Below are 52,201 nucleotides of genomic sequence, written 5' to 3' on the forward strand. Positions count from 1 at the left end.
GAGATGCGCACTTCGTGCGCCATCTCAGGGGCGCGGGGCAGGGGGAGGCGCGGCGGAGCCGCATGCCTCCAGGGGCGCGGGGAACTGCGCGACCAGCCACACCCCACCCGCACTCGCCCACGTCACGCACCTCTACGGCGATCCGGCGATCCGGTTCAAGCAGGTGAGCGCCTGTTCGAAGCCCCGGGTCAGTTCATCGAAGACGGCCTGGACGCTGCGCTCCGCGTTCATCCGGCCCACGATCTGCCCCACAGGCGTGCCGAGCAACGGCTCGACCTCGTACTTCTGGATCCGGGACACGGCCTCGGCGACGAGCAGCCCCTGCAAGGGCATCGGCAGGGCCCCGGGCCCGGCGGGGTCGTCCCACGCGTCCGTCCACTCCGTGCGCAACTGCCGCGCCGGCTTCCCGGTGAGCGCGCGCGAGCGCACCGTGTCGCCGGACCCCGCGGCCAGGAGTTTCCGGGTCAGGGCGGGAGAGCTGAGGTCCGCCTCGGTGGTGGTCAGCCAGACGGAGCCGAGCCAGACCCCCTGCGCCCCGAGCGCGAACGCCGCAGCCGCCTGCTGCCCGCTCCCGATCCCGCCCGCGGCGAGCACCGGGAGCGGCGAGACCGCCTCGACGACCTCCGGGGTCAGGACCATCGACGCGATCTCCCCGGTGTGGCCCCCGGCCTCGTACCCCTGGGCCACGACGATGTCGATCCCCGCGTCCGCGTGCTTGCGGGCGTGCCGCGCGCTGCCCGCGAGCGCGGCGACGAGCACGCCGTGCCGGTGGGCGCGGGCGACGACGTCCGCCGGGGGCGACCCGAGCGCGTTGGCGAGGAGGGCGACGGGATGGTCGAAGGCGACGTCCAGCTGGCCGCGCGCCACCTGTTCCATCCAGCCGGTGATGCGCCAGCCGGCCGCCTCTCCCTCGGCGAGTTCGGGCACGCCGTGCTTGGCGAGGGTGTCCCGGACGAACTGCCGGTGCCCTTCGGGGATCATCGCCTCGACGTCCGCCTCGGTGACGCCCTCGACCTTCTTCGCGGGCATGACGACGTCGAGCCCGTAGGGACGCCCGCCGGCGTGCGCGTGCAGCCAGTCGAGGTCGCGGGCGAGGTCGTCGGGGGCGGTGTAGCGGACCGCGCCGAGCACGCCGAGGCCCCCGGCCCTGCTGATGGCGGCGGCCACCGCGGGGAACGGGGTGAAGCCGAAGACGGCGTGCTCGATCCCCAGTCTCTTGCTCAGCTCCGTCTGCATGCGCGCAGGATGCCGCAGCGGACCGGACGACGGAAGAGGTTTTCTGATGCAGCGTCAGATAACGCCGCTCCGCGTACGCGGTTCGCGGTGGTTGACACGAGGCAGGACTGACATGAAAGTTTCATCCGTCCATCGAGATCCCGAAAGATACTTTCAGGAGGCTGCTCATGAACGCACCGGACCGGGACAGAGCACGCAGCGGCCTCACCCGGCGCCAACTGGGCGGAGCGGGCCTCGCCTTGGGCGGTGCCCTCGCCCTGGCCCCCTTCCCGGCGGGGCCCGCGTCGGCCGCCCCCGGGAAGAAGGCGCGCCCCACCCTGCGCCACGGCTCCCCCGGGCGCGCGGGCCTGCTCGCCGGGCACCTGCGGCAACTGGTCTCCGACGCCGAGAAGTTCCTCGGCCCCTCCCCCAAGCACCCCTGGTACGCGGGCGCCGTGCTGCTCGCGGGGCGCGGCGGCACCGTCGCCCTGCACCAGCCGATCGGCAAGGCGGTCCGCTACGCGCGTTACGACGAGGCCACCGACACCGGCGTCGAGCTCCCGGCCGAGCGGCAGATCGACATGGCCGGGGACACCGTCTTCGACCTGGCGTCGGTGTCGAAGCTGTTCACGTCGATCCTCGCCGTGCAGGAGATCGAGCGCGGCCACCTGGACCTCGAAGGGAAGGTCGCCGCGTATCTGCCGGACTTCGCGGGCGCGGGCAAGCAGGACGTGACCGTGCGCCAACTCCTCACGCACACCTCCGGCTTCCGGTCCTGGATCCCGCTCTACAAGGAGTCCACGCGCGAGGGACAGCTCCGTCTCATCTGGAACGAGGCCCTGCTCAACCCGCCCGGCACCACCTATCTCTACTCCGACCTCAACCTCATCTCGCTCCAGTTGGTCCTGGAGAAGCTCACCGGCAAGACCCTCGACGTCCTGCTGCGCGAGCGGATCACCCGGCCGCTCGGCATGGACCGCACCCGCTACAACCCGCCCGCCTCCTGGAAGCCCAGGATCGCGGCGACGGAGGACGCGCGGGCGCCCTGGTCGGGCCTCGACCGGGGTCTCGTCTGGGGCGAGGTGCACGACGAGAACGCGTACGGGCTCGGCGGTGTCGCGGGCCACGCGGGCGTGTTCTCCAGCGCGTGGGACCTCGCGGTCCTCGGCCGGACGCTCCTCAACGGGGGTGTCTACGGCGGCGCCCGCATCCTCTCCGAGAAGTCGGTGGAGCTGATGTTCACTGACTTCAACACGGCCTTCCCCGGTGACGAGCACGGCCTCGGCTTCGAGCTCTACCAGCACTGGTACATGGGCGCGATGGCGACCCCGCGCACCGCCGGGCACACCGGGTTCACCGGCACGTCGATCGTCCTCGACCCGACGACCGACTCGTTCCTCATCGTCCTCGGCAACTCCGTGCACCCCGTGCGCACCTGGCGGTCCGGCTCCGCTCCCCGGGTCGCCGCGGGCAACAACCTGGCGCGCGCCGTCGCCGTGCGTCCCGCCCATGGCCGCACGGCCTGGTTCTCCGGCATGGCGAACGCCACAACGGCCACCCTGACCCTGCCCGACCTGCGCCTCACCTCCCCCGACGCCCGCCTCACCTGCTCCCTGTGGTGGGACACCGAGCCGCGCTCCGACCTCCTGTTCCTGGAGGTCTCGACGGACGGCGGCGCCTCCTGGAAACCGCTCCCCTTCACCACCGGCCGCGACGAGGCACACCCGAAGGGCACGGCGGACGGCTGGTCGGGCCGCACCTGGCACCGTCTCACCGCGGACCTCGGCGGCTTCGCCGCCGCGTCCACGCGCGTGCGGTGGCGGTACACGACGGACCAGCTGTACGTGGGGCGCGGGGTGTACGTGGACGGCGTACGGGTCACCGACGGACGGCGGGCCGTCGCCTTCGACGAGGCGCGCCCGGCCGACTCCTCCCGTATCGAGGCGGTCGGCTGGACGGCCTCCGAGGACTGACGTCCGGCGTGCGCCGGGGTCAGCGGCCGAGCACCGCCATGGCGGCGTTGTGCCCGGCGACGCCGCTGACCCCGCCGCCGCGCACCGCGCCCGCGCCGCACAGCAGCACGTTCGCGTACTCCGTCGCCACGCCCCAGCGGTCGGCGCCCTCCTCCTCCGCGTACGGGAAGGACAGGGCGCCGTGGAAGATGTGGCCGCCGGGCAGGCGCAGGTCGCGTTCGAGGTCGAGCGGGGTCTTCGCCTCGATGCAGGGGCGGCCCTCGGCGTCCTCGGCGAGGCAGTCGGCGAGCGGTTCGGCGAGGTGGCGGTCCAGCTCGGCCAGGGTCGCCTTCAGCAGGGCGGCGCGCGCACGCTCGTTGTCCTCGGCGAACAGGCGCGCGGGGGTGTGCAGGCCGAAGAGGGTGAGGGTGTGGTGGCCGCTCGCGGCGAGGCCGGGGGCGAGGATCGTCGGGTCCGTCAGGGAGTGGCAGTAGATCTCCGAGGGCGGCGCGGAGGGCAGCGATCCGGCCGCCGCCTGCGCGTGGGCCGCCGCCAGCTCCTCGTACCCCTCGGCGACGTGGAACGTCCCGGCGAACGCCTCGCGCGGGTCGACGGAGGTGTCCTTCAGCCGTGGCAGCCGCTTGAGCACCATGTTGACCTTGAGCTGGGCGCCTTCGGCGGGTGCGGGCGGCGTGGTGCCGAGGAGGCGGGCGAGGTCCTGGGGCGAGGCGTTGACGAGGACGTGGGAGGCGGCGATCGTGCCTTCCCCGTCCTGCGTCCTGTAGGTGACCTCCGCGCGTCGGCCGTCCGTCTCGACGCGGGTCACCTCGTGGCCGGTGACGAGACGGGCGCCCGCCGCGCGGGCCGTGGCGGCGAGGGCGTCGGTGAGCGCGCCCATGCCGCCGACGGGCACGTCCCAGTCGCCGGTGCCGTTGCCGATCACGTGGTAGAGGAAGCAGCGGTTCTGGGTGAGCGCCGGGTCGTGGGCGTCCGCGAACGTGCCGATCAGCGCGTCGGTGAGGACGACGCCGCGCACCAGGTCGTCCGAGAAGCGCTCCTCGATGCCGACGCCGATCGGTTCCTCGAACAGCAGCCGCCACGCCTCCTCGTCCCCGACGCGTGCGCGCAGTGCGGCGCGGCTCGGGAGCGGTTCGGTGAGCGTGGGGAAGACCCGTTCGGCGACGTGCCGCGTCATCGCGTAGAACGCGGACCACGCCTCGTACTCGCGCTCGCCGCCCGTGAGACGGGCGAACGCCTCGCGCGTACGGTCCTCGCCACCGCCGACCAGGAGCCCGGTCGGACGGCCGGCGCGGACCGTCGGCGTGTACGAGGAGACGGTCCGCCGCCGCACGGCGAAGTCGAGCCCGAGGTCGGCGACGATCTTCTTCGGGAGGAGGCTGACGAGGTAGGAGTAGCGGGAGAGACGGGCGTCCACGCCGGTGAAGGGGCGGGTGGAGACGGCGGCGCCGCCGGTGGCGGGCAAGCGTTCGAGCACGGTGACGGTGCGGCCCGCGCGGGCGAGGTAGGCGGCGGCGACGAGGCCGTTGTGGCCCCCGCCGACGATGACGACATCGGGGTGTGCGTGCCGGTCCAAGACGGCCCCTTCGTTCCCGGGCGGGGACCGTGCGCTCAGCCGCGCGCGTGGCCCCGCTGACGCGACGCGGCGACTCGACGGTACAGCTCCAGCGCCTCCGTGCCCCGGCCGAGCTGCTCCAGGCAGTGCGCCTCGTCGGTGCGGGCGGCCAGCGTGTCGGGGTGGGCCGCGCCCAGGACCCGTTCGCGCCCCGCGGCCACGGTCCGGTACGCGACGAGCGCGTCCCGCCAGCGCCCGAGCCAGCCGAGCCCGACCGCGACCTCCCGGTGGCTCACGAGGGTGTCGGGGTGGTCGGGGCCGAGGACGCGCTCGCGGATCGCGCAGACGTCGCGGGCCTCGGCGAGCGCCTCCTCCCAGCGGGACAGGCGGCCGAGGTTGACGCCGAGACCGTGGCGGGCGCGCAGGGTCTCGGGGTCGGTGGGGCCGCTGACCCGGGTGCGGTCGTCGACGAGGTCGCGGTAGAGCGCGAGCGCCTCCGCGCTGCGGCCGAGCCGGCCGAGGCCGATGCCGACCTCGTACCGCGCGGCGAGGGTGTCGGGGTGGTCGGGGCCGAGCGCCCGCTCCCGGGCCCGGGCGACCTCGCGGTAGGTGTGCAGCGCCTCGCTCCAGCGCCCCAACTGGCCGAGTGTGTAGCCGACTTCGCAGCGGGTGACGAGCGTGTCGGGGTGGTCGGGGCCGAGGACGCGGGCGCGCGCATCGGCGACCTCCTTCGCCATGCGGTACGAGTCCTCCAGGCGGCCGAGGCGGCTGAGGTTGAAGGCGAGGTTGTGGCGGCAGCGCAGGGTGTCGGGGTGGTCGGCGCCCATCACCCGCTCCCGGGCCGCGAGGACGGAGGTGTACACCTGGTGGGCCTCCAGGTGGCGGCCCAGTTTGCCGAGGACGTACGCCACCTCCTGGCGGGCGCCGAGGGTGTCCGGGTGGTCGGGGCCGAGGACGCGCTCGCGGCCCTCGACGACGCGCCGGTAGGTGCGCAGCGCGTCGGCGGCGCGGCCGGTGCGGCTGAGGGCGAGGGCGACCTCGTAGTGGCTGGCGAGGGTGTCGGGGTGGTCCGGGCCGAGGGCGTGCTCGCGTTCGGCGGCGACGGCGCGGTGCACCTCTCCGGCCTCCGCCCAGCGGCCGAGGCGGCCGAGGCTGAGGCCCGCGTGGTGCCGGGAGAGGAGGGTGGCGATCAACTCCGGTGCCGGGGTGGGCCGTTCGGCGGGTCCGGGCGGCGGGAGGCCCACCTCCGTGGTGGGGCGCGGGATCCACTCCCCGGCGAGACCGGCCGCCGGGTCGGGCGGGGCGGGGGGCGGGCCCGCGCCGCCGGCGGCCTTGTGGCCCGTGGTCATGCCCCGGGTCCACGACGGCAGGCGCGGCTCGCGGGCGAGGGGCTGTGCGGTGACGATCTGGGTGTCGGGGTGCGGGGTCACCTGCGCGGTGCGGACCGTGGGCACGTAGGCGCCGCGCGCGGTGCGTCCGGTGGCGATGCGGCGGCCCAGCTCCCGTGCGTCGTGCGGACGTTGCTCGGGGTTCTTGGCGAGCAGGTCGAGGATGATGCGTTCCACGTAGGCGGGCAGGTCGGGGCGGTGGCGGCGGGGCGGTGCGGGCGGGGTGTCGCGGTGGCCGACGAGCACGGCCCAGGCGTCCTCGAGGTCGAACGGCGGGGCGCCGGTGGCGATCTCGTACAGCACGCAGCCGAGGGAGTACAGGTCGCTGCGCTGGTCGACGTGGGCGCCGCCGATCTGCTCCGGTGACATGTAGTGCGGGGTGCCCATGGCGATGCCGGTGCCGGTGAGGCGGGCGGTGAAGCCGATGTCGGCGCCGAGCCGGGCGATGCCGAAGTCGCAGATCTTCAGCGTGCCGTCGGCGAGGCGCACGATGTTGGCGGGTTTGAGGTCCCGGTGCACGATGCCCTGTTCGTGGGTGTAGGCGAGGGCGGCGGCGATCTGCTCGGCCATGTCGACGACGTCGTCCACGGGCAGCGGGTGGCGGCGGTTGTCCTCCAGGAGCTGGCTGAGGTTCTTGCCCTCCAGCAGCTCCATCACCAGGTACAGGACTCCCTCGTACTCGCCGAAGTCGTGCACGACGGTGATGCCGCGGTGCTGGAGCGCCGCCGCGACCCGTGCCTCGCGGCGGAAGCGTTCCCGCAGCACGGTGGTGAAGGACTGGTCGCGCTGGGGCGTGAGCGGCTTGAGGCACTTGACGGCGACGTGGCGGCCGAGCGACTCGTCGCGGGCGCGCCACACCTCGCCCATCCCGCCCCGGCCGATCCGGTCGAGCAGCCGGTAGCGCCCGTGGATCAGGGTGTGGTTCCCGCTTGCCTCCAGCTCTGGCATGTCCCGCTGTCGCCCCCGTCGCCTCGCCGCGCGGCCCCCCGGTCCAGTATGGGCACGCGGGTGCCGACTTTGAACGGGGCCGGGCGGGTGTGGGGGCCCAGTCGAGCCATGGCCCGCAGGATGTGTTTCGGGGGCAGTTGCCAGCGCAGGCGGGCGGGGACGGCGCGCAGCGCGGTGCCGGTGGCGCGCAGGCGGCGGGTGACGACGGCGGGGTCGGGGGCCGCCCGGCCGTACAGCTCGTGGGCGTAGGGCGGGAGCGAGGCGTAGGCGAGGTTCGCGACGCGCCGCCACAGCAGGTCGCGGGCGGGGACGAGGAGGGGGTGGGTGGGCGGGCGCTGAAGGAAGTCGTCGACGACACGGGCGTCGGGGCCGACTGCGAGTTCGGGCCGCACGGAGGCGAAGTAGGCCGCCAACTCCGCCCGGCTGGACGGCACTTCGGCCGGATCGAGGCCGACGAGGCGGGCGCTGGTGCGGTGTTCGGCGATGTAGCGGTCGGCGTGGGCGTCGGTGAGCGGCAGGCCGGAGCGCCGGGCGATGTGCAGGTAGGAGTCGATCTCGGCGCAGTGCACCCACAGGAGCAGCGCGGGTTCGTCGACGCCGTAGCGTTCGCCGGTCTCCGGGTCGGTGGCCGACAGCATGCGGTGGATCTTGCGGACGCGCGCGCCCGCCTTCTCGGCCGCCTCCGTGGTCCCGTACGTCGTCGTGCCGACGAAGCTCGCGGTGCGCAGGAGGCGCCCCCAGGCGTCGCGCCGGAAGTCGGAGTTCTGCAGGACGCCGCGCACGGCGCGCGGGTGCAGGGCCTGGAGGTACAGGGCCCTGATGCCGGCCACCCACATCATGGGGTCGGCGTGCGTCTGCCAGGTGACCGAGCCGGGGCCGAAGAGGCCCGGGTCCGCCGCGTCCGCCTCCGTCACCCGCGCCTCCTGTCGTCGCTGTTCCCGCTCCCTCAAGTGTGCGGGACAGCGGCTGTCAGCGGCGCACGCGGGGCATTCCGAGGCCGATCCAGGAGATGATCTCGCGCTGGATCTCGTTGTTGCCGCCGCCGAAGGTGAAGATGACCGCCGAGCGGTAGCCGCGCTCCAGTTCGCCGTGGAGGACCGCCCCGGCGCTGCCCTCCTTCAGCGCGCCCGCCGCCCCGACGACCTCCATCAGCCAGGCGTACGCGTCGCGGCGCGCCTCGGAGCCGTAGACCTTGACGGCGGAGGCGTCCTGCGGGGTGAGCGTGGAGTCCTGGAGGGCGCTGACCATCCGCCAGTTGAGGAGTTTCAGCGCGTCGAGCCGGGTGTGGGTCCGCGCGAGGCGTGTGCGGACCCAGCCGAGGTCGATGACGCGGCGGCCGTCGGCGAGCTTGGTCTCCATGGCCCAGCGCTGGACGTCGTGCAGGGCGCGGATCGCCATGGTGCCGTGGGCGGCGAGGGTGACGCGTTCGTGGTTGAGCTGGTTGGTGATCAGGCGCCAGCCCTCGTTCTCCTCGCCGACGCGGCGCGAGACGGGGACGCGGACGTTCTCGTAGTAGCTCGCCGTGGTGTCGTGCGAGGCGAGCGTGGTGATGAGGGTGCAGGAGTAGCCGGGGTCGGAGGTCGGCACGAGCAGCATGGTGATGCCCTTGTGCGGCGGGGCGGCGGGGTCGGTGCGGACGGCGAGCCAGACGTAGTCGGCGGTGTCGCCGTTGGTGGTCCAGATCTTCTGGCCGTTGACGACATAGGTGTCGCCGTCGCGGACGGCGCGTGTCCTCAGGGCCGCGAGGTCGGTGCCCGCGTCCGGTTCGCTGTAGCCGATGGCGAAGTCGATCTCGCCGGAGAGGATGCGCGGCAGGAAGAACTCCTTCTGTTCGTCGGTGCCGTACCGCATGAGCGTCGGGCCGACGGTGTTGAGCGCCATGAGCGGCAGCGGGACGCCCGCCTGGGCCGCCTCGTCGAAGAAGACGAACTGCTCGATCGGGGTGAGGCCGCGCCCGCCGTACTCCTTCGGCCAGCCGACCCCGAGCCAGCCGTCCGCGCCGAGGCGGCGGACGGTCTCGCGGTAGAAGCGCTTCTGGGCGGCGGGTTCCGCGTGGCGGGCGTACGCGTGATCGGGGACGAGGTCGGCGAAGTAGGCGCGCAGTTCGGTGCGGAGCTGCTGTTGCTCGGGCGTGTAGGCGAGGTGCACGGCCCCTCCTGGCGGTCGACCGGCCGGTGTCGGCGCACACAGTAGAACCCGTTCCAGAAATTGGGAATGCCCGGCCCGGTACGGCCTCGTCGGTCAGCCCAGCACGGCCAGGAAGTCGGTGCAGGCGCGGGCGCACGCGCGGCACTGCTCGGCGCAGTCCGCGGCGTCGGGGACGCCGTCGCAGGCGTGCGCGCACTCCAGGGCGACGGCACGGCACCATTCGACCTGGAGCCGCAGCCCGTACTCGTCCTGGTGCGTCTCCTCCGAGAGCAGCCGGCAGGTGGCGTCGCAGACCTCCACGCACAGCAGCAGCGAGCGGCGCAGATCGTGGCGCTGCCCCTCGCGCGCGGCGTCCTGGGCCGTCGCGCGGCGTGCGGGGCCGCCCTGGAGCGGAGGCGCGAGCGGTCCGGGTTCGAGGAAGCTGACGCGCAGGGCGCTGGCGCGGGCGCACTCGGTGCAGGCCTGGGCGCAGGCGAAGCGGCTCTCCAGGAAGCGGACGAGGGTGTCCTTCGGCGGTTCGGTCATCGGGGCGGGGTCTGCGGCCTCGGTGGTCGCGGCGCGGAGGTGCGACTGCTTCGCCAGGGGGGTCACCGGCCCGGCTCCTTTCCAGGAAACGTCTGCGTCCGCGCCGGGTAGCCGGATCGCCCGGGGCCAAACCGGCCCGACCCCGCGAGACCTGGTAATTCCTTTGCGACGGGCGGCGCACAGGGGTACTTTCGGCGCGCTTCTCACAGCCGCGCGCCCCCGGCGCTCGGCCCCCTTCCCTCTCACTGGAGTGCTCTTGTCCCACGTGTCGCGCGGCCGCGCGCGGTTGACGCCGCTCACCGACCCGCACGCCGCCGCCGGTACGCGCCGCCTCGTCTGGCTGGCGCGAGACGCGGACGACAACCCGGTCGGCACGGCGTTCCTGCGCCTGTTCGACCGCGACGGGCAGCGGCACCTGGCCGAGCTGACGCTCCGGGTGCACCCGGCCGAGCGGCGCGCGGGCATCGGCACGGAGCTGCTCGCGGCAGCGGCCGGGGCGGCTCGCGCGGACGGCCGCCGCACGATGCTCGCCGACGCGGACGCGGGCTCCCCCGGCGAACTCTTCCTCGCCGCACGGGACTTCAGGCAGGTGCTCCGGCTCACCCACGCGCGTCTGGTGCTCGCCGACGCCGACCTCGCGGCGCTCACCGAGGTGGCCGGGCGCCCGCACCCCGGCTACCGGCTGGTCGAATGGGACGGCGCGGTCCCGGCCGACCTGGCGGAGTCCTTCGCCGCCGCGCGCCGGGCCATGGACGACATGCCGATGGACGACGCCGACCACGGGCGGGTCGTCTGGGACGTGGAACGGGTACGGGCCGTCGCCCAGGCCGTCGCGGACCGTGGCGACCTGCTGCACACCGTCGCCGCGATCGACGAGCGCGACGGCTCCGTGGCCGGCTTCACCGAGCTGGTCATACCGGGCTCCCGCGAGGGCGACGCGCAGCACTACGGCACCGGGGTGCTGCCGCGGCATCGGGGCAACGGGCTGGCCCGCTGGATGAAGGCGGACCAGATCCTGCGCGTCCGCGCACGCCACCCGGGCCTGACCGCTCTCGTCACGGACACCGCGGACGGCAACCGGCCGATGCGCGCCGTGAACGACGCGCTCGGCTACGTACCGACGCATCACTCCCGCACCTGCCAACTCGACCTGTAGGCACCGGTTTCCCGCCGGTCCACGAGGGTTTACCGCGCGGGGTGCCGGTTACCGGGGACGGGGTACGGCGCGCGGCACGGACCGCCGGTCCCCGGCCCGCCGCACACGTCCGGTGACCACCCTTCACACCCTGTGAGTTGACACGTGACCGACCCCGAGAAGTCCGGTGCGCAGGAGGACCGCAAGACCCGGCTCACGGTTCTGGTGGCGCTCGCCGCGAATCTGCTCATCGCCGTCGCCAAGGCGGTCGGCGGTGTCATAGCGGCCTCGCCCGCCCTCCTCTCGGAGGCGGCCCACTCGGTGGCCGACAGCCTGAACGAGGTGTTCCTCCTCGCGGCGCTGCACCGCAGCCGCCGCCCCGCGGACCGCCGGCACCCGTTCGGCTACGGCAAGGAGCGGTTCTTCTGGTCGCTGCTCGCCGCGGTCGGCATCTTCGTGATGGGCGGCTGCTTCTCCTTCTTCCAGGGCTTCGAGGCGCTGACGGGACCGGCGACGGAGGAGTCGCACAGCGGCTACGTCGCCGGGCTGATCGTGCTCGGTGTCGCGCTGCTCGCCGAGGGCGCCTCCCTGGTCCGGGCGATCCTCCAGGTCCGCGCCCAGCCCGGCAAGGGCATCGGCTCCGACCCGGCGCTGCGCACCGTCCTCGCCGAGGACAGCACGGCCGTGCTCGGTGTGCTCCTCGCCGCCGGCGGCATGGTGCTCCACATGGTCACGGGCGATGTCGTCTGGGAGGGCTCGGCGTCCCTGGCCATCGGCGCGCTCCTCGTCTACGTGGCCTACGGGCTCGGCAAGAGCGCCCGCGAGCAGTTGATCGGCGAGGCCGTCGACCCCGAGCTGCGCGAGGGCATCCTCGAACTCCTGGAGTCGCAGCCGGAGATCGACTACGTCGCGGCGCTGCACACCATGCAGCTCGGCATGGACTCCACGCTCGTCGCCGCCCGCGTCGACCTGACCCCGGGCATCGACAGCGAACACCTCGAACTGGTCAGCGAGCGCATCAAGAAGGCCATCCAGGAGCGCTGGCCGGAGGCGGACCAGGTCTTCCTCGACGTGGTCGACATCCCGCAGCGCGTACGCGAGTGAGCCGCCGGGGCCGACGATTCGGACATGCGTCCAGGGGTACTCGCGAGGCGACGGAGAGCGAGACCGGGGAGGTCCGATGAGCCACGTGGAAGCGGCGGTGCTGGTCTTCGACTGCGCGGAGCCGGAGGAGCTGTGCGAGTTCTACCGGGTGCTCCTCGACGGTGAGGTCCGCTCGCCGGCCGGTGGCAACCGGATCGAGCTCGTCGGCGCGAACGGCACGCGCCTCGCGTTCCGCCGCGACCTCAACGCGGCCCCCGCGAGCTGGCCGCGCCCCGACGACTCCCAGCAGGCCCATCTGGACCTGCTGGTGGCCGAGGAGCACCTGGACGACGTCGAGCGGCAGATCGTCGGACTCGGCGCCCGTCCGCTGCAGACCCGCGGCAACGGCGGCCGTACGGCGTCGCGGCTGTACGCGGATCCGGCCGGGCACCCCTTCTCGTTGCGCAGTGACGGGCGGCATCTGGCGAAGCCGAAGGCGAGCTGACCGCGGCCGGGCATATGCCGCTCGACCGTCGATGCCGCCGGGCTGCCGCAAGCCGCCCGTCTGTACAGCCGTCTACGAGCCGAATCGTCCGCCATCTGTCCGAAAAGAGGCCCACTCATGACCGCCCGACCGCCCTCCCCCCACCCCGACGAGACGAAGCACGAGGTCAGGGGCGCTGTGCGCACGTGCCGCCCGGCCCGCCGCGACGGACGCGACGCCGCCGAACCCGACACCGAGCGCGAGAACGACTGGAATCTGGTGCGCGGAGAGGATTGAGAGCCCCTTCCGCCGCGCGCGTACGGGCATATGCTGTCCGTGCCGACGAGGGGAGGCACCCGGCGATGCCCACCGCTGAACGGCCCAAGATCCTGGTCGTCGACGACCGCGAGGACACGCTCTTCGCGATGGAGAGCGCCCTCGCCCCGCTCCGCTACCCGCTGGACCGCGCGGGCAACGGGGACGACGCGTTGAAGGCGGTCCTGCGCGGCGGCATAGCGGTGGTCCTCCTCGACGTGCTGATGCCCGACGTCAGCGGCTTCGAGGTGGCCCACTACATGACGCGCCTGGAGCAGACCCAGGACATCCCGATCATGATGATCACGGGCGCGGGCCAGGACCCCGCGCTCGCGGTCAAGGCGTTCGAGCTGGGGGTCGCCGACTACGTCGTGAAGCCCGTGGAGCCGTGGGTGATGCGGACGAAGGTCCGCTATCTGTACGAGACGAGTCTGCGCATCCAGGCCCTGCGGGACCGCCTGCGGGTGCATGAGACCGACGACGAGGGCGTCTCCCCCTACCCCGCCCCGCGCTTCGAGGACCGCCCGCTGCCGCGACCGGCCTGATCCCGCCCCGGCGGTGTGGAGCGTCACACCCCTGCCCATGGGTGCACTCCGAGCATGTGGTTGTACAGTACAACTTGCTTGGGAGTTGTATACGCCAACCCATGAATCCCACCTACGGAGGTCCTGCTCATGCCCGCCGACCAGCGAGCGGCGCTGCGCCACGTCCTGACCCATCTGCTGACGCCGCTCCTGATGTGCGTCGGCATGGGCCTCGCCTACCTCGGCGCCTTCGCCGCGCCCGAGCCGCACCATCTGCCGGTGGCCGTCGTCGGCTCCGGCCCCGAGGCGAAGGTCTTCGCGCAGACCGTGAAGGACAAGGCGGGCGACGCCCTCGACGTGCGCACGCTCGCCACCCGCGCCGAGGCGGTCGACCAGCTCAGGACGCGGCACGTCGACGGCGCGTACGTCCTGAGCGAGAAGGCGCCGGAGCTGATCGTGGCCTCGGCCGGGTCCGACACCACCGTCTCCGTCGTCCAGAAGATCTTCACGCCGGTCGCCGCTCAGCAGGGTGAGCCGCTCAAGGTGACCGACGTGGCGCCGACCGTCTCCGACGACCCGACGGGGCAGGGCCTGTTCTTCCTGCTCGTCGCGGTGAGCATCGGCTCCTACGCCTCGGTCGCCGTCCTCGGCGGTGCGGGCGCCGCGCTGCGGATGCGGGCGCGGGCGCTCCTCGCGGTCGGCGTCTCCGCGGTGGTCGGCCTGCTCGGCGCGGCGTTCGCGGGGCCCGTCTTCCACCTCGCCCACACCCATCTGTGGGGCGTGTTCGGCATGGCGTGGCTGTACTCCGCGGGCATCCTGCTGATCGGCGTCGGCCTGCACACCTTCCTCAAGCGCTGGACGACGCTCGCCGTCATGGTGCTGTTCGTGATGCTCAACTTCACGAGCTCCGGCGGTGTCTTCCGCCCCGAGATGCAGAACGGCTTCTTCGCCACCCTGCACGCCTTCTGGAACGGCGCGGGCTTCGTCGAGGGCGCCCGCAGCCTCCTCTACTTCGACCACTACGGCCTGGGCCGCCACGTGTGGACCCTGGTGGCCTGGCTCGCCGTGGGCGCGGTCGTGCTCGGCATCGCGGGGATCGCCGAGCGGCGGCGCGGACGGCAGCTTGCCCCCGCCGCGCCGGTCGAGGAGGCCGCCGCCGAGGAGGAGCTGGAGGAGGCCGTGGGCGTCTGACGCGGGGCGCGGACGGGCGGGCTGCCTCAGACTCCGTGGGGCAGCCTCTTCGCCCGGCCGCGCAGCAGGAACGCCTCCACGATCTCCACGACGCCCATCGCCACCAGCCAGCAGCCGCCGACCAGGGTGAGGACGGCGACGGACTCGAACGGCGACACGATGAGCACGATGCCCGCCATCGCGCTGACGATCCCGAGGAAGATCTGCCAGCCGCGCGCGGGCATCGCCGGGTCGGAGGCCGCCGCGGCGGTCTGCGTGATCCCGCGGAACAGCCAGCCGATGCCGATCCACAGGGCGAGCAGCAGGATCGACTGCATCGCGCCGCGGAAGCAGAACAGACCGAGCAGGACCGAGACGGCGCCGCTGATGAACGCCATCACACGCAGCCCGGTCGTCACATGCGTCCCCACCGCCGTCACGAGCTGGAAGACGCCGCTGACCACGAGGTAGACGCCGAAGAGGATCCCGGCGGCCCACAGGGAGGCGCCCGGCCATACGAGGACGAGGACGCCCAGGATCAGTGCGGCGACGCCCGCGAGCAGGACCGCCTGCCACGCGGCGGCGGCGAGTCTGCCGAGCGGCCCCTCCGGACGGTGGGTCCGCTCGTCCCCGGTGCTGTGGCCACGGTACTGACTCTGCTGGTCGTGCGGTGCGTGGGTCATGTCCGACTGTTCGCACCACCGCCCGGCACCTGCCACCGGGACGGGGCCGAACGGGTGACACACGCCGGCCCGCGCGCCCGGCGGCACCCGGTCGCTGGTCGACCGCCTGTGGCGGCGGGGCGTCTCCAAGGAGCGGGCCGCCGTCGACGAGTGGCTCAAGGAGATCGCGCCGTCCACGGAGCTGCGCTCCGGGTCTCGTCACCCTGGCGACCGGGGTCAAGGACGTCGAGCACAGCCACGTACCCGTGCTCGTACGCCATCTCGGAGCAGCCGGTGGCGACTCATAGGGCCCGGGTCACGCCGCCAGGCACACCGGGCCACGGCCGCCCTGGCCGCGCGCCGCGGCAGGGGCCGTCGAGCCGAGCGATGTGACCGCGACGACCGACACGGGCCGACGGCGGCGGGCGGCCCGCGCCAACTCGCCCTGCGCGAGCGCCAGTACGTCGGCGAGGCCGAGGCCGAGCGCGCCCGCGGCGGCGGCGAGCATCTCCGAGGACGCCTCCTTGCGGCCCCGCTCCACCTCGGAGAGGTAGGCCATGGAGATCCCCGCGACGTCGGCCACGTCCTGCAACGTCCGCCCCTGGGCCCGGCGGCGTCGCCGCAGCACGTCCCCGACGACGTGCCGCCACAGCGGCTCCTGCGCGCGGACGGGACGGGGCCTCGAGGTCTCGTGAGTGCTCATCGGCCCAGGTTAGGACGGGCGCCCCGGGCGGTGAACGGGCTTCGCCCAGGGCGATATCGCGGCCGGCCCGACGGTCGGAGGCCGTGGCTCAGGAGGCGCGGGGGCGTTCCCAGTCGCACGGCGGCGAGGGGCACGCGTGCGCGTCGTGTTCCTTCAGGGCGAGGCTCACCAGGCTGAGCAGCAGCTCCACGTCCGTGTCGCACTCCAGGAGCACGGTGATCCAGGAGGCGCCCGGCTGGACGCGGATGGCGCTGCTGTGCCGCAGTTGCGGAAGCAGTCGCTCGACCGCCGTCGACGTGAGATACAGATCTGCGCTGTCGTCGGCGTGGAAATGGACGAGTTCGTGGCCCTCAGCGCCGAAAGCGTGCCCAACCGAGCACCGGGGCGGGCCACTCACCAGGTTCGGCCATGTCCCGAGTTCGGTCATGGCGCGCTGGGCCGCGGTCATGCCTCCATCCTCGCGCACGCTTCACCTGGAGGACCAGCCCCGGCAACCGTCGCGTCCCTACGCGTCCTTCCCGGCGACGGCACGGCGTCGCTCCAGCACGTCGAGGACGCGCCGGCCCCAGCGCAGGTACTCCTCCTCCAGCGCGATGCCGCCGAGCAGCGTCAGGTACGGGCCGACCCGCTCCCCCTCGGCGAGGAACGTGTCCTCGTCGACACCGCCGAGCAGGTGGCGGCGCACCCGCTCGTAGCGGGCGAGCTTGCCGTGCGCCCACGCCATGCGCTCCTCCACGTGGGCGCGGACCGCGTCGAGGTCGCCGACGTCCGCGGCCTGCACCTTCACCATCAGCTCGTCGCGCATCGCCATCGGCTTGGGCTGCCGCGCCGTGAAGGCGGCGAGGTCGGCCCGGCCCGCCTCCGACAAGGTGAACATCCGCTTGTTGGGCCTGCGTTCCTGCGGCACCACGCGCGCGTCGACCAGTCCCTCGGCGGCGAGCTTGTCCAGCTCCCGGTAGAGCTGCTGCGGCGTCGCGGCCCAGAAGTTCGACACCGAGACGTCGAAGATCTTCGCCAGGTCGTACCCGGACGCCTCGCCCTCCAACAGGGCGGCCAGGACGGCGTACTTGAGAGACATATGGACACCCTACAGTCCGGCGATTATTCTCATCCGCACCTAGTCAATTAGTTGTCTATTGGTGTCTAGAGGGATGAGGTGGGGGCCATGCACGCCTTCCGTACCGCCGTGGAGAAGGGCGACCTGACGGCCGTCGAGGACCTGCTGGCCGAGGACGTGGTCTTCACCAGCCCCGTCGTCTTCAAGCCGTACGCGGGCAAGGCGATCACCGCCGCGATCCTGCGCGGCGTCACCCGCGTCTTCGAGGACTTCCGCTACGTAAGGGAGTTCACGGGCTCTGACGGCCGGGACCACGCGCTGGTCTTCGAGGCGCGGGTCGGCGAGCGGACGGTCACCGGCTGCGACTTCCTGCACGTGAACGAGGACGGCCTGATCGACGACTTCATGGTGATGGTCCGCCCGCTGTCGGGGGCGCAGGCGCTGGCGGCGGCGATGGGTGCGCAGTTCGACCGGATCGAGGAGGAGGCGGCCGGTTAAGCGCCCGGGGCGATCAGGCCCTGCACCTCGGCGTAGGTTGGGACCTCCGCGATGCCGTCCGCGCGGCGCCCGTCCCTGAGGGCCGTCGCGGTGGCCACGGCGGCGGCCAGGGCCCTGCGGTAGAGGAGCGAGCCGAGGCTGACCCGGCGGACGCCGAGCGCGCCCAGTTCGGCGAGGGAAGGGCCGGCCGGGTCGTGGAGGACGTTGAGCGGCGTCGCACAGGCCGCCGCCAGCTCGGCGATCCGCCCCGGGTCCGCCAGGCCCGGCACGAACACCCCGTCCGCGCCCGCCTGTTCGTAGGCCGCGAGGCGGTCCCGGGTGTCCGCCGTGTCGCGGCCCAGCCAGTACGTGTCGGTGCGCGCGTTCACGAACAGCTCGGGCACGGCGGCCTTCACGGCGGCGATCTTCTCGGCGTGCAGCTCCGCCGGGGCGAGGGTGCCGTCGGCGCGGCCGTCCTCCAGGTTGACGCCGGCCGCGCCCGCCTCGCGCAGGGTGCGGGCGAGCGCCACGACATCCCGTACGTCGTCGCTGAAGCCGCCCTCCGCGTCGACGGTGAAGAGGAAGCCGCGCTCACCGCCGCCCTTGCCGAGCACGCGGGCCAGGGCGACGGTGGCGTCGCGGGTCGCCGCCGCCCCGTCCGGCAGCCCGGCGGCAGCGGCGACACCGAGGCTGGTGGTGCCGACCGCCTCGAAGCCCCGCGCCGCGAGGGCGGCGGCTGAGGCGTGGTCCCAGGCGTTGGGCAGCAGCAGGGGTGCGGGCCCGTCGTGCAGGCGGGCGAAGGAGGTGTACGGCGTCATGGCCCCGACGCTAGGGCCGGAACAGTTCGGCGCCGCCCGAACCGTGCGCGGACACGTGCGCGCGCCTCAGAACCTGTCGTCGTCGCCGACCGGTTCGCACAGCTCGAAGAGGACTTCCCCGGAGTCGGCACCGGCGTGGACCCCGCGCGCCGGGCGCACCTCGGCCCCCACCCACACCATGTGCGGCGCCGTGCCCACGATCCGGCACGGCACGACGAAGTCCTCGGGGAAGCGCACCAGCGACTCGTTGCGCGCCGCCCCGGAGCCCCGGTGGACGACCCGGGTCTGCACCACGATGCCCGGACCCGCGCTGACCTGCGTCGTCAGTTCGCTCGACGCGCAGACCGGACAGAGCAGCCGCCGGAAGGACGCGGTGCCGCACCACCGGCACCGCTGATGGACGAAGCCCGTCGTCCCGGCCTCGTCCGCCGGCGTCATGACGCCGCTGCCGCCGGCCCTGGACATCCCGGTTGTCGCTGACATCACTCGGTCTCCCCGCGCTCGTCCGCCGCGCGCCGGGCTGCCGCCCCGGCGCCTTCGCAGCGTATGACACTCAGTGCCGCCCGTAAAGACACCAAGTACCATCCGTACGGCCCCGGGCCGCTCTCAGCCCTCCCGCAGCGCCGCTTCGACCTGCTGGATGACGCGCCACATGGGGGCGCCCTTGGCGGCGACCATGACCACGACCTCCTCGTCGCCCTGGTCCGGGGCCGTGGGCGCGGGGCGCGCGGCCGCCCCCTCGCCCCACACCCGCCGCACGAGGTCGAGGGCGTGGTCGACGGCCACCTCGGCGTCGCCCTCGCCGCCCGACCGCAGCCAGGCGCGCAGCCCGTTGTTGTGCGCGGCCACCACCGACGCCGCCACGACCTCGGCGCGCAGCGTGCCGTCCGCGGCGCCCGCCCAGCGTCCGGCGAGGTAACCGGCGAGGGTGCGCTCGTAGCGCCGTACGACGGAGAGCTCGTAGGTGCGCAGACCCGGCACCTCGCGAGTCAACCGGTAACGCTGGACGGAGAATTCGGGGTTCGCGGCGTACATCCGCAGGACGAGGCGCGCGGCCCCGCACACCACCTCGACGGCGTCGCGCTGCGGGCTCGCGGCGTCCAGGTAGGCGGTCATGTCGGCCAGGCAGCTCTCGTGGTCCGGGAAGACGGCGTCCTCCTTGGACGGGAAGTACCGGAAGAACGAGCGCCGCCCGACGCCGGCCCGCGCCACGATGTCGTCCACGGTCGTCCGCTCGTACCCGCGCTCGAGGAACAACTGGAACGCCGCCTCGGCCAGCACCTCCCGCATGGGTGCCTTCTTCTGTGACCCGTTGGCCTCGCGCGCCTCGCTCATGCCGGGAACGTAACACCGAGCGGGCTCATTTGGCACTACGTACCTTTACAGAGGGAACTGAGTGCCATACGTTGGCGCGTGTACGAGTCCCTCGTCACGAGTTCCTCGTCATGAGTCCCTCGTACGAGCCCTAGGATGTCCTGCGCGCGAGGAGAGCCGGCGTGAGCTTGAGGATCGTTGTCACCGTGAAGTACGTGCCCGACGCCACCGGCGACCGGCACTTCGCCGATGACCTGACCGTCGACCGTGACGACGTGGACGGGCTGCTCTCGGAGCTGGACGAGTACGCGGTGGAGCAGGCGCTGCAGATCTCGGAGAACTCCGATGACGACGTGGAGATCACCGTCCTGACCGTGGGTCCGGAGGACGCCAAGGACGCGCTGCGCAAGGCGCTGTCGATGGGTGCGGACAAGGCGATCCACGTGGAGGACGACGACCTGCACGGCACCGACGCGATCGGTACCTCGCTGGTGCTCGCCAAGGCGATCGAGAAGGCCGGGTACGACCTGGTGGTCTCCGGTATGGCCTCGACCGACGGCACGATGGGCATCATTCCGGCGCTGCTGGCCGAGCGGCTGGGTGTGCCGCAGGTGACGCTGCTGTCGGAGGTCGCGGTCGAGGACGGTGTCGTGAAGGGGCGCCGGGACGGGGACACCGCGTCCGAGCAGCTGGAGGCGTCGCTGCCCGCGGTGGTGTCGGTGACCGACCAGTCCGGTGAGGCCCGCTACCCCTCGTTCAAGGGGATCATGGCGGCGAAGAAGAAGCCGGTTCAGTCCTGGGACCTCTCCGACCTGGACATCGAGGCCGAGGAAGTCGGTCTGGAGGGTGCCTGGACCAGGGTCTCCGAAGCCTCCGAGCGTCCGGCGCGGACCGCGGGCACGATCGTGCAGGACGAGGGCGAGGGCGGCAAGCAGCTCGCCGAGTTCCTCGCAGGCCAGAAGTTCATCTGAGAAAGGTTTTGGGATCCATGGCTGAAGTTCTGGTCTACGTCGATCACGTGGACGGTGCCGTCCGCAAGCCCACCCTGGAGCTGCTGACGCTGGCCCGCCGGATCGGTGAGCCGGTCGCGGTGGCGCTGGGCAACGGCGCCGGTGACACCGCCGCCGCCCTCGCCGAGCACGGGGCGACCCGGGTGCTGACCCACGAGGCCGCCGAGTACGCCGACTACCTGGTGGTGCCGAAGGTCGAGGCGCTGCAGGCCGCCGTCGCCGCCCTCTCCCCGGCCGCCGTCCTGGTGCCGTCCTCGGCGGAGGGCAAGGAGGTCGCCGCCCGCCTCGCGCTGCGGATCAAGTCCGGTGTCATCACCGACGCCGTCGACCTGGAGGCCGGCGAGGAGGGCCCGGTGGCCACCCAGTCGGTGTTCGCCGCCTCCTACACCACCAAGTCCCGGATCTCCACCGGCACCCCGGTCATCACCGTCAAGCCCAACAGCGCCGCCGTCGAGGCGGCCCCGGCCGCCGGGGCGGTCGAGGCGTTGGAGGTGTCCTTCTCCGACGCCGCGAAGGGCACCAAGGTCACCGGCCGCACGCCGCGCGAGTCGACCGGGCGCCCGGAGCTGACCGAGGCCGCCATCGTGGTCTCCGGTGGCCGGGGTGTGAACGGCGCGGAGAACTTCGCGCTGATCGAGGCGCTCGCGGACGCCCTGGGCGCGGCGGTCGGCGCCTCCCGGGCGGCGGTGGACGCGGGCTGGTACCCGCACTCCAACCAGGTCGGCCAGACCGGCAAGAGTGTGTCGCCGCAGCTGTACATCGCCAACGGCATCTCCGGCGCCATCCAGCACCGGGCCGGCATGCAGACCTCGAAGACGATCGTCGCGGTGAACAAGGACGCCGAGGCCCCGATCTTCGACCTGGTCGACTACGGCGTCGTCGGCGACCTCTTCGACGTCGTCCCCCAGCTCACCGAGGAGGTCAAGGCCCGCAAGGGCTGACCCGCCCGCATCGCCCGCCGGGTGCTCCGTCAGAGGCGGCCGTGCACCCGGTGGGCCTCGACCAGTGCCGTACGGGCCGATTCGAGCCGGTGCGCCATCACCTCGGCGACCCCGTGGAGCAGGGTCATGCCCAGGGCCGGCTCCAGGTCGCACAGGCCGCGCACCGCCGCGCCGTCGAACCCGTAGGCGCGCACCGGGCTGAACGCCTCGGCGCCGAAGTCCCACTCGTAGGGCGGGAAGAGCCAGGACCAGCCGAGCAGGTCGCCCGGGCCGAGCGGGTCGATGGGCAGGGTGGTGCGGTCGGAGACCCGTACGTCGAGGGTGACCATGCCGGTCCTGATGATCCAGAACCGGTCGGCGTGGTCCCCCTCGTCGAAGATGCGGGAATCCTGGGGGAAGGAGACCTCCTGGGCCAGGGTCATCAGCCGGTCGCGGTAAGCACGCGGAAGCCGGTTCAGCAGTCGTGTACGAGCCGTCATGGCGCCACACCTCCACCGTCGTGTCTCTCCAGCGTACGTACGCCGCGCTCTTTGCCGAGGGGGCGGACCTTCGCCCGAAAAGGCTAGTTCTCTCCCCCGTTCGGCGCACCTGGACCATGTGGCGTAAGCGGAGAGCGATCCGCCGGTCACGCTCCTTATGTTTCCGGCATGGCGACATCTCTCCGTCTCGTGACGTCCGGGCTGCTCGCGGCGGTCACCGTGGGTGCCGTCGCCGGGCCCGCCCCGGCGCACGCCCCCGCTCCGGCACCGCCCGCCGTGCCGTCCCTGTCCGCGCTGTCCTGGGAGGTCATGGACGCGGACTCGGGCGAGGTCCTCGCGGCGAAGGCGCCGCACCGGCATCTGCCGCCCGCGAGCACGCTGAAGACGCTGTTCGCGGTGGCGCTGCTGCCGAAGCTGCGCCAGGACACCGTGCACCGGGCCACGTACCGGGACCTGGCCGGGGTCGCGGCGGGCAGCAGTCTGGTCGGTGTCGACGAGGGGGGCCGGTACACGGTCGCGGACCTGTGGCGCGGGGTGTTCCTCAGCTCCGGGAACGACGCCGTGCACACCCTGGCGCAAATGAACGGCGGGGTGGCGCGCACCCTCGCCGAGATGCAGGACACCGCGCGCAGGATCGGGGCCCGCGACACGCAGGTGCGGTCGCCGGACGGCTTCGACACACCGGGGCAGTACTCGTCCGCGCACGATCTGGCGCTCATCGCCAGGGAGGGGTTCAAGAGCCCGGACTTCCGGCGCTACATGGGCACCAAGTGGGCGCGGTTCCCGGCGTCCGGCGGGCCGAGGGCCTTCGGGATCCAGAACACCAACCGACTGCTCGTGGGGTCGCACGGGGTGACGCCCTACGCCGGGCTCATCGGCGTCAAGAACGGCTACACGTCACGGGCCGGGTGCACTCTGGTGAGCGCCGCGAGCCGCAAGGGCCGCACGATCCTGGTGACGGTGATGAATCCGCAGCAGGGGTCGTTCAACACGGTCTACGAGGAGAGCCGCACCCTGCTCGACTGGGGTTTCGCCACCGCGCCGCCGCGCCGTGCGCAAGGAGCGGGGCCGCAGCACGGCGCCGCGGCACGGGGCTTGGCGGATTCGGCTGTCGCCGCCGCCGCGCCCGCCGCCGCGCCACGGCCGTCCGACCCCGGCCCCGGGCTCACCCGGCACCTCGGCGCGGCGGGCGCGCTGCTCGCCCTGTGCTGCGTGCCCCTGCTCGTCCGCAAGCGGCTGCGGAGGCGGCGTCTCAGCGGTGGACGGTGACGTGCACGACCGGGGAGACGGCGCCGCCGCCGACGATGCGCAGGGAGTTGGGCCCGATCAGACCGAGCTTGACGCGCAGGTTGTAGGCGCCGCTGTGGTTGGTCGTCATGGTGATGGGGAGCGACACCCAGCGCTTGTCCTTGCCCTGCATCTGCTGCAACGTGACGCGGGTGCCCGCGCGCAGGTGCTGGGTGGTGCCGTAGACGCGGAACTGCTGCCACGCCCGTACGCTGCCGGTCGTCGCCTTCGCGGTGATCGACGGGTGCTCGGCCCGGACCGCCGGGGCGGACGGGGCGGTGAGCGCCTCGGCCGCGGGGCCGGCCAGGACCGCCAGGGCGGAGAGGCCGGCCACGGACGCGTACTTGATGCGATTCATGTGCTTCGACTCGCTGTTCTGTGCGGGGGTCACCGAGGTTGCGCAATTCCGGGGCGCCTGTTGGCGCGTTCGCAACATAGGCAAATCGGGAAGACCACCCGGTCAGCAACACGCGTGCCCGGCACATACCCGTCGCATGACGGTCGGGGCGTCCCTCGTTCGGCCCCACGACAGGCGGGCGGATGACGCGGGGCCGCCCGTACGGCCGCCGGTCAGACGCGGCCGCCGGTGAGCCGGGTCAGCGGGCCCTGGTTGCTGCGCTCCGCGCGGCGGCCGGCCGCGTAGGAGGCGACGGTCAGGGCGGTCGCTCCGGCCGTGGCGCCCGCCGCGACCAGCTTGCGGTTCTTCAGGACCGTCCACGCCGTGGTGGCGACGGAGGCCACCTGCGTGGCCGCGGTCGTCACGCCCTCGCGCGCCGTGTTCAGGGCGGCGCCCGTGTTCAGGGCGGCGCGGCCCGCGGTCTCGCCGGCGCCGGTCGCGGCGCGGGCGGCCCCGGAGCCCGCCGACTCGGCGGCGCGGCCCGCCTTGGCGCCGGCGGACTCCGCCTTCGCGGCGGTGCCGGACGCGGCCTTGGTCGCCGTCTTGGCGGCCGTCCTCGCCTTGTCCGTGGTGTTGTCGGTGCTCTTGTCGGTGTCGTTGCTGTCTCGTCGAGTAGCCATGGTCGACGGTTTGCCGCAATCCGCTCGCACAAACAGGCGACCGGGCACCGCGTCAATTCTCAGGCGCGGGCGAGGAGTTGAAGCGTGTCGACGACCCGGTTGGAGAAGCCCCACTCGTTGTCGTACCAGGCGACGACCTTGATGTGGCGGCCGTCGACACGGGTCAGCTCGGAGTCGAACACGGCCGAGGCGGGGTTGCCCGTGATGTCGGAGGAGACGAGCGCGTCCTCCGAGTACTCCAGGATTCCGGCCAACTCCCCCTGCGCGGCGGACCGGTAGGCGGCGAGCACGTCCTCGCGCGTCACGTCCCGCTCGACGGTCGTGTTCAGCTCGACGATCGAGCCGACGGGGACCGGCACGCGGATCGAGTCGCCGGACAGCTTGCCGTCGAGGTTCGGCAGGACGCGGCCGATCGCCTTGGCGGCGCCCGTGGTCGTCGGCGCGATGTTGACGGCGGCGGCGCGGGCCCGGCGGGCGTCGCGGTGCGGGCCGTCCTGGAGGTTCTGCTCCTGCGTATAGGCGTGCACCGTCGTCATGAACCCGTGCTCGATACCCGCGAGTTCGTCGAGGACGGCGGCGAGCGGGGCGAGCGCGTTGGTGGTGCAGGAGGCGTTCGAGACGACGGTGTGCAGCTCCGGGTCGTAGGCGCCCGTGTTGACACCGTACGCGAGCGTGACGTCGGCGCCGTCCGAGGGCGCCGAGACGAGCACCTTGCGCGCGCCCGCGTCAAGGTGGGCGCGGGCGGCCTTCGCCGAGGTGAAGCGGCCGGTCGACTCCAGGACGACGTCCACGTCCAGGGCCTTCCAGGGCAGGTGGGCGGGGTCGCGCTCGGCGAGCACCTTGATGCGTCGGCCGTCGACCACGAGGGTGTCGCCGTCGACGTCGACCGGGCGGCCGAGGCGCCCGGCCGTGGAGTCGAAGGCGAGCAGCCGCGCGAGGGCGGCGGGCTCGGTGAGGTCGTTGACGGCGACGACGTCGAGGCCGGTGTCCCGTTCGAGCAGCGCGCGCAGCACGTTGCGTCCGATGCGGCCGAACCCGTTGATGGCGATACGCGTCATGAGGTGGAGGTCCCTTCTCTCTTCGCCCTCGTGGCGCCTCAAGACTCGCGCGCGGCGGACGCCGCGGACAGCGGCACGATCGCCATGGTCCGCAAGTATCCCGCCAGCGGGTCACTCCCCCCGGGCGAACGTGCGGCGGTACTCGCTCGGCGTCGTCCCGAGGATGCGCTGGAAGTGCAGGCGCAGATTGGCGCCGGTGCCGAGCCCCACGTCGGCGGCGATCTGCTCGACGCCGCGCTGCGACCGTTCGAGCAGCTCACGGGCGACGTCGATCCGGGCCCGCATCACCCACTGCATGGGCGTGTAGCCGGTGTCCTCGACGAAGCGCCGCGAGAACGTGCGCGGCGAGACAGCCGCGTGCTCGGCGAGCGCCTCCAAGGTGAGGGGCTCGCCGAGCCGCCGCAGCGCCCACTCGCGGGTGGCGGCGAACCGCTCCCCCAGCGGTTCGGGCACGCTGCGCGGCACGTACTGGGCCTGGCCGCCGCTGCGGTAGGGGGCGGCGACCAGGCGCCGGGCGGCGTGGTTCGAGGCGGCCACGCCCAGGTCGCCGCGGAGAATGTGCAGACACAGGTCGATGCCGGAGGCGGCGCCGGCGGACGTCAGCACGGAGCCCTCGTCGACGAACAGGACGTTCTCGTCGACCCGCACCTGCGGGTGCCTCGCCGCGAGCGCCTTCGTGTAGTGCCAGTGCGTGGTGGCGCGCCTGCCGTCGAGCAGCCCGGTCGCGGCGAGCGTGAACGCCCCGGTGGAGATGGCGGCGAGCCGCGCACCCCGCGCGTGAGCCTCGCCCAGCGCCGCGACGACGGCGGCGGGCGGGTCGTCCCGGTCCGGGAACCGGTAGCCGGGCACGAACACGATGTCGGCCCATGCGAGGGCCTCAAGACCGTGCTCCACGACGTACGACAGCCCGTCCCCGCCCGTCACGGGCCCCGGCGCGGCCCCGCACACCCTTACCTCGTACGGCATGCTCGCCCGCGCCGTGAACACCTGCGCCGGAATCCCGACATCGAGCGGCTTGGCCCCTTCACTGACGAGAACGGCGACACGGTGCGGGCGGGGCGGACGAGGAGCGGGCACGGGGTCGAGGGTACGCGGGGGTGATCGTCACCGGGGCGCGGCACACCTCAACACACGTGCGTGTGCCGCCGCTTGTTCGTGACGGGTGGATATGCGCGGCCGCGATTGCTGAGTAAGGTCAAGAGGTCACCGTCCGGCTGTGGGGGCAGCCTGAGTCCGTCGGCGGTGATGTGCGCGGGGGAGGGTTTTCTACCTATGAGTCGTCCATGAGTCGTCGCTCCACCGGTGTCGTCGGTGTCTGGGCCGAGATGCAGCGGCAGCAGCAGCGCCAGTACGAGGCCGAAGCCAGGGCGCGCAGGCTGGAGGCGCAGCGGGCGCGCGCCCATCAGCGCAGGATCGCGCAGAGCCACCGGGAGTACCGGCAGGCGGAGGCCCACCGGCGCACGGAGGAGCTGGAGGCGCGGGTGGCGTCGTTGCGGGGGCTGCTCGCGGCCGGCTGCCTGGCGCCCGCGTTCCACGCGGATTCGCTGCTGCGCGCCGAGGAGATCGAGCCGTTCGCGCCGGGACCGCTCGCGCACCCCGTGCCGATGCCGGACCCGGCCCTCTATCAGGCGCAGAGCGGCTGGACGGCGAACCGGCGCGCGCAGGCGCAGGCCGAGGCGCGCGCACGCTACGACCATGATCTGCGGATGGCGCAGGCCGCCGAGGCCCGGCGGCGGCAGGACCTTGCGGCCTACCGCGAGCAGTACGAGGCGTGGGCCGGGGCCCGCCGCGACGAGGTGCGGCGGCACAACGCGGGGGTGGCGGCGGTCGTGGAGGGCGTCCGGCGCAGGGAGCCCGAGGCCGTCGTCGAGTACTTCTCCGCCGCGCTGTACTCCTCCACCGCCTGGCCGGACGGCTTCCCGCGCCGGGTCGCGGCGGCGTACGACGCGGCCGCGGGACAGTTGGTCCTGGACTGGGAGCTGCCGGGGTACGCGGTCGTCCCGGAGGCGAAGGCGGTGCGGTACGTCGCCTCCCTCGACCAGGACAAGGAGAGCCCGCGCCCGGTGACCCAGCGGCGGGCGCTGTACCGGGAGGTCGTCGCGCAGTGCGTGCTGCTCGCGCTGCACGACCTGTTCGCCGCCGACGGTCTCGGTGCCCTGGACTCGGTCGCGCTGAACGGGTTCGTCGACGACCACGACCCCGTGACCGGCCGGCCCGGGCAGATCGTGCTCGCGACGGTGATGGCCACGCGGGCGGCGTTCGAGGGCCTGCACCTCGCGCAGGTCGACCCCGTGAGCTGTCTGTCCGACGGTCTGCGCGGGCAGCTCTCGGCGCGCCCGGACCAGCTGACGGCCGTCCGGCCCGCGCGCCGGCCGGACGAGGTCGGCAACCGCGTGGTCAGCCATGGCGGCGACAGCGAACCAGACCTGTACACGATGGACCCGGTCGCCTTCGAGGGCCTCGTCGCCGAGCTGTTCCGGGCGATGGGCATGCAGGCGGTGACGACACAGCGGTCGAACGACGGGGGCGTGGACGTCGACGCGCTCGATCCCGCCCCGATCCGCGGCGGCAAGATAGTCGTCCAGGTGAAGCGGTACCGTGCCACGGTGCCGCCCACGGCGGTGCGCGATCTGTTCGGGACGGTGCAGGACGCCGGGGCCAACAAGGGCGTCCTCGTGACGACGTCGCGGTTCGGGCCGGGGTCCCACGCCTTCGCCAACGGGAAGCCGCTGGAGCTGATCTCCGGCGAGGAGTTGGTCGACCTGCTGCACCGGCACGGGCTGCGCGGCCGCCTCGGCCCCCGGGACGGCGCCGCGCCGGACGGGCCCACGACCGCCGCGCCGGAGCCGCGTCATCTGCCCGCCGACTACAACGTCCTGGGCATGTCCTGGTCGGGGGCGGTCGCCCTGGACATCTGCGCGCTGGTCTGCGCCGGCAACCGCGTCCTGAGCGACGACCACTTCGTCTTCTACAACAACCCGGGCACGCCGGACGGCTCGGTCCAGGAGATCGATCCTTCCGGCCGTGACAAGGCCGCCCTGCGGGTCTCCTTCGACGCTCTGCCGGACGCCGCCGACCGCCTCGCGCTCGTCGCGGCGATCGACCCGGAGGCCGACCCGCACGCCGACCTCTCCGGGTTCTCCGACGCCCGGATCCGCCTCCTCGATCCGCACCTCACCGAACTCGGCGAGCTGGACGTCTCCGACGGCCGCCCCGGCGAGACGGCCCTCGTCCTCGGCTCGTTCCGGCGCCGCCCCAACGGCGACTGGGACTTCGTCCTCGGCGGCAAGGGCTACCCGGGCGGCCTCGAGGAGCTGTTGCGGGACTACGGGATCGACGTGGACTGAGACGCGGGGCGCTGCCGTCGCCGGGTCAGATGTCGTTCAACCGGCGTTTGTCCTGCTCGTCCCAAGTGCGGGTGTCGCGCGGCTCGACGTACGGTTCCGCCTCCGGCGGGTGGCCGCCCGCGACCGCCCGTTGCCGGGCCGTCTCCGCGTCGAACTCCAGGCCCAGCAGGATGGCCAGGTTGGTGACCCAGAGCCAGATCAGGAAGACGATGACGCCGGCCATCGTCCCGTAGGTCTTGTTGTACGAGGCGAAGTTGGCGACGTAGAAGGCGAACGCGGCGGAGGCGACCATCCAGACGAGGAGGGCGAGCACGCTGCCCGGTGTGATCCACCGGAACCCCTTGACCTTGGCGTTCGGGGTGGCCCAGTAGAGGATCGCGATCATGATCGTGACCAGGACGACCAGGACCGGCCACTTGGCGATCGACCAGACCGTCAGCGCGGTGTCGCCGACGCCCAGCATGTCCCCCGCCCGCCGGGCCAGACCGCCGGTGAACACCACGATCAGGGCGCTGGCCACGGCCAGGATCATCAGGACCACGGTCACACCCACGCGGACCGGCAGGACCTTCCACACGGGGCGGCCCTCCGGCATGTCGTAGACCGCGTTGGCGGAGCGGATGAACGCCGCCACGTAGCCCGAGGCCGACCACACCGCGAGGAGCAGGCTGACGATGGCGACGACGGAGCCGGTGCCCGCGTTGCCCTGCAACTGCTGCACCGCCTGCGTGATGATGTCGCGGACCGAGCCGGGCGCGAGTTGCCGCAGGTTGTCGAGGACCTTGTCGGTGGTGGACTTGCCGGAGATGCCGAGGAGGGAGACCAGGACCAGGAGCGCGGGGAACAGCGACAGCACCCCGTAGTAGGTCAGCGCGGCGGCCCGGTCGGTGAGCTCGTCGTCCTTGAACTCGCTCAGGCTGCCTTTGAACACCGCCTTCCAGGACCGCTTGGGCAGGTCGGTGGGGGTGTCGGGGGCGCGCCGCTCGACCTGCTCGGACGGGCCGAAGCCTTCCGCGCCGGCTTGCGCGCCGCTGTGCTCGTCATGTTCGTCACCGAGATCAGTTCGCTTGCCCATGCACTGCGGGTAACCAGTTCGGCCGTGAACACGCCCGCCGTTCGGGTGACGCCGGACTCAGGACGACGCCGCGACGCCGCCGCCGATCGCGATGAACAGCCAGCCGGTGAGCTGTTCCCAGCGGCGGCGTACGGCGGGGCGGGCGAGGAGGGCGCGCAGCCGCGCGGCGAGGGCCACCAGGACGCCCCAGTAGACGAGGCCGACGGCGATGTCGAGGGTGCCGAGGAAGAGGATCTGCCGGGTCGTGGAGCCTTCGCCGTGCACGAACTGCGGCAGGACGCTGAGGAAGAAGAGCGCCGCCTTCGGGTTGAGCACGTTGGTCAGGAAGCCCTCGGCGAACCCCGAACGCCGACGGGGGCGCGCGGGGCGGCTCGGGCGGGGCTCCGCGCTCTTGCGCGCGCTGAGCAGCGCCCGTACGCCGAGGTAGATCAGGTAGGCCGCGCCGAGGAGCTTGATGGTCTGGAAGACCATGGCCGAGCGGGCCGCGATCACCGACAGGCCGACGACCGCGGCGCCCATGTGCACGCAGAGCCCGCTCTGCGCGCCGAGCGCCGCCGCCCGCCCCTTGGCGGAGTTCTCGGCGGCGCACCGCACGACGACGAGGAAGTCGGGGCCCGGCACGAGATAGGCCACCAGGACCACGCCGAGGAAGCCCAGCAGATCCACCGACATCATGCGGTCTCCTCAGCGCGGCAGCAGGGGGCCCAGCGGCCCGAGGTCGATGTTGAGGTCCTCGGGTTTCAGGTCGTAGCGCTCGCGCAGCTCCTCCATCCGGTCCTCGAGCAGCATCAGGGTAAGACCGATGCGGTCCTCCTGCTCCTCGGACAGGTCCCCGGTGTCGAAGCGGCGCAGCGCCTGGCGCTCCATCAGCTGCCGCAGCAGCTCCACGATGGTCAGGACCAGCTTCATCAGGTCCCGTTCGACGGTGTCGGGCTCGATCTGGATGCGCCCGCGCGTCTTCTCCACGGGCGCCTGGCTGTCGTCGTGCGCGCTCACAGCATGTCCTCGAACGGGGATGGCACGTTCTCGTTCACCGAGCTGATCAGTGCGTTCAGGTCGATGCGCACCAGGTCGACGTCGGCGATGCGCAGGGTGATGTCGCCCGCGAGGACCACTCCCCCGGCGAGCAGCCGGTCGAGGAGGTCGACGAGGGCGACCTCGCGTCGTTCGATGACGGTCATGACGCACCTCCGGCCGTGGGCTCCGCCGGGTCCTCGCGCTCCTCGGGCGGGGTGGAGAAGGAGTACGCGGCCCAGGGCCCGGTCAACTCCACCCGCAGCCCCGGTTGCTCGTCCTTGGTCGCGTCGACGAGTTCGACGAACGCCTCCGACTCGGCGCGGGGCACCAGGTAGGCGCCGTTGAGGACGTTGCGCCCCGAGGTCTTGGCGAGTTCCGGGTTCTGGGGCGGGTGGACCCGGGTCTCCACGCTGCGCTCCGCGAGCCGGTCGTGCAGTTCCTGGGCGAAGGTCTCCGCCTTCCGCCAGATCTGGTCGCGGCCCTCGCGTTCGGCGCGGCGGCGGCGCAGGTAGTCACGGCCGGAACCGGCGCCGAGCGCCTGCGCGGAGATGCGCTCGCGGGGCCCGGTCCCGCTGTCGGCGGGCGCGGGGCTCTCCTTCGGCTGGTCCTCGACGAAGACCTTGACGCCCCACTCGACCCGGTCCCGGATGCGCTCCAGCGACGTACGGAAGCGCTCCTGCTCCGTCTCCAGCATGGCGCGCACCCCGCTGTCGTCGCGGAAGACGGTCGCGAGGCGCAGCGGCAGCGGGCTGGTGACCGAGGCGAGCGCGGCGATGACCGCCTGGTGGGCACGGGCGGTGTCGGCGAGCCAGTCGAGGTTCTCCAGGTTGCGCCGCAGCGCGGTCTCGGAGAACTCCTCGGCCGGCACATGGCCGACCACGGCGGTCAGCCCCGCGTGCCGCAGCAAGCGCGGCGCGGCCCCGCCGACGCCGGACAGGTCCGCCGCCAACGGGGCTTCGAGAGCGCCGCACACCGCGTAGACGTACCGCAGTTCACTCATCGCGCGGCTCCTCCTGTGGCTCCTTGTGCTCGTCGTGCTCCGTGTGCCCGGACGACCGCGCCGTGTCGAGCGCGCCGGACGCGCTGCCGCCCTCCAGGGCGGCGAGGCGCTCCCGCAACTCGGCGTTCTCGCGGGCCAGTTCCTTGCGGCGGGCGCCGGACGACAGGGCCGGGTCGTCCTCCCACCAGTCGATGCCCATCTCCTTCGCCTTGTCGATGGAGGCGACGATCAGCCGCAGCTTGATCGTGAGCAGCTCGATGTCGAGCAGGTTGATGCGGATGTCACCCGCGATCACGATGCCCTTGTCGAGCACCCGCTCCAGGATGTCGGCCAGATTGGCCCCCGAACTCCCCCCGCCGAGGGGGGAGTCGGGGAACCTGCTCGCGGTAGTCATCAACGGCTCCGGGCTGCTGCGTGCTCACGCCGGCCGGACTCCTCGTCGGCACCGGGCTCCTCGTCGGCCGGCTCGTCCTCGTCGAGGTACTCGGCCTCCTCCTCCGGCTCCTCGTCGGCGTACTCGGCCTCGTCCTCCGGGGCCTCGTCCGCGTACTCGGCGTCCTCGTCGGTGTACTCGCCGTCGTCGGCCTCGCCGTCCTCGTCCGCGGGCTCGTCCTCGTCGAGGTACTCGCCGTCCTCGGCCTCCTCCTCGGGCTCCTCGTCCGCGTACTCGGCCTCGTCCTCCGGAGCCTCGTCCTCGGGCTCGGAGTCCTCGGGCTCGGCGTCGTCGTCGTACTCGTCCTCGGCCTGCTCGTCGGCGTGCTCGTCGTCCTGCTCGTCGTCCTCGGGGCGCTCGTCCTCGGACCGGTCGTCGTCGGACTGGTCCCGGGAGTTCTCCTCCTCCTCGGCCGCCACCGCGTCCTCGTGGCTGCGGACGACCTCGCCGTCGCGGATCTCACCGCGCCAGCCGTCCGTCGCCTCGCCCTTGAGGGTGATGAAGCGCGCGAAGTTCTTCAGGTCGAGGCGGGCGCGGCGGCCCTGGGCGCGCCAGATGTTGCCCGTCTTCTCGAAGAGGCCCTTCGGGTAGTACTCGATGATCAGCAGGACCCGGGTGAGGTTCGGGCCCAGCTCGTGGAAGGTGACGACGCCCTTCGTGGTGCCCTTGGCCCCCTCGGAGCTCCAGCTGATGCGCTGGTCCGGCACCTGTTCGGTGGTGTGCGCCTTCCAGCTCCGGCTCGACCAGAAGATCTTCATCTGCCAGTCGGACGTCACGTCGTCCGCGCGGTTCGCGTTCTTGACGCCGCGCGCGAAGGTCGAGAACTCCTGGTACTGGGTCCACTGGTCGTAGGCGGTGCGCAGGTCGACGCCGACGTCGATGCTCTCCAGGATGACGGTCGGCTTCTGTCCGCCGCCGGACTTGGACTTGCCCTTGCCGCCCTTGCCGAAGACGCCCTTCACCCCTTCGACCACGTTGTCCTTGAGGTGTCCGGCGCCGGTCTCGACGGCCGTGCGCAGGGGGCCCTTGCCCTCGGCGAGCTTGCGGCCGCCGTTGAGCGCCATCTTGGTGAAGCCGGGGCTGTTGCCGTCGGCTATGTCGTTGAGCTTGCTCGTGGTCTGGCCGAGCTTGCGGCCGACTCCGGTCAGCAGGTGGGTCGCCTTGGCGGCGAGGTACTCCTGCGCCTCGGCCTTCAGGCGGTCGGCCGCCTCGCTGTGGGCGAGGTCCTTGATCGGGTTCGCCTTGGACTGCTCAGCCATTGCTGCGGCCCCCCTTCGCGGCGGTGCGCGAGGAGCGGCGGGCGGTCCCGGCGCTCTTCTTGGCGCCGGAGGAGCCGGTGGCGCCGGACGCCTTGGACCCGGCCGTCTTCTTCGCGGTCTTCTTGGCGGCCGTGCCGCGCGTCCGGGCGCCCTGCTCCGACGTGCGGCGCGTGGAGGAGCCGGAGGAGGCCGACTTCTTGGCGGGGGCGCGCTTGCGGGGCGCCGGGCGCTCCTCGTCCTGTTCGGGCGCGTCCTGCTCGTCCCGGTCGTCCCGCGCGTCGCGGTCCTCGTCGTCCCGGTCCTCGCTGTCGTCCCGGTCGTCGGCGCCGTCGTCGGCGTCGCGCGCCTCGTCACGGCCGCCGTCACCGCCCTGGAGGCGGTCGCGGACGCCGGCCGTGCTGCTGTGCAGCCGGTTGGCCAGGCCCTCCATCTGCCGTTCGAGGATGGCTCCGGTGGCGGCCTTGCCGACGCCTCGGAAGTCGTCACGCAACTGTCCGCCGAGCTCCTGGAACTGAGGGTTCTTGTCCAACTGGGTGCGGACCATGTCCATGACGGCCTTGGGACTGAGCTGCAGCTTCTTACCGGCGACCATGGTGCCGACGGCGAAGGCCAGCTTCATCTTCTTGGTACGTCCAAGGACGTACCCCGCGCCTACCGCGAGGCCGACTGCTGTTCGGTTCATGGTGGGTGTCCGTTCCTGCACGTAAGGCTTCACGCGCCTAGAGGTGACGCCTTGGGGTGTTCCGGCGTCACGCGCCTGTCTGTCTGTTCCGACTGGCCTCGAGCCGGTCGAGGAGTTCGTCCTCCATCCGGTCGAACGTCTCCTCGTCGATCTCGCCCGCGTCCAACTGCTTTTCGAGGGCGGCCAGTTGGGCCTGGATGGCCGAGGGGTCGTAGTACTCGTTCTCCGCCTGCGCCACCACCTGGTCGAGGACCCACATGGAGCCCCGTACGGGTGCCAGCGGCAGCAGGAGCACCTCGCTCAGCAGCCCCATGGGGGTCTCACCCCGAGGTGACGGAGGTGGCGGGCGTCTCCTCCACGAAGCTGTAGGGCGGCAGCGGCCCGTTGACCCGGAAGACGAGGTGGGGCGAGGACTGCCGGATCTCCTCGATGGCGCCGAGGAGGCGCTCGGAGGAGCCGCGGTCCACGAGGAAGGAGAGGTTGGTGATCCAGCCCGTGGACTCGGGGCCCTCGCTGACCGCGTCGGCCTGCGGTTCGAGCGTCGCGCGGACCATCGCGCCGTCCTGTGCCTCGCGCGCCTGCACCGCCTTCGCGACGGCCTCGCCGAGCTGCAGCTTGTCCTCGTGGCTGCCGCCGCCGGCGTCGCGGTTGCGCAGGGCCAGGGCGCGTACGTCGTCGTTCTCCGCCATGACGGTGCGCAGCACGGCCTCTTCCTCGTGCTGGACCTTGACGTTGTACTCGACGCGGTCGCGCAGCGCGGCGAGCCGCTCCTTGTAGTGCGAGACCCGGTCCTCCAGGGCGGCGGCGACCGCGGCGTCGTCCTCGGCGACGCTGCCGAAGCGCATGGGCAGGACGGTGCCCCCGCCGCCCGCCTCGGACAGGACGTTCTGGTGGGCGAGCAGGTCGCGCCGCTTGGGCCGGAGGTTGTCGGGCGCGTCGCTGACGATCGCGGCCAGGCCGCCGCCCTTGACGATCCGGACGGTCAGCGCCGGGGACCCGATGCCCTCCATGCCCTCCGGCAGGCTCGGGTGGTCGGCGTCGGCGATGCCGTAGACGTACGTGCTCACTCCTGCTCCTCCTTACGGCGGCTCGACGAGGTGCGGCGCCGGCTCGGGCTCTTGCTCTCCTCGCGGGCCTGCGAGAACGCGTCGGAAATGGTTTCGGCGGCACCGGACAGCGCGCCCTTGGTCTTGCCGCGCGCGCCGGACTCCACGGTGTCGCCCATGATGTCCGTGAGGCCCGAGGGCTTCTTGCTGCCGGTCTCCAGGTCGAGGCGGTTGCACGCCTCGGCGAAGCGCAGATACGTGTCCACGCTGGCGACCACGACACGGATGTCGATCTTCAGGATCTCGATGCCGACCAGCGAGACGCGGACGAACGCGTCGATCACCAGGCCGCGGTCGAGCACCAGCTCGAGGACGTCGTAGAGACCACTGGTGCCGCCGCCTCCGCCGCCCTGTTGGGTCGTTGCGACTGTCATGTGCGATTCCTCCCTGTCGTTCGCTTCCGGGGTGCCGGCCGGTCAGCGGCGGTCGTCGGAGCGGCCGCGCTCGTAGCGCCTGATGCGCCGGTAGCCGGTGAGGATCCCCTCGTGATCCAGGGCGACCTCATAGGTGGCGAGCAGGCTCATCGTGTCGGGCACCCTGGACAGTTCCAGGACCTCGACCTCGAGGAGCCAGCCGTCGTCGGTGGCGCGGAACGAGGCCACCGAGTCGACCTCCTTGCCGGTCAGCTCCGTGAGCTGCTCGCGCGCCTCGCGCAGCGCCTCCGTCGGCCGCAGGCGCTTGGGGCGCTGGGGGCGTTCGGGGGCGGCACGCTTGCGCGTCCGTGTCCCGGTCCCCGTGCTCTTCTTGGCGGTTTCCCTGGAAGTGTCGTCGGATTCGTCGTTCGAAGATTTCGAAGTATCTGATGTGTTCGTCATAGCGATCTCCACCCCGCGTGCCCGCGAATCCCTGGCCAAACCTTCACAGTTCGCTCGTTTTTTGTGGACCGTTCACCGGGCGCCTTCCGCGTCCCCGGCCTCGGCGACCGAATGCCCCGCAACGGCGGTGTTACGACACGCAGTTGGCTGACGGGCGCTCAACTTGCGCGCGGCAAACGTCACTTGGGGTGCTCGATCGGTGTCGTCGATCATGGAACGCACCGGTCGGGGCAGACGTCGATCAAGAAATCGGTGACAAGACGCAGGAGGCCCAGTGCCGATACGGAAAACCAGGAGCGCCGCGGTCCGCGCCCAGGCCGCGGGCCATCCGCGGGCCACGGACCGGCTCTTCGGACCGCTCGTCGCCCTCGCCCTGATCGGCGCCCTGGTCTGCGCCGCCGTCCTGCTCTTCGTGCGGTTCGCCGCGTGGGCGGGGGCGCATCCGCTGCCCGCCACGCTCCTGGCCCTGCTCGCCGTCCCCGTCCTCTATGTCGTCTTCCGCGCCATGCCGCGCACCCGTGAACTGCGCCGCGCCGCGCGGGCGGGCGCCGCCCAGGCCGACCGCGAACTGGCCGAGGCCGCCCTGACCGCGCAGAGCACGGCCGCCCCGGCGGAGGACCGGGACACCGTGCGGCTGCGGTCCGAGGCGGCGGTCGCGCCCGCGCGGGACGGTCTCACCGCCGTACTCCCGGAGCCCGCGCCCGACTTCACGGCCCTCGACCCCGACGGCTTCGAGGCGGCCGTGGCGGCGCTGTGCGAACGGGACGGCTGCACGGACGTGCAGGTCGTGGGCGGCGCGGGCGATCTGGGCGCCGACGTCCTCGCCACCGCGCCCGACGGCCGCCGCGTCGTCGTGCAGTGCAAGCAGTACGGGCCCACGAACAAGGTCGGCTCGCAGGACCTCCAGCGCTTCGGCGGCACCTGCTGGTCGGTGCACGGGGCGCAGCTCGCCGTGGTGGTGACGACCAGTGAGTTCACCGCGCCGGCCACCGAGTACGCGGAGGGGTGCGGCATCCGCTGCGTCGACGGCGCGGCGCTCACCGCGTGGGCGGACGGCTCCGGTCCGACGCCGTGGGGCCCGACGCCGGTGTGGGCGGGGCCCGAACAGGCCGGGCAGGTCTGAATCCGGCCGCGGCGGACATCCGGACCCCATGTCAGAACAGCGGAGCGCACCAGCGGAGCGCGAGGAAGCGTACGGCCCCTCCCCCGAGGTGGAGGAAGCGGCACCCGACAAACCCACCGATCTGTCCGGGCACGCCTGGGGCCAGGTGCTGCGGCACAGTCTGCGCGAGTTCCAGAAGGAGGAGCTGGCGGACCGGGCGGCGGGCCTGACGTACTACGCCGTCCTCTCCCTCTTCCCCGCCCTGCTGGTCCTCGTGTCGCTGCTCGGCGTGGTCGGCAGGTCCGCCACGCAGAAGGTGCTCGACAACGTGGAGACGCTGGCCCCCGGCGCCGCGCGGGAGATCCTGACCCGCGCGGTCGAGCAGTTGCAGGGGCGCGCGGGCACCGGCTCGGTCATGGCCGTCGTCGGCCTTCTGCTGGCCGTCTGGTCGGCCTCCGGCTACGTGGGCGCGTTCATGCGGACGGCCAACCAGATCTACCACGTGCCCGAGGGGCGTCCGCTGTGGAAAATTCTGCCGCTGCGCCTCGGCATCACGCTCGCGCTGATGCTGCTCGCCACGCTCAGCGCGCTCGTCGTGGTCTTCACCGGCGGCATCGCGCGCCGCGTCGGCTCCGTGTTCGGGGTCGGGGACACCGCGCTGACCGTGTGGTCGATAGCCAAGTGGCCGTTGCTCGCGCTGCTGTTGGTGCTGATGATCGCCCTGCTGTACTGGGCCGCGCCCAACGTGAAGGGGCGCGGCTGGCTCTGGGTCACGCCGGGCGGCTTCCTCGCCCTGTTCGTCTGGCTGGTGGCCTCGGCGGGGTTCACGCTGTACGCGGCCGGGTTCGCCTCGTACAACAAGACCTACGGCACCATGGCCGGCGTCATCGTCTTCCTCGTGTGGCTGTGGCTGAGCAGTCTGGCGATCCTCCTCGGCCTGGAGTTCGACGCGGAGATCGCGCGGCAGCGGGCCATCAGCGGCGGCCGCTCCAGCGACGAGGAGCTGTTCGTCGAGCCGCGCGACACCAGCGCGTGGGACGAGGACGACGTCCAGCAGGTGCGGTCGCCTGTGTCCCGGCCCGGTTAGCGGGTAACCGACCGCAAGGAATCCGACGGCATCCGGGAGGCGTCATGGCAGGCATCCTCAACCGCATCAAGCAGTACAGCCGCTCCCCGCAGGGGCAGCGGGCCATCGCGTCGGCGCGGCGTGCCGCCGCCGATCCGCGCAAGCGGGAGCAGGCGCGCCAGCTGCTCGGCAGGCTGCGCCGTCGCTGAGCGCGCGGCGACACGCCGTGTCGGCCGAAGAGTTGCGCTGCTCACAGGGTTGACCGGCGTCGGCGGGCGGATCGGGGGCACTCGGGTGCCGCCGCACACCGGGCGGCACATCCCGAGCCGATACGCGAGGAGCGCAGATGACCCCCCGTAGCCCGCACCGGCCCCTTGTCGGCCGGACCGCCCTCGTCCCCCTGCCGCCCGAGTTCGAGGCGGACGCCGGCGCGGAGCTCGAAGCCGCCTGCTGCTCCGTCTGGTTCGTGTCCCGCAGCGCGGAGCACGAGGTGACCTGTTCGACACGGGCCACGCGAGCGAGCGTGGCCTGAAGAGGCATGTCCGGGCCGATCCCGGGCAGACGAGACTCCGTCGACCCCACCGGACAACAGAACAAGGAGCGTTTCGTGCTGAATCCCGATCCGATGTTCATCCGGACCCTTCTGAGCCGCTACGCCGATGTGCAGTTGCGCTTCTCGGAGCGTCCGACGCAGGAACTGCAGTGGCAGCTCGACGACGTCACGTACACGCTCTGCGTGAGCACCGGGACCCGGACCGTGCGCGAAGCGCTGATGGCGGCCGACGCCGTTCTGGAGCGCGCTGCCGCGGCGCGCTCCGGCGACGAGTCACAGGCTGCCTGACCCATCGGGTGCAGCGGGCAGCCGCAGTTCGGCGGTGATCGTCTTGCCGCCGTCCCCCACGTCGACCGTGACGCGCGAGCTGAGCCGCTGCACCACCAGCCAGCCGAACCCGCCCGGCACCTTCGGCTCCGAGGGCGTGCGCCGGGGCACTTCCACGCTGCGGTCGCTCACGCTCATCCAGAGGCGGTCCCCGTGCAGGCCGACGTCGAAGGCGGTAGTGCCGCCCGCGTGCCGGATCGCGTTGGACGTCAGCTCGGTGGCCACGAGGAGCGCGTCGTCGTGCAGTCGCCGCGCCTGCTCCAGCGGGAGTCCGCAGCACACTCCCAGCAGGACCCAGCTCACCTCCGCCCGCGCCTGCGCACACGTCGTGCGCTCGGGGGCGGGTGTCCCGGGAGCACTCATCAAGACGTGGTCCTCTCTCTGTACACGTGCAAAGAAAGCACGTCATCGCCGTTTCCCTGTCGCTCCATTCCGCTTGCCCAGCACCGCTATCCGCACACCCGCGCGGTGGGGCCACTCCCACGGGGCGCGTTCACACCCGTGAAAACCCGCTTCACCAGGGGTTTTTCGCGGGACACGGGTATCGAAGAACACACTCGTCCCGTTCCTGTCAGGCCCGGGCATATGACAGGGTCGTGCCATGGTCAGTAACAGCGAGAGCATCGAACTCACCCTGCGGGAGCGGGTGGCCGTCGTCACGTTGCGCCATGACATCGACCTGGAGGACGTGGACGACGTCACGGCCGTCCTCGCGCGCGCACGCACCGACACCGGGACCGACGCCACCCTGCTCGACCTGAGTGAACTCGACTTCGCCGACAGCACCCTGCTCAACATCGTCCTGCGGTCGAAGGCCGAGCACGACGAGGCGCGGCGGCCCTTCGTCCCCGCGGTCGCCGGGGGCAGCGCCATCGAGCGGCTGTTCGACATCACGGGCGTCGCCGACGTGCTCGGGACGGCCGGTTCCCGCGAGGAGGCGCTGCGGCGCATCGAGGCGCTCACCGCTTGATCGATCTACGGACGGGTAACAGAGCGGCATGTCCACCGACACCGCCCCCTCCCCGCACGGCTACGCACAGCCCGCCGTCGACGTCCGCGCCCTCACCGCGCTCCTCGACGGCGAGTACGCCGAGATCCGTGATCTGGTCCGCGCCAACCTGGTGACGTACGCCTCCGTCCTCGACGAGGCCGAGACCCTCGACATCGACGCGTACCGCGAACGCGTCCGCGAACTCGTCGTCGAGATGGCCGCGACCGGCCAGACCGGCATGGGCTTCCCCGAGGAGTACGGGGGCGGCGGCTCCATCGGCGCCTCGATCGCCGCGTTCGAGACGCTGGCGTTCGGTGATCTGTCGGTCCTGGTCAAGGTGGGCGTGCAGTTCGGCCTCTTCGGTGGCGCCCTCCTCCAGCTGGGCACGAAGCGCCACCACGACGCCTACCTCCCCGACCTGATCACCGGGAAGCTGATGGGCTGCTTCGCGATGACGGAGACCGGTCACGGCTCCAACGTCCAGGCGCTCGCCACCACCGCCGTCTACGACCCCGCGACCGAGGAGTTCGTCCTCACCACCCCGGACGACCGGGCGCGCAAGGACTACATCGGCAACGCCGCCCGCCACGCCGAACTCGCGGTCGTCTTCGCTCAATTGGAGGTGGCCGGCGCCTCCCACGGCGTGCACGCCTTCGTCGTACCCGTCCGGGTCGACGGCGCGCCCGCGCCCGGCGTCCGGATCGAGGACGACGGCCGCAAGATGGGCCTCAACGGCGTCGACAACGGCCGCATCTGGTTCGACGGCGTACGGGTGCCGCGCGAGGCCCTGCTCAACCGGTTCGCCGACGTCACGCCCGACGGCGTCTACGAGAGCCCGATCGAGAACCCGGGCCGCCGCTTCTTCACCATGCTGGGCACGCTCGTCCAGGGGCGGGTCAGCGTGGGCGGCGGCGCGATCAACGCGGCCAAGGTCGCGCTCGCCATCGCCCTCACGTACGCCGAGCGGCGCCGCCAGTTCAGGGCCGCCTCCGACGAGGAGGAGCAGGTCCTCCTCGACTACGGGCTCCACCAGCGCCGCCTGCTGCCGCTCCTCGCCCGCACCTACGCGCTGCACTTCGCGCAGGACGTCGTCCGCACACAACTGCACGACGTGTTCTCCGGCCACACGGACGACGAGCGCAGCCGGCGGGAGCTGGAGTCACGGGCGGCGGGCACCAAGGCGCTCGGCACCTGGCACGCCACCCGGACGATCCAGGAGTGCCGCGAGGCGTGCGGCGGCGCCGGGTACCTCGCCGTCAACCGGTTCGCCGCGCTCAAGGCCGACAGCGACATCTTCACGACGTTCGAGGGCGACAACCACGTCCTGCTCCAGCTCGTCGCGAAGGGCCTGCTCACCGGCTACGCGCACGAGTTCGGGGACATGGACCAGCGGGAGATGGTCCGCTACGTCACCGGGCTGGCCGTCGAGACGGTCATCGAGAAGACCTCCGCCCACAAGCTCCTGGAGCGCGTACGGGACCTGCTGCCCGGCGGCGACGCCTGGGACCAGGAGGCGGGCCTGCTCGACTCCGAGTACCACCTGGCCATGCTGCGCTTCCGCGAGGAGCACATGCTGGCCGGCGCGGCCCGCCGCCTGAAGCGCGGCATGGCCGGCGAGGCGAGCCCCGGCACGGTCTTCTCACAGGTGCAGGACCATGTCATCGCGGTGGCCCACGCCCACGTCGAGCGCCTCGTCCTGGAGGCGTTCGTGGAGAAGGTGGCCGCCATGCCCGACGGTGACAACAAGGTGGCGCTCGGTCTGCTCCGCGACCTCTTCGCCCTGACGACGATCGAGTCGGACCGGGCCTGGTTCATGGAGCACGGCCGTCTGACGGGCCAGCGCTCCAAGGCCATCACCCGCGAGATCAACGACCTGTGCCGCAAGCTCCGCCCCCTGGCCCAGGACCTGGTCGAAGCCTGGGGCATCCCGCCGGAGATGCTGCGGGCACCGGACCTCGTGGGGCCGGACGCCTAGCTCACCGGGCCACACAACGCGAAGGGCGGCCGAGCCTCTCCGGCTCCGCCGCCCTGTCCTTTCGTGCGCCTTCCTCAGTCGAGGTAGTGCGCCCGGCCCTGCTCGTCCAGGCCCACCGCGCCCTCCCCCTCCGGGATGACGCAGAACTCGTTGCCCTCGGGGTCGGACATCACCAGGAAGCCCGCCTCGTCGTACGCGTGGAGGCGACGGCCGCCCAGCGCCTCGATACGGGACTGCTCCGCGACCGGGTCGGCGCAGGCGAGGTCCAGGTGGAGGCGGTTCTTGCCCGGCCCGGGGGCCTCGCCCCGCTGGATGCCGACACCGATCCCGTTCTCGCGGCGCAGCCAGACGTAGGGGCCGGTGCGGCCGACGACGGGCCTGCCGAGCACCTCGGACCAGAAGGCGGCGAGGCGCTCGGGGTCGGCGGCGTCGATGATCAGGCAGTTGATCTCCAGGCCCGCCATGGTGGTCAGCCCGCCCCGGGCAGCGACACCGCGAGGACCCCGTCCTCCTCGACGCGCGTCTCGAAGCACGGCTGCGGCGCGGTCGCGGGGCCCCGCTCCACCGCGCCGTCGGCGAGCCGGAAGACGCTGCCGTGCCAGGGGCACGTCACGCAGCCGTCGGAGACGTCCCCGTCGGAGAGCGGGCCCGACAGATGGCTGCACCGGTCCGCGAGGACGTCGACCTCGCCGTCCTCGCGGCGCACCACCAGGAGCGGCACCTCACCGAGCATCCAGCGCACCGGCTTGCCCGGGGTGAGGTCGGCGACCGGGCCGAGCCGGTGCCAGCCGGGCTCGACCAGGTGCGGCACGGGCTCCGTCTTGTTGGCGCCCGCGGCCTGCCGGTAGGCGAGGTGGCCGCCGATGAAGCCGCCGACGCTCGCGCACGCCAGTCCGGCGAGGCCGAGCGCCCGGCCGCGCAGGGGGTGGCGTCCGCGCGCCACGAACGAGGCCCCGTACAGCGTGACGGCGGTGGCGTTGGCGGCGGCGTGGACCAGCCCGGTGCGCATCTGCTGCTCGTGCTGCTCGGCCCAGTCCGCCCAGCCGGCGAGCGCGGCGGGCAGCGCCGCCGCGGTGCCGAGCCCCACGAGGAGGCGGGCGGGGCGCCGGGCGCCGGGCACGTAGTCCAGGACCGCCGACGACAGCCAGGCCCCCATCGGCACCTGCACCATCAGCGGGTGGAGCGGATGGCCCATCGGGCGGCCGTGGAGGACGTCGCGCAGGGCGCCGAGCGGCAGCGCCCGTACGGCCTTCTGCACGGGCGTGACGACGCGGTCCAGGGATTCGGCGTTCTCGACCTTGTCGAGGGCGTCGAGACAGGAACGGAGCAGGCGCGGTACGCGCACGCTCCGGGGCACGGTCGGCGTCCGGGCGCCGCTGGCAGTGGTCATGGCTGGCGATTCTCCTGTCGGTCGGGGGTCGGGGCCCGTAGGTCGGGGGCGGTGAGCGGCGGGTGTACCGCAACGGCCCACACAGGAGAGAGGGCGCGACCGGTGGCCGGTCGCGCCCTCTCTCCTGCGGGTGCCCGCGAGATGGGCGCCGCGCGCGGCATCACGCCGACTTCGCGGCCTCCTTCTCGGTGGTGGCACCGGCCGTGGTGAGCGTGCCGCCCGCCGTCTCCAGGTGGGCGCGCACGAACCACTGGAACTGCTCCAGGTCGCGCAACTGCTCGATCAGCAGGTCCTCGGTGGCGGGGTCGATCTCGCCGACCGTCTTGACCGCGCCGCGCAGGTCCTCGATGAGACCCGTGTAGACGATGTCGAGGGCGCCGAGGTGCGCGATGGCGTCGGCGCGGCCGACGCTGTAGTCCTCCCACTTGCGGGCGGCGACGAGGGCGCCCGGGGTGCCCTGCGCGACACCGCCGAGGGCGGCGAGACGCTCGGCGACGTCGTCGGCCATGTCACGGACGCGGTCGACCTGCGGGTCGAGCATCTCGTGCACGGCGATGAAGTGCGGACCGACCACGTTCCAGTGGACGTGCTTCAGCGTCAGGTGCAGGTCGTTCAGGCTGTGCAGGCGCTCCTGAAGGACCTCGATGACCGAGGCTGCGTCCTTCACCGTGATGCCAGGGACGGTGTAGCGGGGGGTGGTGGTCTTGGAAGTCAACGTCCAGCCTCCTGTCTTTACCGGTTTGTGCTGTTTCGTTACCCCGTTTCTCCGGCTTAACCCCACGTTTTCGATGAACCGCCCCCGGTCCGCTCACAGACCGGGGGCGACGGGGGGCCGTACCGGCCGGGGCTGTCAGGCGTCGGTCAGCAGCCCGGCGCGCAGCTTGGCGAGGACGCGCGAGATCAGCCGGGAGACGTGCATCTGGGAGTAGCCCAGCTCGTCGGCGATCTGCTGCTGGGTGCGCTCCTCGACGAAGCGCAGATGGATGATGGTGCGCTCGCGGTCGTCGAGGCCCGCGATGAGCGGAGCCAGCGCGTGGAAGTTCTCGACCAGCTCGAAGCGGTCCTCGTCGAAGCCGATGAAATCGGCCAGCATCGTGTCGGACTCGTCGTCCTTGCCGCTCACGGCGGCGTCGAGGGACACGCTGTTGTAGCCGTTGGACGCCATCTGGGCCTGCGCGACCTCGGCGGGCTCCAGTTGCATCAGCTCGGCCAGCTCGGCGGTGGAGGGCGAGCGGCCGAGGCGGGTGCGCAGCTCCTCGGTGGCGCGGGAGAGTTCGAGGCGGGCCTCCTGGAGGCGGCGCGGCACGTGCACGGCCCAGGAGGTGTCGCGGAAGAACCGCTTGATCTCACCGGTGATGTACGGCACGGCGAAGGAGGTGAACTCCACCTCACGGGTCAGCTCGAACCGGTCGATCGCCTTGATCAGCCCGATCGTGCCGACCTGGACGATGTCCTCCATCTCCTGCTGACCGCGGTGACGGAAGCGCGAGGCCGCGTACCGCACCAGGGAGAGGTTCATCTCAATGAGGCAGTTGCGCACGTAGCTGTACTCGGGCGTGCCCTCCTCCAGCTCGGCGAGCCGGTCGAAGAACCTTCTGCCGACCTCTCGCGCGTCCTTGGGCGCGAGGGAGGCCGGGTCCGCATAGGCGCGCCCGATCAGCTCCTCCTCGGCCGCCGAGGCCGGTGCCAGGGTCTGGTCCTGCGCCGTCACGGTGTTCATGTGTCCGCCCCTTCTCGTGTGTCGCGCCGGCCGCGTCCGCGGTTCCGGCACACCTCTCTTCGCCGCACATGCGTATTTTTCGCACATGTGCCGGCGAATCCTCGCGGACCCCCGGAGGTGTCTTCGCGCGGTGTGTCAGTGATGGCCGTGCGCACTCGCCGAGGCGCCGCCGAAGAGTCGCGCGACGGCCCGGAACGGAAGCGTGACGACGGTGGCGATGGCGCCGCCGATCGAGCGCAGTACATCAGCGATGGCCTTGAACATGGCGGTTCCTCTCTCGTCGTGGTCTCTTTGGTGAGCCCGGTCGCGGCACGGGGCTCCCGTGCCGTCCGGGCGGCCACTGCACTGGGTGTCCTGCGAGCCGCTTCTCAAACCCGCCTGCCCCAGCTCTCGCGCACAATGCGGTCGGCGGCGGCCGGACTTAGGGTGGCCCCAGATTGGTGGCGCGGCCATCGGGTACTGGGCGGCAGCGGCCCCATCCCCTGCGATCACCAGGAGCGATTCCCATGCCCGCATCCCTGCACGGCCTCTCCGCCGTGGTCACCGGCGGTTCACGCGGCCTCGGCCTGCTCCTCGCCGACGAGCTGGTGCGGCGCGGTTGCACGGTCACGCTCGCGGCCCGGGACGCGGCCGAGCTGAAGCACGCCGCCGAGCTGCTCCAGCAGCGGCGTCCGGGCGCCGCCGTACGGACCGCCGTGACCGACGTACGCGACCGGGCGGCCGTCGCCGAGCTGTTCCGAGACGCGGCGGAGGCCTGCGGGGGCGTGGACATCGCGGTCGCCAACGCGGGCATCATCCAGGTCGCCCCTGCGGAGGCCGTCGGCACGGCCGGGTTCGAGGACGCGATGGGCACGATCTTCGAGGGCGCCCTGCACACCAGCCTCGAAGCCCTTCCCCACCTGCGGGAGAGCCGGGCGGGCGGCAGGCTCGCCCTGATCGGTTCTGTCGGCGGTCTGCTCGCCGTGCCGCATCTGCTGCCGTACTCCTGCGCCAAGGCGGCCGTCGGCGCGCTGGCCGAGGGGCTGCACGTCGAGGCCGCGCGCGACGGCGTCTCGGTGACCGCCGTGCACCCGGGCCTCATGCGGACGGGCTCGCACCTGCACGCCGTCTTCGGTGGTGACCGGCGGCGCGAGTTCGCCTGGTTCTCCGCCCTGGCCGGCACACCCGTCGTCTCGATGGACGCGCGGCGCGCCGCCGACCGCATCGTCACCGCCGTGGAGCGGCGCCGCGTCCGCCTCGTGCTCACCCCCGCGGCGATGGCCGCGGACAAGCTGCACGGGCTCGCCCCGGTGCTCACCGCGCGGCTCAGTCACGCGGTGAACACGTTCCTGCCGTCGGCGGACGGCGAGCCCGAGCTGCGGCCGGGGATCGACGTCGAGCCGCCCGCCCCGCGCACCTTCGGCGAGCGGCTGCGCGCCGTGGGCAGTGCCCTGAACGACCGTGCGGCCCGCGCGAACAACGAGCGGCACCGGACCGCTCAGGAACGGTTGCAGTCGTAACGCGCGAGCCGCTCACGGGAGACCGGCGGCCACCGCCCCCACCGTCACACCTACCGACAAACGTTTCACCACGTATTGCGAAGGAGTCACCATGACGCGCGACCACGAGCAGCACGACACCTCCCGTCCCGCCCAGACCGCGACGGAGGAGGTCCTGGACGAGATCGAGGACGCTGAGACCGACCCGCTGCGCGAGGACAAGGAAGCCCCGCACCGCGGCGAGGGCGCCGACGCCACCTCGCCCAACGTGCATGCACAGGAGGACGTCGAGGGCGACTGAGGAAGCGCATGTGCATGAATTGTGCGTAGCGGGACACTCGGGGAACGAGTTGCTTTAACAAAAAGGAGCCTCTCGGAAATGATCACGCCTCACCCGCAGATCCTGCGTTCGCTGCTGTCCCGCTACGCGACGGCGCGCGTCCAGCTGGTCGAGAACGACACCCTCGCGAACCGGCGCCTCCTGGAGGACGTCGCCTACACCCTGTGCGTCACCACCGGTACCCGTGAGATCGAGGACGCTCTCGCCACCGCCGAACGCTTCCTGACCGTCGAGCCCGCGGACGCGGCGGTCGCCGGGACGGCGGCCGGCCAGGAACAGGCCGATCAGACGCTGGTCGCCTGAGCCCGTCCGGACGGCTTCACCGGGCCGGTGCCACCGGCTCCACCGACCGGCTCGCCGATCGCCCGCACGATCGGCTCTCTGAGGGGCAAGGAACAGCACAGCAATGACGGACAGCACGTTGGCTCCCGTGACGGGGAACGTCAGCGGCCCGGACGAAGAGGTCCGGGACGGCATCGCGCCGGACGAGGCGAGGCGGCGGAGCGCCGCCGGATTCGCCTCGGTGGTCGACCTCGTGGACCGGGGGGAACTGGAATTCCCGCTCCCCGGGCGCGGGCGCACCGCCGAGCGGCTCGCCGCCCTGCAGTCCGTCGCCGAGGACGACCTCAGCCTGGCGCGCCTGGTCGAGGGGCACGTCGACGCCCTCGCCATCCTCGCCGAACTCGACGGCCCCGCACCCCGGCCCGGCCAGCGCTGGGGTGTGTGGGCCGCCGAACCCCCCGGCACCACCCTTGAGGCGGTGCGCTCGGACGACACCTGGGTCCTCGACGGGCTCAAGCCGTACTGCTCGGGCGCGCGAAGCTGCACCCACGCACTCGTCACGGCGCGCACGGCCGAGGGCCGGCGGCTCTTCGCCGTCACCGTCGAGCCGGACACGTGCGTCCCGGTCGCGGGCACGTGGCAGGCGGTGGGCATGGCGGGCAGCGACACCCCCGACGTCCGCTTCCACCACGTGCCGGCCGTCGCCGTCGGGGACGTCGAGTCCTACGTGCGGCGGCCCGGCTTCGAACACGGCGGCATCGGCGTCGCCGCCTGCTGGTACGGCGGCGCGGTCGCCGTCGCCCGCGCACTGCGCGAGGCCGCGGCCCGGCGCCCCGAACCGCACACCGACGCCCATCTCGGCGCCGTCGACGTCCAGTTGCACGCGGCGGGCGCGGTGCTCCGCCAGGCCGCGGCGGAGATCGACGCCGACCCTCTCGACACCCGCGGCGAGGCCCGCGTACGGGCCATGCGCGTGCGCGCCCTCGTGGAATCCGTCTGCTCCGAGGTCCTGACCCGGGTGGGCCGGGCCACGGGCGCGGGCCCCCTCTGCCACGACCTCGGCCACGCGCGTGCCGTGGCGGACCTGACCGTCTACCTGCGTCAGCACCACGGCGAACGTGACCTCGCGGCCCTCGGCGCGCTTCTGGCCCGCCCCGAGGAGTCCGCATGACGAACCCCGCGATATCCGACGACCGCCACGACGCGCCCGCGAACCCCATCCAGGCGCCCGGCACCGACGAGGCCGAGTGGCGCGCCTGGGACGGCTGGGACGCGATGGAGCCCGCGCGCCTGCCGGAGCGCGGCCACGTCGTGGTCGTCGCCGCCCATCCGGACGACGAGGTCCTCGGGTTCGGCGGCTCGATGGCCCTGCTGGCCGCGCGCGGTGTGCGGCTGACCGTCGTCTCCGTCACCGACGGCGAGGGCTCGCACCCCGGCAGCCGGGTCGTGACCCCTACGGCCCTTGCGGAACTGCGCGCCGACGAGCTGCGTGCCGCGCTCGCCGAACTCGGGGCGGAGCGGGCGGAGATCGTCCGGCTGGGCGTGCCGGACACGGGCGTCGCCGACCACGAGGAGCGACTCGCCGACGCGCTCACCCCTCTGCTGCGCGGCGCCGACATGGTCGCCGCGCCGTGGACCGGGGACGTCCACAGCGACCACGAGGCGGCGGGCCGCGCCGCCCGCACGGCCGCGCGACGCACGGGCACGCCCTGCTCCCTGTACCCGGTGTGGATGTGGCACTGGGCCCGGCCGGACGATCCGCGCGTGCCGTGGCACTCCGCCCGCCGGGTCGATCTCCCGGACCCCGTACGGGAGGTGAAGCGGGCGGCGATCGACCGGTTCACCACCCAGATCCGTCCGCTGGGACCGGGCCCGCAGGACGCGGCGGTGCTGCCGCCCGAGGAGCTGGCCCACCATCTGCGCCCCATGGAGGTCCTGTTCCAGTGAGCACCCCGGCCTCCTACTTCGAGGACATGTACCGCGGCGCCGCCGACCCCTGGCATCTGGCCGAGCGCTGGTACGAGCGGCGCAAGTACGACCTCACGCTCGCCGCGCTCCCCCGCCCCCGCTACCGCCGCGCCTTCGAACCCGCCTGCTCGGTCGGTGAGTTGACCGTGCGCCTGGCCGGGCGCTGCGACGCGCTCCTGGCCTGCGATCGCGTGCGGTCGGCGGTCGACACGGCGGCCCGCCGCACGGCGGACCTGCCGCACGTCGAGGTCCGGCAGCTCACCTTGCCCGGCCAGTGGCCCGAGGGCACCTTCGACCTGATCGTCCTGTCCGAGCTGCTGTACTACTTCGACCGCGCCGAACTCGACCTGGTGCTCCGGTACGCCGTCGACGCCCTGGAACCCGGCGGCACCCTCGTCACCGTCCACTGGAACCACCCGGTCGCCGAGCACCTGGCCACTGGCGACGCGCTCGCGGACGTCCTCGGCTCGGTCCCCGGGCTGGCGCTCGCCTCCGACCACCGCGAACCGGACTTCGTCCTGCAGACGTTCGGCCGCCTCCGGGACGACGGCACACCGCCCCCCTCCCCCGCCGCCGCCGAAGGTCTCGTGTGAGACCCCGCGCCCTCGCGGTCCTCGTCCCCGCCCACAACGAGGAAGCCCTGCTCCCCGCCGCCCTGGACGCGATCCGCACCGCCGCGCACCATCCCGTGCTGCGGCGGATACCGGTGGTCACGGTGGTCGCCGCCGACGCCTGCTCGGACGGCACGGTCGCCGCGTCGCTCCGCGCGGGTGCCCGGACGGTGCGGACCGACGGCGGCAACGTGGGGCTGGCACGCGCCGCCGCCGCCGAGCGCGCCCTGGAGATCCTGGGCGGTCCGGCGCGGGTCTGGTTCGCCTCGACCGACGCGGACAGCACCGTGCCGCCCCGCTGGCTCGCGTTCCAGTACGCGCGCGCCGTCGAGGGCTGGGACGCGGTGGTCGGCACCGTCGACGTCGGGCGGTGGCCGCAGCCCGTCCCCGGGCTCGCGGCCAGACACGAGCGGCAGTACACGGCCACGCGTCCGGCGCGCGGCCCCTGGCACCATCCGCACGTGCACGGCGCGAACCTCGGGGTCTCCGCCGACGCCTACACCGCCGTCGGCGGCTTTCCGCCCGTGCCGGTGAGCGAGGACCACGGGCTCGTCGACGCGCTCGACGCCGCCGGGCGCCGGGTGCTGCGCACCGCCGACTGCCCCGTCACCACCTCGGGCCGGCTGAACCCCCGTGCGCGGGGCGGGTTCGGCGACCATCTCGCCGGGCTCACCCTGGAGGACAGCCCCGCCTGCTGACGGCGGCCCGGCTCAGTCCGGCTGCGGACACCACTCGAACATCAGGATCGTCGCGTCGTCCCCCAGCCGGTGGTCCTGGGCCTCCAGCAGTGAGTGGATGAGGCGGCGCAGCGTCTCGGCGGGTGGTTCGCCCGCGGCGGCCGCGCGGATGACGTAGTCGGCGAACCGGTCGAGGCCGAACTGGCTGCCGTCCGCCGCGCGCGCCTCCGTGACCCCGTCGGTGTACATCAGCACCCGGTCGCCCGGCTCCAGAGCGGCCTCATGCACATGGCGGGTGACGGAGGCGAGGACGGCGGGCAGCCCCATCGGCGGCTCCGGGTCCCGGTCGAGCGCGTGGGCGACGAGGCGGTGGTCGCGGATGAGCAGCGGCGGCGGATGCCCGCAGTTGATCCAGCGCAGCCGCCCGGTGGTGAGGTCGAGCCGGGCGAAGATCGCGGTGCAGAACTTGTCGGGCAGCCACCGCGACAGCGCCGCGTCGGCCGAGTCGACGAGATCGTGCAGATCGGCGCCGACGCGGCGGGCGTTGCGGGCGGCGGCGAGCGCGAGCACCGCGACGAGCCCCGACGCCAGGTCGTGGCCGACCGCGTCGAGGACGCCGGCGTGCAGCGCGGTGTCGGTCAGGTCGTGCTCGAAGGCGTCACCGCCCAGCTCGTAGGCGGGCTCCAGGACGGCGGTGGACAGGGCGCGGGTGCAGCCGATCGTGCGGGGCGGCAGATAGGCGCGCAGCATCTCCGCGGGGAGCGTCATGGCGTCGGTGCGCGCGGTGTGGACGAAGGAGTCCTCGTAGGCCCGCTTCGACGTGATCATCAGGGCGCACAGCGCCGCGAGGGTCCTGCCGCGGCGCAGCGCCTCCGGGTCGAGCGCGGGCGCGGTCACCCCGAGCACGCCGAGCCGCTCCGCCCCGTCCACCAGCGGCAGCCAGGCGACCATGCCGCCGTGGTGGTGCTCGTCCACCCGCAGGGACTGGGTGCGGTAGCACCAGCCCGCCAGGGAGGCGTCGATGGGCAGGGCGGGCACGGTGGCGTTGAGCGGGGCCAGTTGGCGCTGCTGGAGGTCGGCCAAGTAGACGACGGCGTTGGCGAGGCCCAGCGCCCTGGCGCTGCCCGCCACCGAGGTCGTCAGGTCGAGCGGCAGGTTGGCGGGGTCGGCGAGGAACGCGCCCAGGGCGCCGTCCGCCGACTCAGGCACCACGCCTCGCTCCTTCCCGCCGCACCACCGTCCGGGCGTCACCGCCCCAGGGCCTGCCCTGGCAGTCTCACACCGTGCCGCGCGGGCCGCGCTCCCGGGCGAGCGGGCATCACTCGAATGGCAGCTCGCGCCGCGTGGGCGCACAGTGAGGGAGGGGACCTCACGGGCGGGCTCCTCCGTCCGTGCCGGCGACTCATTGTGAGGCGGCCATGTCCGACATCGGAACCGGAACGGGCAGCGCGACGACAGCGGGCGCGCAGCGGAAGAGCGGTCAGAGCGGCGGAACGCGCGGTACGACGACCATCGCCGACGGCGTGGTGGCGAAGATCGCCGGGGTGGCGATCCGGGAGACGGACGGGGTCCGCTCCGTCGGCAAGGGCGCGTCCAAGGCGCTGGGTGCGGTCTCGAACCGGCTGCCCGGCTCCTCCTCGTCCCCCGGCCGCTCCGTGAAGGCGGAGGTGGACGAGGAGAAGGTGAGCATCTCGGTCGACGTCG

At 72.7% G+C, this 52,201-nt stretch carries 63 protein-coding genes and 2 pseudogenes (1 of these 65 cut by a window edge); 28 read left to right on the forward strand and 37 right to left on the reverse strand.

What is annotated here, in order from left to right; genetic code table 11:
• Window positions 1–132: 132 nt before the first annotated feature.
• Window positions 133–1,236, reverse strand: a complete 1,104-nt coding sequence (locus ABZ877_RS32465; protein ID WP_361078641.1) for a nitronate monooxygenase family protein — start codon at window positions 1,234–1,236, stop codon at window positions 133–135.
• Window positions 1,237–1,403: 167 nt separating this feature from the next.
• Between ABZ877_RS32465 and ABZ877_RS32470 the strand changes: the two genes are divergently transcribed.
• A complete protein-coding gene (locus tag ABZ877_RS32470; protein WP_361078644.1) occupies window positions 1,404–3,188 on the forward strand; it encodes a serine hydrolase in 1,785 nt (594 codons plus the stop codon).
• Window positions 3,189–3,207: 19 nt separating this feature from the next.
• Here the strand turns inward: ABZ877_RS32470 and ABZ877_RS32475 are convergent, their stop codons facing one another.
• The 5 genes from ABZ877_RS32475 to ABZ877_RS32495 form a co-directional block, all read right to left on the reverse strand.
• On the reverse strand, window positions 3,208–4,761 hold the full coding sequence (locus ABZ877_RS32475) for an NAD(P)/FAD-dependent oxidoreductase (RefSeq protein WP_361078647.1): 1,554 nt from the start codon (window positions 4,759–4,761) through the stop codon (window positions 3,208–3,210).
• A gap of 35 nt (window positions 4,762–4,796) precedes the next feature.
• Entirely contained in the window at window positions 4,797–7,076 is a 2,280-nt protein-coding gene (locus ABZ877_RS32480) for a serine/threonine-protein kinase (RefSeq protein WP_361078650.1), read from the reverse strand.
• Complete coding sequence (locus ABZ877_RS32485; protein WP_361078652.1) at window positions 7,040–7,990, reverse strand: oxygenase MpaB family protein; 951 nt, start codon at window positions 7,988–7,990, stop codon at window positions 7,040–7,042. Before ABZ877_RS32485 ends, ABZ877_RS32480 begins: the two co-directional genes overlap by 37 nt.
• 55 nt (window positions 7,991–8,045) lie before the next feature.
• Window positions 8,046–9,224 (reverse strand): acyl-CoA dehydrogenase family protein, encoded by a 1,179-nt coding sequence (locus ABZ877_RS32490; protein WP_361078655.1) that lies wholly within the window; start codon window positions 9,222–9,224, stop codon window positions 8,046–8,048.
• Between the two features lie 93 nt (window positions 9,225–9,317).
• Window positions 9,318–9,749, reverse strand: coding sequence for a ferredoxin (locus tag ABZ877_RS32495; protein WP_361078928.1), 432 nt, complete (start codon window positions 9,747–9,749; stop codon window positions 9,318–9,320).
• Window positions 9,750–10,005: 256 nt separating this feature from the next.
• On the opposite strand from ABZ877_RS32495, the gene ABZ877_RS32500 reads away from it, so the two are divergent.
• From ABZ877_RS32500 to ABZ877_RS32525, 6 genes are all read left to right on the forward strand, one after another.
• Window positions 10,006–10,905, forward strand: a complete 900-nt coding sequence (locus ABZ877_RS32500) for a GNAT family N-acetyltransferase (RefSeq protein ID WP_361078658.1) — start codon at window positions 10,006–10,008, stop codon at window positions 10,903–10,905.
• Window positions 10,906–11,049: 144 nt separating this feature from the next.
• Window positions 11,050–11,988 carry a cation diffusion facilitator family transporter gene (locus tag ABZ877_RS32505; RefSeq protein WP_361078661.1) on the forward strand — a complete coding sequence of 313 codons (939 nt, stop codon included), beginning with the start codon at window positions 11,050–11,052 and terminating at the stop codon, window positions 11,986–11,988.
• A 76-nt stretch (window positions 11,989–12,064) separates the two neighbouring features.
• Window positions 12,065–12,472: a VOC family protein gene (locus ABZ877_RS32510; protein ID WP_361078664.1), complete on the forward strand. Its 408-nt coding sequence runs from the start codon at window positions 12,065–12,067 to the stop codon at window positions 12,470–12,472.
• 117 nt (window positions 12,473–12,589) lie between these two features.
• Window positions 12,590–12,748, forward strand: coding sequence for a hypothetical protein (locus ABZ877_RS32515; RefSeq protein ID WP_361078667.1), 159 nt, complete (start codon window positions 12,590–12,592; stop codon window positions 12,746–12,748).
• A gap of 65 nt (window positions 12,749–12,813) precedes the next feature.
• Complete coding sequence (locus tag ABZ877_RS32520; protein WP_361078670.1) at window positions 12,814–13,311, forward strand: response regulator; 498 nt, start codon at window positions 12,814–12,816, stop codon at window positions 13,309–13,311.
• A 129-nt stretch (window positions 13,312–13,440) separates the two neighbouring features.
• Window positions 13,441–14,481, forward strand: coding sequence for a hypothetical protein (locus ABZ877_RS32525; protein ID WP_361078673.1), 1,041 nt, complete (start codon window positions 13,441–13,443; stop codon window positions 14,479–14,481).
• A gap of 26 nt (window positions 14,482–14,507) precedes the next feature.
• Here ABZ877_RS32525 and ABZ877_RS32530 read toward each other — a convergent pair whose 3' ends face one another.
• On the reverse strand, window positions 14,508–15,143 hold the full coding sequence (locus ABZ877_RS32530) for an HdeD family acid-resistance protein (protein ID WP_361078676.1): 636 nt from the start codon (window positions 15,141–15,143) through the stop codon (window positions 14,508–14,510).
• Window positions 15,144–15,225: 82 nt separating this feature from the next.
• On the opposite strand from ABZ877_RS32530, the pseudogene ABZ877_RS32535 reads away from it, so the two are divergent.
• Window positions 15,226–15,430 (forward strand): annotated as a pseudogene (locus ABZ877_RS32535) (DUF488 family protein); the annotation flags it as partial.
• 8 nt (window positions 15,431–15,438) lie between these two features.
• On the opposite strand, the gene ABZ877_RS32540 reads toward ABZ877_RS32535, so the two are convergent.
• From ABZ877_RS32540 to ABZ877_RS32550, 3 genes are all read right to left on the reverse strand, one after another.
• Window positions 15,439–15,825 (reverse strand): helix-turn-helix transcriptional regulator, encoded by a 387-nt coding sequence (locus ABZ877_RS32540; RefSeq protein ID WP_361078679.1) that lies wholly within the window; start codon window positions 15,823–15,825, stop codon window positions 15,439–15,441.
• Window positions 15,826–15,913: 88 nt separating this feature from the next.
• Window positions 15,914–16,273, reverse strand: coding sequence for a luciferase family protein (locus ABZ877_RS32545; protein WP_361078681.1), 360 nt, complete (start codon window positions 16,271–16,273; stop codon window positions 15,914–15,916).
• Between the two features lie 57 nt (window positions 16,274–16,330).
• Complete coding sequence (locus ABZ877_RS32550) at window positions 16,331–16,903, reverse strand: PadR family transcriptional regulator (protein WP_361078684.1); 573 nt, start codon at window positions 16,901–16,903, stop codon at window positions 16,331–16,333.
• An 87-nt stretch (window positions 16,904–16,990) separates the two neighbouring features.
• Between ABZ877_RS32550 and ABZ877_RS32555 the strand changes: the two genes are divergently transcribed.
• On the forward strand, window positions 16,991–17,380 hold the full coding sequence (locus ABZ877_RS32555; protein ID WP_361078687.1) for a nuclear transport factor 2 family protein: 390 nt from the start codon (window positions 16,991–16,993) through the stop codon (window positions 17,378–17,380).
• Here the strand turns inward: ABZ877_RS32555 and ABZ877_RS32560 are convergent.
• The 3 genes and pseudogenes from ABZ877_RS32560 to ABZ877_RS32570 form a co-directional block, all read right to left on the reverse strand.
• A pseudogene (locus ABZ877_RS32560) lies at window positions 17,377–18,165 on the reverse strand (isocitrate lyase/phosphoenolpyruvate mutase family protein); the annotation flags it as partial. The gene ABZ877_RS32555 and the pseudogene ABZ877_RS32560 overlap by 4 nt on opposite strands.
• Before the next feature lie 78 nt (window positions 18,166–18,243).
• Window positions 18,244–18,615 carry a zinc ribbon domain-containing protein gene (locus ABZ877_RS32565; RefSeq protein WP_361078931.1) on the reverse strand — a complete coding sequence of 124 codons (372 nt, stop codon included), beginning with the start codon at window positions 18,613–18,615 and terminating at the stop codon, window positions 18,244–18,246.
• A 168-nt stretch (window positions 18,616–18,783) separates the two neighbouring features.
• Window positions 18,784–19,512, reverse strand: coding sequence for a TetR family transcriptional regulator (locus tag ABZ877_RS32570; protein WP_361078690.1), 729 nt, complete (start codon window positions 19,510–19,512; stop codon window positions 18,784–18,786).
• A 161-nt stretch (window positions 19,513–19,673) separates the two neighbouring features.
• Between ABZ877_RS32570 and ABZ877_RS32575 the strand changes: the two genes are divergently transcribed.
• Together ABZ877_RS32575 and ABZ877_RS32580 are read left to right on the forward strand one after the other, a co-directional pair.
• On the forward strand, window positions 19,674–20,462 hold the full coding sequence (locus ABZ877_RS32575; protein ID WP_361078693.1) for an electron transfer flavoprotein subunit beta/FixA family protein: 789 nt from the start codon (window positions 19,674–19,676) through the stop codon (window positions 20,460–20,462).
• A 17-nt stretch (window positions 20,463–20,479) separates the two neighbouring features.
• Window positions 20,480–21,442: an electron transfer flavoprotein subunit alpha/FixB family protein gene (locus ABZ877_RS32580; RefSeq protein WP_361078695.1), complete on the forward strand. Its 963-nt coding sequence runs from the start codon at window positions 20,480–20,482 to the stop codon at window positions 21,440–21,442.
• A gap of 29 nt (window positions 21,443–21,471) precedes the next feature.
• Here ABZ877_RS32580 and ABZ877_RS32585 read toward each other — a convergent pair whose 3' ends face one another.
• The gene (locus ABZ877_RS32585; protein ID WP_361078698.1) at window positions 21,472–21,921 is read right to left on the reverse strand and encodes a cyclic nucleotide-binding domain-containing protein; all 450 of its coding nucleotides are present in this window, start codon (window positions 21,919–21,921) and stop codon (window positions 21,472–21,474) included.
• A gap of 168 nt (window positions 21,922–22,089) precedes the next feature.
• On the opposite strand from ABZ877_RS32585, the gene ABZ877_RS32590 reads away from it, so the two are divergent.
• Complete coding sequence (locus tag ABZ877_RS32590) at window positions 22,090–23,190, forward strand: serine hydrolase (protein ID WP_361078701.1); 1,101 nt, start codon at window positions 22,090–22,092, stop codon at window positions 23,188–23,190.
• Here the strand turns inward: ABZ877_RS32590 and ABZ877_RS32595 are convergent.
• The 4 genes from ABZ877_RS32595 to ABZ877_RS32610 all read right to left on the reverse strand — a co-directional run bounded on the left by ABZ877_RS32595 (window position 23,174) and on the right by ABZ877_RS32610 (window position 26,360).
• On the reverse strand, window positions 23,174–23,566 hold the full coding sequence (locus ABZ877_RS32595) for a hypothetical protein (protein ID WP_361078704.1): 393 nt from the start codon (window positions 23,564–23,566) through the stop codon (window positions 23,174–23,176). The two genes, ABZ877_RS32590 and ABZ877_RS32595, sit on opposite strands and share 17 nt — an antisense overlap.
• 212 nt (window positions 23,567–23,778) lie before the next feature.
• Window positions 23,779–24,225, reverse strand: coding sequence for a hypothetical protein (locus ABZ877_RS32600; protein ID WP_361078707.1), 447 nt, complete (start codon window positions 24,223–24,225; stop codon window positions 23,779–23,781).
• Between the two features lie 59 nt (window positions 24,226–24,284).
• Window positions 24,285–25,283 carry a type I glyceraldehyde-3-phosphate dehydrogenase gene (gap, locus tag ABZ877_RS32605; protein ID WP_361078710.1) on the reverse strand — a complete coding sequence of 333 codons (999 nt, stop codon included), beginning with the start codon at window positions 25,281–25,283 and terminating at the stop codon, window positions 24,285–24,287.
• Between the two features lie 111 nt (window positions 25,284–25,394).
• A complete protein-coding gene (locus ABZ877_RS32610) occupies window positions 25,395–26,360 on the reverse strand; it encodes a DJ-1/PfpI family protein (protein ID WP_361078713.1) in 966 nt (321 codons plus the stop codon).
• A 206-nt stretch (window positions 26,361–26,566) separates the two neighbouring features.
• On the opposite strand from ABZ877_RS32610, the gene ABZ877_RS32615 reads away from it, so the two are divergent.
• Complete coding sequence (locus tag ABZ877_RS32615; protein ID WP_361078716.1) at window positions 26,567–28,630, forward strand: restriction endonuclease; 2,064 nt, start codon at window positions 26,567–26,569, stop codon at window positions 28,628–28,630.
• Between the two features lie 25 nt (window positions 28,631–28,655).
• Here ABZ877_RS32615 and ABZ877_RS32620 read toward each other — a convergent pair whose 3' ends face one another.
• The 12 genes from ABZ877_RS32620 to ABZ877_RS32675 all read right to left on the reverse strand — a co-directional run bounded on the left by ABZ877_RS32620 (window position 28,656) and on the right by ABZ877_RS32675 (window position 36,017).
• Window positions 28,656–29,705 (reverse strand): YihY/virulence factor BrkB family protein, encoded by a 1,050-nt coding sequence (locus ABZ877_RS32620; RefSeq protein ID WP_361078719.1) that lies wholly within the window; start codon window positions 29,703–29,705, stop codon window positions 28,656–28,658.
• A 57-nt stretch (window positions 29,706–29,762) separates the two neighbouring features.
• Entirely contained in the window at window positions 29,763–30,380 is a 618-nt protein-coding gene (locus ABZ877_RS32625; protein WP_361078722.1) for a LysE family translocator, read from the reverse strand.
• 9 nt (window positions 30,381–30,389) lie between these two features.
• Window positions 30,390–30,701, reverse strand: coding sequence for a gas vesicle protein K (locus ABZ877_RS32630; protein ID WP_361078725.1), 312 nt, complete (start codon window positions 30,699–30,701; stop codon window positions 30,390–30,392).
• Window positions 30,698–30,886, reverse strand: a complete 189-nt coding sequence (locus ABZ877_RS32635) for a gas vesicle protein (RefSeq protein WP_361078728.1) — start codon at window positions 30,884–30,886, stop codon at window positions 30,698–30,700. Before ABZ877_RS32635 ends, ABZ877_RS32630 begins: the two co-directional genes overlap by 4 nt.
• Window positions 30,883–31,722 (reverse strand): GvpL/GvpF family gas vesicle protein, encoded by an 840-nt coding sequence (locus ABZ877_RS32640; RefSeq protein ID WP_361078731.1) that lies wholly within the window; start codon window positions 31,720–31,722, stop codon window positions 30,883–30,885. Before ABZ877_RS32640 ends, ABZ877_RS32635 begins: the two co-directional genes overlap by 4 nt.
• Window positions 31,715–32,116: a gas vesicle protein GvpJ gene (gene gvpJ, locus ABZ877_RS32645; RefSeq protein ID WP_361078733.1), complete on the reverse strand. Its 402-nt coding sequence runs from the start codon at window positions 32,114–32,116 to the stop codon at window positions 31,715–31,717. The genes ABZ877_RS32640 and gvpJ overlap by 8 nt, the downstream gene beginning before the upstream one ends.
• Window positions 32,116–33,414 carry an SRPBCC family protein gene (locus ABZ877_RS32650; protein WP_361078736.1) on the reverse strand — a complete coding sequence of 433 codons (1,299 nt, stop codon included), beginning with the start codon at window positions 33,412–33,414 and terminating at the stop codon, window positions 32,116–32,118. Before ABZ877_RS32650 ends, gvpJ begins: the two co-directional genes overlap by 1 nt.
• Window positions 33,407–34,096, reverse strand: a complete 690-nt coding sequence (locus ABZ877_RS32655; RefSeq protein WP_361078739.1) for a DNA primase — start codon at window positions 34,094–34,096, stop codon at window positions 33,407–33,409. The genes ABZ877_RS32650 and ABZ877_RS32655 overlap by 8 nt, the downstream gene beginning before the upstream one ends.
• Window positions 34,097–34,163: 67 nt before the next feature.
• A complete protein-coding gene (locus ABZ877_RS32660) occupies window positions 34,164–34,409 on the reverse strand; it encodes a gas vesicle protein GvpG (RefSeq protein ID WP_361078742.1) in 246 nt (81 codons plus the stop codon).
• 7 nt (window positions 34,410–34,416) lie between these two features.
• Window positions 34,417–35,163: a GvpL/GvpF family gas vesicle protein gene (locus ABZ877_RS32665; protein WP_361078745.1), complete on the reverse strand. Its 747-nt coding sequence runs from the start codon at window positions 35,161–35,163 to the stop codon at window positions 34,417–34,419.
• Complete coding sequence (locus ABZ877_RS32670; protein WP_361078748.1) at window positions 35,160–35,576, reverse strand: gas vesicle structural protein GvpA; 417 nt, start codon at window positions 35,574–35,576, stop codon at window positions 35,160–35,162. Before ABZ877_RS32670 ends, ABZ877_RS32665 begins: the two co-directional genes overlap by 4 nt.
• Before the next feature lie 42 nt (window positions 35,577–35,618).
• A complete protein-coding gene (locus ABZ877_RS32675) occupies window positions 35,619–36,017 on the reverse strand; it encodes a gas vesicle protein (RefSeq protein WP_361078750.1) in 399 nt (132 codons plus the stop codon).
• 373 nt (window positions 36,018–36,390) lie between these two features.
• On the opposite strand from ABZ877_RS32675, the gene ABZ877_RS32680 reads away from it, so the two are divergent.
• The 5 genes from ABZ877_RS32680 (at window position 36,391) to ABZ877_RS32700 (ending at window position 39,026) form a co-directional block, all read left to right on the forward strand.
• Complete coding sequence (locus tag ABZ877_RS32680) at window positions 36,391–37,140, forward strand: restriction endonuclease (RefSeq protein WP_361078933.1); 750 nt, start codon at window positions 36,391–36,393, stop codon at window positions 37,138–37,140.
• Between the two features lie 28 nt (window positions 37,141–37,168).
• Window positions 37,169–38,206 carry a YihY/virulence factor BrkB family protein gene (locus ABZ877_RS32685; protein WP_361078753.1) on the forward strand — a complete coding sequence of 346 codons (1,038 nt, stop codon included), beginning with the start codon at window positions 37,169–37,171 and terminating at the stop codon, window positions 38,204–38,206.
• A gap of 44 nt (window positions 38,207–38,250) precedes the next feature.
• Entirely contained in the window at window positions 38,251–38,394 is a 144-nt protein-coding gene (locus ABZ877_RS32690) for a hypothetical protein (RefSeq protein ID WP_361078756.1), read from the forward strand.
• A gap of 137 nt (window positions 38,395–38,531) precedes the next feature.
• Complete coding sequence (locus tag ABZ877_RS32695; protein WP_361078759.1) at window positions 38,532–38,717, forward strand: hypothetical protein; 186 nt, start codon at window positions 38,532–38,534, stop codon at window positions 38,715–38,717.
• Between the two features lie 75 nt (window positions 38,718–38,792).
• Window positions 38,793–39,026, forward strand: a complete 234-nt coding sequence (locus ABZ877_RS32700; protein WP_361078762.1) for a DUF5133 domain-containing protein — start codon at window positions 38,793–38,795, stop codon at window positions 39,024–39,026.
• Here the strand turns inward: ABZ877_RS32700 and ABZ877_RS32705 are convergent.
• Entirely contained in the window at window positions 39,012–39,428 is a 417-nt protein-coding gene (locus ABZ877_RS32705; protein ID WP_361078765.1) for an ATP-binding protein, read from the reverse strand. The two genes, ABZ877_RS32700 and ABZ877_RS32705, sit on opposite strands and share 15 nt — an antisense overlap.
• Before the next feature lie 238 nt (window positions 39,429–39,666).
• On the opposite strand from ABZ877_RS32705, the gene ABZ877_RS32710 reads away from it, so the two are divergent.
• Both ABZ877_RS32710 and ABZ877_RS32715 read left to right on the forward strand, forming a co-directional pair.
• The gene (locus ABZ877_RS32710) at window positions 39,667–40,035 is read left to right on the forward strand and encodes an STAS domain-containing protein (RefSeq protein WP_361078768.1); all 369 of its coding nucleotides are present in this window, start codon (window positions 39,667–39,669) and stop codon (window positions 40,033–40,035) included.
• Between the two features lie 28 nt (window positions 40,036–40,063).
• Window positions 40,064–42,031, forward strand: a complete 1,968-nt coding sequence (locus tag ABZ877_RS32715; protein WP_361078771.1) for an acyl-CoA dehydrogenase — start codon at window positions 40,064–40,066, stop codon at window positions 42,029–42,031.
• A gap of 74 nt (window positions 42,032–42,105) precedes the next feature.
• On the opposite strand, the gene ABZ877_RS32720 is transcribed toward ABZ877_RS32715, so the two are convergent.
• The 5 genes from ABZ877_RS32720 to ABZ877_RS32740 form a co-directional block, all read right to left on the reverse strand.
• On the reverse strand, window positions 42,106–42,495 hold the full coding sequence (locus ABZ877_RS32720; protein WP_361078774.1) for a VOC family protein: 390 nt from the start codon (window positions 42,493–42,495) through the stop codon (window positions 42,106–42,108).
• Window positions 42,496–42,500: 5 nt separating this feature from the next.
• Window positions 42,501–43,421, reverse strand: coding sequence for a Rieske (2Fe-2S) protein (locus ABZ877_RS32725; RefSeq protein WP_361078777.1), 921 nt, complete (start codon window positions 43,419–43,421; stop codon window positions 42,501–42,503).
• Between the two features lie 160 nt (window positions 43,422–43,581).
• Window positions 43,582–44,136, reverse strand: a complete 555-nt coding sequence (locus tag ABZ877_RS32730; protein WP_361078780.1) for a DNA starvation/stationary phase protection protein — start codon at window positions 44,134–44,136, stop codon at window positions 43,582–43,584.
• Between the two features lie 135 nt (window positions 44,137–44,271).
• A complete protein-coding gene (locus tag ABZ877_RS32735; RefSeq protein WP_361078783.1) occupies window positions 44,272–45,141 on the reverse strand; it encodes a SigB/SigF/SigG family RNA polymerase sigma factor in 870 nt (289 codons plus the stop codon).
• A 135-nt stretch (window positions 45,142–45,276) separates the two neighbouring features.
• On the reverse strand, window positions 45,277–45,405 hold the full coding sequence (locus ABZ877_RS32740; RefSeq protein WP_361078786.1) for an LPFR motif small protein: 129 nt from the start codon (window positions 45,403–45,405) through the stop codon (window positions 45,277–45,279).
• Between the two features lie 242 nt (window positions 45,406–45,647).
• Between ABZ877_RS32740 and ABZ877_RS32745 the strand changes: the two genes are divergently transcribed.
• From ABZ877_RS32745 to ABZ877_RS32775, 7 genes are all read left to right on the forward strand, one after another.
• Entirely contained in the window at window positions 45,648–46,640 is a 993-nt protein-coding gene (locus ABZ877_RS32745) for an SDR family NAD(P)-dependent oxidoreductase (RefSeq protein WP_361078789.1), read from the forward strand.
• Between the two features lie 91 nt (window positions 46,641–46,731).
• A complete protein-coding gene (locus tag ABZ877_RS32750; protein ID WP_361078792.1) occupies window positions 46,732–46,920 on the forward strand; it encodes a hypothetical protein in 189 nt (62 codons plus the stop codon).
• A gap of 78 nt (window positions 46,921–46,998) precedes the next feature.
• A complete protein-coding gene (locus ABZ877_RS32755; RefSeq protein ID WP_361078795.1) occupies window positions 46,999–47,262 on the forward strand; it encodes a DUF5133 domain-containing protein in 264 nt (87 codons plus the stop codon).
• 103 nt (window positions 47,263–47,365) lie between these two features.
• On the forward strand, window positions 47,366–48,412 hold the full coding sequence (locus ABZ877_RS32760; protein ID WP_361078798.1) for an acyl-CoA dehydrogenase: 1,047 nt from the start codon (window positions 47,366–47,368) through the stop codon (window positions 48,410–48,412).
• Entirely contained in the window at window positions 48,409–49,188 is a 780-nt protein-coding gene (locus ABZ877_RS32765) for a PIG-L family deacetylase (protein WP_361078800.1), read from the forward strand. The genes ABZ877_RS32760 and ABZ877_RS32765 overlap by 4 nt, the downstream gene beginning before the upstream one ends.
• Window positions 49,185–49,802: an SAM-dependent methyltransferase gene (locus tag ABZ877_RS32770; protein WP_361078802.1), complete on the forward strand. Its 618-nt coding sequence runs from the start codon at window positions 49,185–49,187 to the stop codon at window positions 49,800–49,802. Before ABZ877_RS32765 ends, ABZ877_RS32770 begins: the two co-directional genes overlap by 4 nt.
• Entirely contained in the window at window positions 49,799–50,518 is a 720-nt protein-coding gene (locus ABZ877_RS32775) for a glycosyltransferase (protein ID WP_361078804.1), read from the forward strand. The genes ABZ877_RS32770 and ABZ877_RS32775 overlap by 4 nt, the downstream gene beginning before the upstream one ends.
• A gap of 12 nt (window positions 50,519–50,530) precedes the next feature.
• On the opposite strand, the gene ABZ877_RS32780 is transcribed toward ABZ877_RS32775, so the two are convergent.
• Complete coding sequence (locus ABZ877_RS32780) at window positions 50,531–51,709, reverse strand: PP2C family protein-serine/threonine phosphatase (protein ID WP_361078806.1); 1,179 nt, start codon at window positions 51,707–51,709, stop codon at window positions 50,531–50,533.
• Between the two features lie 206 nt (window positions 51,710–51,915).
• Here ABZ877_RS32780 and ABZ877_RS32785 point away from each other — a divergent pair, with 206 nt between their 5' ends.
• On the forward strand, window positions 51,916–52,201 hold the 5' portion of the coding sequence (locus tag ABZ877_RS32785; protein ID WP_361078808.1) for an Asp23/Gls24 family envelope stress response protein. The gene runs 194 nt beyond the window's last position; only the first 286 of its 480 coding nucleotides appear in the window; the start codon lies at window positions 51,916–51,918; the stop codon falls past the right edge of the window.

Origin of the sequence: Streptomyces sp. NPDC046939 (assembly GCF_040644575.1) — a bacterium.
GTDB lineage: Bacteria > Actinomycetota > Actinomycetes > Streptomycetales > Streptomycetaceae > Streptomyces.

Excerpts from the sequence above, each read along its gene's own strand:
- ABZ877_RS32670 (WP_361078748.1), bottom strand. The coding sequence starts at position 35,576 with ATGACAGTCGCAACGACCCAACAGGGCGGCGGAGGCGGCGGCACCAGT.
- ABZ877_RS32530 (WP_361078676.1), bottom strand. The coding sequence starts at position 15,143 with ATGACCCACGCACCGCACGACCAGCAGAGTCAGTACCGTGGCCACAGC.
- ABZ877_RS32695 (WP_361078759.1), top strand. The coding sequence starts at position 38,532 with ATGACCCCCCGTAGCCCGCACCGGCCCCTTGTCGGCCGGACCGCCCTC.
- ABZ877_RS32725 (WP_361078777.1), bottom strand. The coding sequence starts at position 43,421 with ATGACCACTGCCAGCGGCGCCCGGACGCCGACCGTGCCCCGGAGCGTG.
- ABZ877_RS32555 (WP_361078687.1), top strand. The coding sequence starts at position 16,991 with ATGCACGCCTTCCGTACCGCCGTGGAGAAGGGCGACCTGACGGCCGTC.
- ABZ877_RS32595 (WP_361078704.1), bottom strand. The coding sequence starts at position 23,566 with ATGAATCGCATCAAGTACGCGTCCGTGGCCGGCCTCTCCGCCCTGGCG.
- ABZ877_RS32715 (WP_361078771.1), top strand. The coding sequence starts at position 40,064 with ATGTCCACCGACACCGCCCCCTCCCCGCACGGCTACGCACAGCCCGCC.
- ABZ877_RS32520 (WP_361078670.1), top strand. The coding sequence starts at position 12,814 with ATGCCCACCGCTGAACGGCCCAAGATCCTGGTCGTCGACGACCGCGAG.
- ABZ877_RS32755 (WP_361078795.1), top strand. The coding sequence starts at position 46,999 with ATGATCACGCCTCACCCGCAGATCCTGCGTTCGCTGCTGTCCCGCTAC.
- ABZ877_RS32525 (WP_361078673.1), top strand. The coding sequence starts at position 13,441 with ATGCCCGCCGACCAGCGAGCGGCGCTGCGCCACGTCCTGACCCATCTG.
- ABZ877_RS32600 (WP_361078707.1), bottom strand. The coding sequence starts at position 24,225 with ATGGCTACTCGACGAGACAGCAACGACACCGACAAGAGCACCGACAAC.
- ABZ877_RS32710 (WP_361078768.1), top strand. The coding sequence starts at position 39,667 with ATGGTCAGTAACAGCGAGAGCATCGAACTCACCCTGCGGGAGCGGGTG.
- ABZ877_RS32750 (WP_361078792.1), top strand. The coding sequence starts at position 46,732 with ATGACGCGCGACCACGAGCAGCACGACACCTCCCGTCCCGCCCAGACC.
- ABZ877_RS32650 (WP_361078736.1), bottom strand. The coding sequence starts at position 33,414 with ATGGCTGAGCAGTCCAAGGCGAACCCGATCAAGGACCTCGCCCACAGC.
- ABZ877_RS32565 (WP_361078931.1), bottom strand. The coding sequence starts at position 18,615 with ATGACGCCGGCGGACGAGGCCGGGACGACGGGCTTCGTCCATCAGCGG.
- ABZ877_RS32745 (WP_361078789.1), top strand. The coding sequence starts at position 45,648 with ATGCCCGCATCCCTGCACGGCCTCTCCGCCGTGGTCACCGGCGGTTCA.
- ABZ877_RS32465 (WP_361078641.1), bottom strand. The coding sequence starts at position 1,236 with ATGCAGACGGAGCTGAGCAAGAGACTGGGGATCGAGCACGCCGTCTTC.
- ABZ877_RS32705 (WP_361078765.1), bottom strand. The coding sequence starts at position 39,428 with ATGAGTGCTCCCGGGACACCCGCCCCCGAGCGCACGACGTGTGCGCAG.
- ABZ877_RS32550 (WP_361078684.1), bottom strand. The coding sequence starts at position 16,903 with ATGTCTCTCAAGTACGCCGTCCTGGCCGCCCTGTTGGAGGGCGAGGCG.
- ABZ877_RS32690 (WP_361078756.1), top strand. The coding sequence starts at position 38,251 with ATGGCAGGCATCCTCAACCGCATCAAGCAGTACAGCCGCTCCCCGCAG.
- ABZ877_RS32580 (WP_361078695.1), top strand. The coding sequence starts at position 20,480 with ATGGCTGAAGTTCTGGTCTACGTCGATCACGTGGACGGTGCCGTCCGC.
- ABZ877_RS32615 (WP_361078716.1), top strand. The coding sequence starts at position 26,567 with ATGAGTCGTCGCTCCACCGGTGTCGTCGGTGTCTGGGCCGAGATGCAG.
- ABZ877_RS32515 (WP_361078667.1), top strand. The coding sequence starts at position 12,590 with ATGACCGCCCGACCGCCCTCCCCCCACCCCGACGAGACGAAGCACGAG.
- gvpJ (WP_361078733.1), bottom strand. The coding sequence starts at position 32,116 with ATGACTACCGCGAGCAGGTTCCCCGACTCCCCCCTCGGCGGGGGGAGT.
- ABZ877_RS32720 (WP_361078774.1), bottom strand. The coding sequence starts at position 42,495 with ATGGCGGGCCTGGAGATCAACTGCCTGATCATCGACGCCGCCGACCCC.
- ABZ877_RS32625 (WP_361078722.1), bottom strand. The coding sequence starts at position 30,380 with ATGATGTCGGTGGATCTGCTGGGCTTCCTCGGCGTGGTCCTGGTGGCC.
- ABZ877_RS32510 (WP_361078664.1), top strand. The coding sequence starts at position 12,065 with ATGAGCCACGTGGAAGCGGCGGTGCTGGTCTTCGACTGCGCGGAGCCG.
- ABZ877_RS32480 (WP_361078650.1), bottom strand. The coding sequence starts at position 7,076 with ATGCCAGAGCTGGAGGCAAGCGGGAACCACACCCTGATCCACGGGCGC.
- ABZ877_RS32640 (WP_361078731.1), bottom strand. The coding sequence starts at position 31,722 with ATGAGTGAACTGCGGTACGTCTACGCGGTGTGCGGCGCTCTCGAAGCC.
- ABZ877_RS32740 (WP_361078786.1), bottom strand. The coding sequence starts at position 45,405 with ATGTTCAAGGCCATCGCTGATGTACTGCGCTCGATCGGCGGCGCCATC.
- ABZ877_RS32635 (WP_361078728.1), bottom strand. The coding sequence starts at position 30,886 with ATGACCGTCATCGAACGACGCGAGGTCGCCCTCGTCGACCTCCTCGAC.
- ABZ877_RS32655 (WP_361078739.1), bottom strand. The coding sequence starts at position 34,096 with ATGAACCGAACAGCAGTCGGCCTCGCGGTAGGCGCGGGGTACGTCCTT.
- ABZ877_RS32675 (WP_361078750.1), bottom strand. The coding sequence starts at position 36,017 with ATGACGAACACATCAGATACTTCGAAATCTTCGAACGACGAATCCGAC.
- ABZ877_RS32570 (WP_361078690.1), bottom strand. The coding sequence starts at position 19,512 with ATGAGCGAGGCGCGCGAGGCCAACGGGTCACAGAAGAAGGCACCCATG.
- ABZ877_RS32660 (WP_361078742.1), bottom strand. The coding sequence starts at position 34,409 with ATGGGGCTGCTGAGCGAGGTGCTCCTGCTGCCGCTGGCACCCGTACGG.
- ABZ877_RS32585 (WP_361078698.1), bottom strand. The coding sequence starts at position 21,921 with ATGACGGCTCGTACACGACTGCTGAACCGGCTTCCGCGTGCTTACCGC.
- ABZ877_RS32760 (WP_361078798.1), top strand. The coding sequence starts at position 47,366 with ATGACGGACAGCACGTTGGCTCCCGTGACGGGGAACGTCAGCGGCCCG.
- ABZ877_RS32590 (WP_361078701.1), top strand. The coding sequence starts at position 22,090 with ATGGCGACATCTCTCCGTCTCGTGACGTCCGGGCTGCTCGCGGCGGTC.
- ABZ877_RS32540 (WP_361078679.1), bottom strand. The coding sequence starts at position 15,825 with ATGAGCACTCACGAGACCTCGAGGCCCCGTCCCGTCCGCGCGCAGGAG.
- ABZ877_RS32545 (WP_361078681.1), bottom strand. The coding sequence starts at position 16,273 with ATGACCGCGGCCCAGCGCGCCATGACCGAACTCGGGACATGGCCGAAC.
- gap (WP_361078710.1), bottom strand. The coding sequence starts at position 25,283 with ATGACGCGTATCGCCATCAACGGGTTCGGCCGCATCGGACGCAACGTG.
- ABZ877_RS32735 (WP_361078783.1), bottom strand. The coding sequence starts at position 45,141 with ATGAACACCGTGACGGCGCAGGACCAGACCCTGGCACCGGCCTCGGCG.
- ABZ877_RS32495 (WP_361078928.1), bottom strand. The coding sequence starts at position 9,749 with ATGACCGAACCGCCGAAGGACACCCTCGTCCGCTTCCTGGAGAGCCGC.
- ABZ877_RS32765 (WP_361078800.1), top strand. The coding sequence starts at position 48,409 with ATGACGAACCCCGCGATATCCGACGACCGCCACGACGCGCCCGCGAAC.
- ABZ877_RS32620 (WP_361078719.1), bottom strand. The coding sequence starts at position 29,705 with ATGGGCAAGCGAACTGATCTCGGTGACGAACATGACGAGCACAGCGGC.
- ABZ877_RS32470 (WP_361078644.1), top strand. The coding sequence starts at position 1,404 with ATGAACGCACCGGACCGGGACAGAGCACGCAGCGGCCTCACCCGGCGC.
- ABZ877_RS32685 (WP_361078753.1), top strand. The coding sequence starts at position 37,169 with ATGTCAGAACAGCGGAGCGCACCAGCGGAGCGCGAGGAAGCGTACGGC.